At 63.3% G+C, this 56,060-nt stretch carries 56 protein-coding genes and 1 tRNA gene (2 of these 57 only partly in view); 24 read left to right on the forward strand and 33 right to left on the reverse strand.

Features of this window, described 5'->3' with window-relative positions; genetic code table 11:
* A protein-coding gene (locus tag AC04SH_RS04950; RefSeq protein WP_488574143.1) for a GGDEF domain-containing protein crosses the window boundary here: on the forward strand, positions 1-460 show its 3' end. 764 nt of this gene lie to the left of the window's left edge; 460 of the gene's 1,224 nt are visible here — the last part of the coding sequence; the start codon falls outside the window, past its left edge; it ends in the stop codon at positions 458-460.
* Here AC04SH_RS04950 and AC04SH_RS04955 read toward each other — a convergent pair.
* On the reverse strand, positions 444-815 hold the full coding sequence (locus AC04SH_RS04955) for a hypothetical protein (protein WP_488574144.1): 372 nt from the start codon (positions 813-815) through the stop codon (positions 444-446). The two genes, AC04SH_RS04950 and AC04SH_RS04955, sit on opposite strands and share 17 nt — an antisense overlap.
* Before the next feature lie 244 nt (positions 816-1,059).
* Here AC04SH_RS04955 and AC04SH_RS04960 point away from each other — a divergent pair, with 244 nt between their 5' ends.
* From AC04SH_RS04960 to rpsP, 5 genes are all read left to right on the forward strand, one after another.
* Positions 1,060-1,464 carry a hypothetical protein gene (locus AC04SH_RS04960; protein ID WP_488574145.1) on the forward strand — a complete coding sequence of 135 codons (405 nt, stop codon included), beginning with the start codon at positions 1,060-1,062 and terminating at the stop codon, positions 1,462-1,464.
* Between the two features lie 266 nt (positions 1,465-1,730).
* Entirely contained in the window at positions 1,731-2,690 is a 960-nt protein-coding gene (locus tag AC04SH_RS04965) for a CPBP family intramembrane glutamic endopeptidase (protein WP_488574146.1), read from the forward strand.
* Between the two features lie 307 nt (positions 2,691-2,997).
* Positions 2,998-4,593: a signal recognition particle protein gene (ffh, locus tag AC04SH_RS04970; RefSeq protein ID WP_488574147.1), complete on the forward strand. Its 1,596-nt coding sequence runs from the start codon at positions 2,998-3,000 to the stop codon at positions 4,591-4,593.
* Positions 4,594-4,600: 7 nt separating this feature from the next.
* Positions 4,601-4,927 (forward strand): chorismate mutase, encoded by a 327-nt coding sequence (locus AC04SH_RS04975; RefSeq protein WP_112560129.1) that lies wholly within the window; start codon positions 4,601-4,603, stop codon positions 4,925-4,927.
* A 49-nt stretch (positions 4,928-4,976) separates the two neighbouring features.
* The gene (gene rpsP, locus AC04SH_RS04980) at positions 4,977-5,378 is read left to right on the forward strand and encodes a 30S ribosomal protein S16 (RefSeq protein WP_112560130.1); all 402 of its coding nucleotides are present in this window, start codon (positions 4,977-4,979) and stop codon (positions 5,376-5,378) included.
* Between the two features lie 64 nt (positions 5,379-5,442).
* On the opposite strand, the gene AC04SH_RS04985 is transcribed toward rpsP, so the two are convergent.
* The 3 genes from AC04SH_RS04985 to AC04SH_RS04995 all read right to left on the reverse strand — a co-directional run bounded on the left by AC04SH_RS04985 (position 5,443) and on the right by AC04SH_RS04995 (position 6,784).
* Entirely contained in the window at positions 5,443-5,706 is a 264-nt protein-coding gene (locus AC04SH_RS04985) for a YMGG-like glycine zipper-containing protein (protein WP_352586425.1), read from the reverse strand.
* 120 nt (positions 5,707-5,826) lie between these two features.
* Positions 5,827-6,354, reverse strand: coding sequence for an SRPBCC family protein (locus AC04SH_RS04990; RefSeq protein WP_488574148.1), 528 nt, complete (start codon positions 6,352-6,354; stop codon positions 5,827-5,829).
* Between the two features lie 19 nt (positions 6,355-6,373).
* Positions 6,374-6,784: a DoxX family protein gene (locus AC04SH_RS04995; RefSeq protein WP_488574149.1), complete on the reverse strand. Its 411-nt coding sequence runs from the start codon at positions 6,782-6,784 to the stop codon at positions 6,374-6,376.
* A gap of 254 nt (positions 6,785-7,038) precedes the next feature.
* Here AC04SH_RS04995 and AC04SH_RS05000 point away from each other — a divergent pair, with 254 nt between their 5' ends.
* On the forward strand, positions 7,039-7,440 hold the full coding sequence (locus AC04SH_RS05000; RefSeq protein ID WP_488574150.1) for an ACT domain-containing protein: 402 nt from the start codon (positions 7,039-7,041) through the stop codon (positions 7,438-7,440).
* Between the two features lie 4 nt (positions 7,441-7,444).
* Here the strand turns inward: AC04SH_RS05000 and AC04SH_RS05005 are convergent, their stop codons facing one another.
* From AC04SH_RS05005 to AC04SH_RS05015, 3 genes are all read right to left on the reverse strand, one after another.
* Positions 7,445-7,903, reverse strand: coding sequence for a GNAT family N-acetyltransferase (locus AC04SH_RS05005; RefSeq protein WP_488574151.1), 459 nt, complete (start codon positions 7,901-7,903; stop codon positions 7,445-7,447).
* 243 nt (positions 7,904-8,146) lie between these two features.
* On the reverse strand, positions 8,147-9,181 hold the full coding sequence (locus tag AC04SH_RS05010; protein ID WP_192251342.1) for an aspartate-semialdehyde dehydrogenase: 1,035 nt from the start codon (positions 9,179-9,181) through the stop codon (positions 8,147-8,149).
* Positions 9,182-9,287: 106 nt separating this feature from the next.
* Positions 9,288-9,413 (reverse strand): hypothetical protein, encoded by a 126-nt coding sequence (locus tag AC04SH_RS05015; protein WP_280951246.1) that lies wholly within the window; start codon positions 9,411-9,413, stop codon positions 9,288-9,290.
* A 198-nt stretch (positions 9,414-9,611) separates the two neighbouring features.
* Here AC04SH_RS05015 and AC04SH_RS05020 point away from each other — a divergent pair, with 198 nt between their 5' ends.
* The 3 genes from AC04SH_RS05020 (at position 9,612) to AC04SH_RS05030 (ending at position 13,243) form a co-directional block, all read left to right on the forward strand.
* Positions 9,612-11,462, forward strand: coding sequence for a DEAD/DEAH box helicase (locus AC04SH_RS05020; protein WP_488574152.1), 1,851 nt, complete (start codon positions 9,612-9,614; stop codon positions 11,460-11,462).
* A gap of 353 nt (positions 11,463-11,815) precedes the next feature.
* On the forward strand, positions 11,816-12,523 hold the full coding sequence (locus AC04SH_RS05025) for a DUF805 domain-containing protein (RefSeq protein ID WP_488574153.1): 708 nt from the start codon (positions 11,816-11,818) through the stop codon (positions 12,521-12,523).
* Between the two features lie 72 nt (positions 12,524-12,595).
* Positions 12,596-13,243, forward strand: coding sequence for a DUF805 domain-containing protein (locus AC04SH_RS05030; RefSeq protein WP_488574154.1), 648 nt, complete (start codon positions 12,596-12,598; stop codon positions 13,241-13,243).
* On the opposite strand, the gene AC04SH_RS05035 is transcribed toward AC04SH_RS05030, so the two are convergent.
* The 6 genes from AC04SH_RS05035 to leuD all read right to left on the reverse strand — a co-directional run bounded on the left by AC04SH_RS05035 (position 13,233) and on the right by leuD (position 17,577).
* Positions 13,233-13,718, reverse strand: a complete 486-nt coding sequence (locus tag AC04SH_RS05035; protein ID WP_488574155.1) for a GNAT family N-acetyltransferase — start codon at positions 13,716-13,718, stop codon at positions 13,233-13,235. The two genes, AC04SH_RS05030 and AC04SH_RS05035, sit on opposite strands and share 11 nt — an antisense overlap.
* 4 nt (positions 13,719-13,722) lie before the next feature.
* A complete protein-coding gene (gene leuB / locus AC04SH_RS05040) occupies positions 13,723-14,826 on the reverse strand; it encodes a 3-isopropylmalate dehydrogenase (protein WP_488574156.1) in 1,104 nt (367 codons plus the stop codon).
* 80 nt (positions 14,827-14,906) lie between these two features.
* Entirely contained in the window at positions 14,907-15,257 is a 351-nt protein-coding gene (locus AC04SH_RS05045) for a VOC family protein (protein ID WP_488574157.1), read from the reverse strand.
* A gap of 13 nt (positions 15,258-15,270) precedes the next feature.
* Positions 15,271-15,654, reverse strand: coding sequence for a RidA family protein (locus tag AC04SH_RS05050; RefSeq protein WP_488574158.1), 384 nt, complete (start codon positions 15,652-15,654; stop codon positions 15,271-15,273).
* Positions 15,655-15,981: 327 nt separating this feature from the next.
* Entirely contained in the window at positions 15,982-16,908 is a 927-nt protein-coding gene (locus AC04SH_RS05055) for an Ivy family c-type lysozyme inhibitor (RefSeq protein ID WP_488574159.1), read from the reverse strand.
* 63 nt (positions 16,909-16,971) lie between these two features.
* The gene (gene leuD, locus AC04SH_RS05060; protein WP_488574160.1) at positions 16,972-17,577 is read right to left on the reverse strand and encodes a 3-isopropylmalate dehydratase small subunit; all 606 of its coding nucleotides are present in this window, start codon (positions 17,575-17,577) and stop codon (positions 16,972-16,974) included.
* Positions 17,578-17,730: 153 nt separating this feature from the next.
* On the opposite strand from leuD, the gene AC04SH_RS05065 reads away from it, so the two are divergent.
* The 4 genes from AC04SH_RS05065 to AC04SH_RS05080 all read left to right on the forward strand — a co-directional run bounded on the left by AC04SH_RS05065 (position 17,731) and on the right by AC04SH_RS05080 (position 19,639).
* Positions 17,731-18,156 carry a GNAT family N-acetyltransferase gene (locus AC04SH_RS05065; protein ID WP_488574161.1) on the forward strand — a complete coding sequence of 142 codons (426 nt, stop codon included), beginning with the start codon at positions 17,731-17,733 and terminating at the stop codon, positions 18,154-18,156.
* Positions 18,157-18,247: 91 nt separating this feature from the next.
* Entirely contained in the window at positions 18,248-18,562 is a 315-nt protein-coding gene (locus AC04SH_RS05070) for an ArsR/SmtB family transcription factor (protein ID WP_488574162.1), read from the forward strand.
* On the forward strand, positions 18,559-19,008 hold the full coding sequence (locus tag AC04SH_RS05075) for an SRPBCC family protein (protein ID WP_488574163.1): 450 nt from the start codon (positions 18,559-18,561) through the stop codon (positions 19,006-19,008). The genes AC04SH_RS05070 and AC04SH_RS05075 overlap by 4 nt, the downstream gene beginning before the upstream one ends.
* A gap of 139 nt (positions 19,009-19,147) precedes the next feature.
* A complete protein-coding gene (locus AC04SH_RS05080; RefSeq protein ID WP_488574164.1) occupies positions 19,148-19,639 on the forward strand; it encodes an SRPBCC family protein in 492 nt (163 codons plus the stop codon).
* Positions 19,640-19,680: 41 nt separating this feature from the next.
* Here the strand turns inward: AC04SH_RS05080 and AC04SH_RS05085 are convergent, their stop codons facing one another.
* From AC04SH_RS05085 to AC04SH_RS05100, 4 genes are read right to left on the reverse strand one after another with little or no spacing between them, the layout of a single operon-like run.
* Positions 19,681-20,847, reverse strand: a complete 1,167-nt coding sequence (locus AC04SH_RS05085; RefSeq protein WP_488574165.1) for an NAD(P)/FAD-dependent oxidoreductase — start codon at positions 20,845-20,847, stop codon at positions 19,681-19,683.
* Between the two features lie 29 nt (positions 20,848-20,876).
* Positions 20,877-22,472, reverse strand: coding sequence for an ATP-binding protein (locus AC04SH_RS05090; RefSeq protein ID WP_488574166.1), 1,596 nt, complete (start codon positions 22,470-22,472; stop codon positions 20,877-20,879).
* Positions 22,460-23,152: a response regulator gene (locus tag AC04SH_RS05095; protein ID WP_477232432.1), complete on the reverse strand. Its 693-nt coding sequence runs from the start codon at positions 23,150-23,152 to the stop codon at positions 22,460-22,462. Before AC04SH_RS05095 ends, AC04SH_RS05090 begins: the two co-directional genes overlap by 13 nt.
* A 4-nt stretch (positions 23,153-23,156) precedes the next feature.
* Positions 23,157-24,689, reverse strand: a complete 1,533-nt coding sequence (locus tag AC04SH_RS05100; protein ID WP_488574167.1) for a DUF4153 domain-containing protein — start codon at positions 24,687-24,689, stop codon at positions 23,157-23,159.
* Between the two features lie 624 nt (positions 24,690-25,313).
* On the opposite strand from AC04SH_RS05100, the gene AC04SH_RS05105 reads away from it, so the two are divergent.
* Together AC04SH_RS05105 and AC04SH_RS05110 are read left to right on the forward strand one after the other, a co-directional pair.
* Positions 25,314-26,210 carry an HpcH/HpaI aldolase/citrate lyase family protein gene (locus AC04SH_RS05105; protein ID WP_488574168.1) on the forward strand — a complete coding sequence of 299 codons (897 nt, stop codon included), beginning with the start codon at positions 25,314-25,316 and terminating at the stop codon, positions 26,208-26,210.
* 64 nt (positions 26,211-26,274) lie between these two features.
* Entirely contained in the window at positions 26,275-26,481 is a 207-nt protein-coding gene (locus tag AC04SH_RS05110; protein ID WP_023699283.1) for a DUF1737 domain-containing protein, read from the forward strand.
* Between the two features lie 164 nt (positions 26,482-26,645).
* Here AC04SH_RS05110 and AC04SH_RS05115 read toward each other — a convergent pair whose 3' ends face one another.
* On the reverse strand, positions 26,646-27,068 hold the full coding sequence (locus tag AC04SH_RS05115; RefSeq protein WP_112560156.1) for a metallopeptidase family protein: 423 nt from the start codon (positions 27,066-27,068) through the stop codon (positions 26,646-26,648).
* 178 nt (positions 27,069-27,246) lie between these two features.
* On the opposite strand from AC04SH_RS05115, the gene AC04SH_RS05120 reads away from it, so the two are divergent.
* From AC04SH_RS05120 to AC04SH_RS05130, 3 genes are read left to right on the forward strand one after another with little or no spacing between them, the layout of a single operon-like run.
* Positions 27,247-28,281 carry an ImuA family protein gene (locus tag AC04SH_RS05120; RefSeq protein WP_488574169.1) on the forward strand — a complete coding sequence of 345 codons (1,035 nt, stop codon included), beginning with the start codon at positions 27,247-27,249 and terminating at the stop codon, positions 28,279-28,281.
* Positions 28,223-29,695 (forward strand): DUF6504 family protein, encoded by a 1,473-nt coding sequence (locus AC04SH_RS05125; RefSeq protein WP_488574170.1) that lies wholly within the window; start codon positions 28,223-28,225, stop codon positions 29,693-29,695. Before AC04SH_RS05120 ends, AC04SH_RS05125 begins: the two co-directional genes overlap by 59 nt.
* Positions 29,692-32,970 (forward strand): error-prone DNA polymerase, encoded by a 3,279-nt coding sequence (locus AC04SH_RS05130; protein ID WP_488574171.1) that lies wholly within the window; start codon positions 29,692-29,694, stop codon positions 32,968-32,970. The genes AC04SH_RS05125 and AC04SH_RS05130 overlap by 4 nt, the downstream gene beginning before the upstream one ends.
* A 283-nt stretch (positions 32,971-33,253) precedes the next feature.
* Here AC04SH_RS05130 and AC04SH_RS05135 read toward each other — a convergent pair whose 3' ends face one another.
* From AC04SH_RS05135 to AC04SH_RS05150, 4 genes are all read right to left on the reverse strand, one after another.
* On the reverse strand, positions 33,254-33,508 hold the full coding sequence (locus AC04SH_RS05135; RefSeq protein ID WP_192258776.1) for a Trm112 family protein: 255 nt from the start codon (positions 33,506-33,508) through the stop codon (positions 33,254-33,256).
* Between the two features lie 46 nt (positions 33,509-33,554).
* Positions 33,555-34,226 (reverse strand): LON peptidase substrate-binding domain-containing protein, encoded by a 672-nt coding sequence (locus AC04SH_RS05140; RefSeq protein ID WP_436262131.1) that lies wholly within the window; start codon positions 34,224-34,226, stop codon positions 33,555-33,557.
* A 110-nt stretch (positions 34,227-34,336) separates the two neighbouring features.
* The gene (gene trxA, locus AC04SH_RS05145; RefSeq protein WP_488574172.1) at positions 34,337-35,332 is read right to left on the reverse strand and encodes a thioredoxin; all 996 of its coding nucleotides are present in this window, start codon (positions 35,330-35,332) and stop codon (positions 34,337-34,339) included.
* An 86-nt stretch (positions 35,333-35,418) separates the two neighbouring features.
* The gene (locus AC04SH_RS05150) at positions 35,419-35,916 is read right to left on the reverse strand and encodes a prolyl-tRNA synthetase associated domain-containing protein (protein ID WP_488574173.1); all 498 of its coding nucleotides are present in this window, start codon (positions 35,914-35,916) and stop codon (positions 35,419-35,421) included.
* Between the two features lie 226 nt (positions 35,917-36,142).
* Here AC04SH_RS05150 and AC04SH_RS05155 point away from each other — a divergent pair.
* A tRNA-Gly gene (locus AC04SH_RS05155) sits at positions 36,143-36,217 on the forward strand.
* 245 nt (positions 36,218-36,462) lie between these two features.
* Here the strand turns inward: AC04SH_RS05155 and AC04SH_RS05160 are convergent.
* Complete coding sequence (locus AC04SH_RS05160; protein ID WP_477344847.1) at positions 36,463-36,897, reverse strand: hypothetical protein; 435 nt, start codon at positions 36,895-36,897, stop codon at positions 36,463-36,465.
* Positions 36,898-37,017: 120 nt separating this feature from the next.
* On the opposite strand from AC04SH_RS05160, the gene AC04SH_RS05165 reads away from it, so the two are divergent.
* Positions 37,018-38,538, forward strand: a complete 1,521-nt coding sequence (locus tag AC04SH_RS05165) for a polysaccharide deacetylase family protein (RefSeq protein ID WP_488574174.1) — start codon at positions 37,018-37,020, stop codon at positions 38,536-38,538.
* Positions 38,539-38,749: 211 nt separating this feature from the next.
* A complete protein-coding gene (locus tag AC04SH_RS05170) occupies positions 38,750-40,159 on the forward strand; it encodes a DUF5939 domain-containing protein (protein ID WP_488574175.1) in 1,410 nt (469 codons plus the stop codon).
* A gap of 67 nt (positions 40,160-40,226) precedes the next feature.
* On the opposite strand, the gene AC04SH_RS05175 is transcribed toward AC04SH_RS05170, so the two are convergent.
* Both AC04SH_RS05175 and AC04SH_RS05180 read right to left on the reverse strand, forming a co-directional pair.
* Positions 40,227-40,907: a peroxiredoxin-like family protein gene (locus AC04SH_RS05175; RefSeq protein ID WP_488574176.1), complete on the reverse strand. Its 681-nt coding sequence runs from the start codon at positions 40,905-40,907 to the stop codon at positions 40,227-40,229.
* Between the two features lie 19 nt (positions 40,908-40,926).
* Positions 40,927-44,211: an adenylate/guanylate cyclase domain-containing protein gene (locus tag AC04SH_RS05180; protein WP_488574177.1), complete on the reverse strand. Its 3,285-nt coding sequence runs from the start codon at positions 44,209-44,211 to the stop codon at positions 40,927-40,929.
* 284 nt (positions 44,212-44,495) lie between these two features.
* On the opposite strand from AC04SH_RS05180, the gene AC04SH_RS05185 reads away from it, so the two are divergent.
* Entirely contained in the window at positions 44,496-46,259 is a 1,764-nt protein-coding gene (locus AC04SH_RS05185; RefSeq protein WP_488574178.1) for an adenylate/guanylate cyclase domain-containing protein, read from the forward strand.
* Positions 46,260-46,275: 16 nt separating this feature from the next.
* Here AC04SH_RS05185 and AC04SH_RS05190 read toward each other — a convergent pair whose 3' ends face one another.
* From AC04SH_RS05190 to AC04SH_RS05200, 3 genes are all read right to left on the reverse strand, one after another.
* Positions 46,276-47,655, reverse strand: coding sequence for a hypothetical protein (locus AC04SH_RS05190; protein ID WP_488574179.1), 1,380 nt, complete (start codon positions 47,653-47,655; stop codon positions 46,276-46,278).
* The gene (locus AC04SH_RS05195) at positions 47,655-48,173 is read right to left on the reverse strand and encodes a GNAT family N-acetyltransferase (RefSeq protein WP_488574180.1); all 519 of its coding nucleotides are present in this window, start codon (positions 48,171-48,173) and stop codon (positions 47,655-47,657) included. Before AC04SH_RS05195 ends, AC04SH_RS05190 begins: the two co-directional genes overlap by 1 nt.
* Before the next feature lie 74 nt (positions 48,174-48,247).
* On the reverse strand, positions 48,248-49,072 hold the full coding sequence (locus AC04SH_RS05200; RefSeq protein WP_488574181.1) for a hypothetical protein: 825 nt from the start codon (positions 49,070-49,072) through the stop codon (positions 48,248-48,250).
* Positions 49,073-49,274: 202 nt separating this feature from the next.
* Here AC04SH_RS05200 and AC04SH_RS05205 point away from each other — a divergent pair, with 202 nt between their 5' ends.
* Entirely contained in the window at positions 49,275-50,690 is a 1,416-nt protein-coding gene (locus tag AC04SH_RS05205; protein ID WP_488574182.1) for a DUF5939 domain-containing protein, read from the forward strand.
* 36 nt (positions 50,691-50,726) lie between these two features.
* Here the strand turns inward: AC04SH_RS05205 and AC04SH_RS05210 are convergent, their stop codons facing one another.
* The 5 genes from AC04SH_RS05210 to AC04SH_RS05230 form a co-directional block, all read right to left on the reverse strand.
* Entirely contained in the window at positions 50,727-51,206 is a 480-nt protein-coding gene (locus tag AC04SH_RS05210; protein WP_488574183.1) for a class I SAM-dependent methyltransferase, read from the reverse strand.
* A 144-nt stretch (positions 51,207-51,350) separates the two neighbouring features.
* A complete protein-coding gene (locus tag AC04SH_RS05215; RefSeq protein WP_488574184.1) occupies positions 51,351-52,532 on the reverse strand; it encodes an ABC transporter permease in 1,182 nt (393 codons plus the stop codon).
* On the reverse strand, positions 52,529-53,527 hold the full coding sequence (locus tag AC04SH_RS05220) for an ABC transporter permease (RefSeq protein ID WP_477232412.1): 999 nt from the start codon (positions 53,525-53,527) through the stop codon (positions 52,529-52,531). The genes AC04SH_RS05215 and AC04SH_RS05220 overlap by 4 nt, the downstream gene beginning before the upstream one ends.
* A gap of 2 nt (positions 53,528-53,529) precedes the next feature.
* Positions 53,530-55,428 (reverse strand): ABC transporter substrate-binding protein, encoded by a 1,899-nt coding sequence (locus AC04SH_RS05225; RefSeq protein ID WP_488574185.1) that lies wholly within the window; start codon positions 55,426-55,428, stop codon positions 53,530-53,532.
* A protein-coding gene (locus AC04SH_RS05230; protein WP_488574186.1) for an ABC transporter ATP-binding protein crosses the window boundary here: on the reverse strand, positions 55,425-56,060 show its 3' portion. It continues 1,260 nt past the right edge of the window; the window shows 636 of its 1,896 coding nt (coding positions 1,261-1,896); its start codon lies off the right edge, out of view; its stop codon occupies positions 55,425-55,427. The genes AC04SH_RS05225 and AC04SH_RS05230 overlap by 4 nt, the downstream gene beginning before the upstream one ends.

A 56,060-nucleotide genomic window follows, 5' to 3' on the forward strand; every position in this document is an offset into this window, starting at 1 on the left:
GGTGGCGCTGGTCATTGCCGATCTCGATCATTTCAAGGGCATCAACGACAGTTTCGGCCATGCATCCGGCGACCGCGTCATCGAGACCTTCGCCGGATTCCTGCGCGATGCCGCTGCCGACCATCATGTCGCCGGCCGCATCGGCGGTGAGGAGTTCGCCATCATCCTGCCGGGCACCAACCTTGCCGCCGCCAGGCTGTTTGCAGAGGGAACGCGCAGCGCCTTCGGCGCTTTGCCGATCGAGGGCCTGCCGGCCGACCACCGCTGCAGCGCCAGCTTCGGCGTCGCCGAACTTCATGCGGGGGAATATTTCTCCGACCTGCTGCGGCGCGCCGACGATGCGCTCTATCAGGCCAAGGGCTCAGGCCGCAACTGCGTCCGCGTCTCGACCGGGCTAACCATCGTACGGCAGCCGGCCACAAAGGCCGACCATAGCGATTGGTCTAGCGGCAAGGGCTGAGGTTGGGCATCTCGCCGTCGGAGAGGCCGTACATATAGGAGCGGCCCTTCACGAACACCGGCGGCTGATAGCAGCCACGTCTGGAGATGTGATCTGCCTCATCTTCATAAAGGACTTCCGGTTCTGCTTCCGGCTGGCCGGCGCTGGTGAAGTCGGACAATTTCTTGGCCAGTTTGCCTTCGCCGACGATGATGCGCTTGTAGCCGGCGGCGCTGTCGATGACGAGATTGCCGAAGGAATCGGCGTAGACGCGGTCATGATGGCGCGACCAGGCCATTGCCGGGGCGGCGAAGCCGAGACTGGCTGTCGCCAGCACAAGCGCCGCAAGGCGCGCTCTTCCTGAATTCGAAAGCATGGTGTCCTCTCTGCTCTGGACCCGTTCGAATCCGAAATTAACCTTTTATTAACCTTTGTTAAGAGGGCAGGTGCATCCAACGGCGATCTCTTGTCAAACATGGTTAATATCCGACGGGATGGAAAACCCGCCGGCCATCTTTCGGCCATGCTTGACCGCACCATCGACCGGAATTGGAACGACGCCCGGTGAGCTTGATCCTGGCGCAGCATCGCGGCTAGTTTGCCGCGCGGAGGACAACCATATGGCGTTACGCCGGGCCTATCGGATAACGCTTGCGCTTGTTGCCTTGCTGAGCACAGCTGCCTGCGTGCCGCAAAACAACGCGCCGAAGGCCGCAAGCGCTGCCGATCCCGCCGTCTCGATGGCCCCCGGCACACCTGTGACTGCCGCCCCCATCGCTGTCGAAGCGGCCGCGCCGCAACCGCGCACCGCGACCTACAATTGCGCCGGTGGCGGCAGGATCACCATCGACAATCTCGGCACATCGCTGCACGTGCTCAGCCCCGACGGCACTGCCGAGGATCTGCCGGCCTCCCCCGCCAACCAGAACAGCCGGTATGGCGCGGCCCATGACGCAATCGTGATCGACGGACGCGAGGCGCTGGTGATGAAGGGTGGGAAGACGCCCGTGACCTGCAAGCGCTGATAGGTGTGCTGATATTCAGATGAGACGGCTTACGAACGGTAGTCTCTCCGCGCAAGATTTCGCCGTGGTAATGGGACAATGAAATCTAACATGGGAAAACCCCAGCAACGACTGTCGTCGCGTCGGTAATAGCCGCTTGCACCGGTCTATAGATACTTCGTATGTCGTCCTGCCAGTAAGGACGCGGGAAGAACGCGGGAGCAATTGCGTGCAAGACGCCGATCCCCTAGATCATGCGACCCGATGCGTTCGGTAGGGGAATTCGCGTGATATCAGATCCAACCGCCTTCGAGCGCTATCGCAACACCGCCACCGAAAAGACCAACCTGCCGCGCCTGATAATCGGAACGGCCATCGTCGTCCTGTTCTGGGTGGCGATCACTTTGGTGGTGGTGCTTGGCGGCACCTATCTCGCCATCATCTGGCATGTATTGCCGGGCGATCCGCGCGGGCCGCTACAGGGCTTTCTGGCCTCGCCCATCGGGATACTCACCGCGCTCACCTCGTTTGCCGGTATCTGGCTCGGCCTTTGGCTCGCTATGCGTTTCGTCCATGGCGAGCCGCTGACCGCGCTTCTTGGCCCCAGCCGTCGCGTCTCCTGGCCCGGCTTCGTCAAGGGCCTGATCGCGGTGCTGATCACCTCGGCGCTCTCCGAAGTTCTGCTCTATTGCCTGCAGCCCGAAATCGCGCGCGGCACGATCAGCCTGCCGACATGGCTGCTGTTCCTGGTTCCGATCGTGGCGTTGACCCTGCTGCAGACTTCGTCGGAGGAGATGCTGTTTCGCGGCTATTTGCTGCGCGGCCTGGCGAAGCGCTTCGAGAGCCCGTACGTTTGGGCACTGCTGCCCGCCTTGCTGTTCACCTCCTTGCATTGGAGCCCGGATTCGAGCCTCGCCATCAACGCCTGCGTGCTGGCCTCGATCGCCGCCTTCGCTCTGCTGTTGACGCTGGTGGTCTATGTCACCGGCAATCTCGGCGCCGCCTTCGGCGCCCATCTCGGCAACAACCTCACCGGTTTCCTGCTAATCTCGCACCAGCAGAGCTACAATTCCTTCGCCCTGTTCAACGCCAAGCCGCTGGAAGGCCCCGACTGGACGACGACGGATGCGGTCATCATCGCCGCGATCGGCATCGTCTGCACCTTGCTGACGATCCTGCTGCTCCTGCACCCACGCTCGCCGCTGAAGGTCACGACAGACCTTCGGGATGCAGCCAGGGTGAACTGAGCCAGGATCGGCGCAGAGACCCGGCAAGCCGCCCAAGTCTTGACTCTTCGGCCGATTTCCTGTCTACAGCCCCGAATTCCGCGACGAGTATCCCTCCGAGCAAGCCGACCAGGACGCCAAAACCTCTTTGAGGTGGGTGCTGTAAACAGATCCTGGAGGCCAACACCCGGCAGCGCTGAGCGCCCCCGGGTGCTTTTTGGCTTTGCGCTTGCCCGGGCTTTGTTTGGACAAGCTCTTTTGTTTGGACACTTGGCGCGAACGCATTACCTCTCGGATCGAACCCCGAACCGAGATCGAAGGATGACAGATGTTTGAATCACTTCAGGAGCGCCTTGGCTCCATCCTGAACGGCCTGACCGGCCGCGGCGCGCTGTCGGAGGCGGATGTCTCGGCGGCGCTGCGCGAGGTGCGCCGTGCGCTGCTTGAGGCTGACGTGGCGCTGGAAGTGGTGCGTTCCTTCACCGACAAGGTGCGCGAGAAGGCTGTCGGCGCCGCGGTCGTCAAGTCGATCAAGCCCGGACAGATGGTCGTCAAGATCGTCCATGACGAGCTGGTCGACATGCTGGGCGCCGAAGGCGTCGCCGTCGACCTCAATGCGCCGGCCCCCGTCGTCATCATGATGGTCGGCCTGCAGGGCTCCGGCAAGACGACGACCTCGGCCAAGATCGCCAAGCGGCTGACCGAGCGCCAGAACAAGAAGGTCCTGATGGCCTCGCTCGACACGCGGCGTCCCGCTGCGCAAGAGCAGCTCCGTCAGCTCGGCGAGCAGGTCAAGGTGGCGACGCTGCCGGTCATATCAGGCCAGAATCCGGTCGATATCGCCCGGCGCGCCGTGCAGGCGGCCAAGCTCGGCGGCCATGACGTTGTCATCCTCGACACCGCCGGCCGTACCCACATTGACGAGCCGCTGATGGTCGAGATGGCCGACATCAAGAAGGTGTCGAGCCCGCACGAGATCCTGCTGGTCGCCGACTCGCTGACCGGCCAGGACGCCGTCAACCTGGCCAAGAGCTTCGACGAGCGCGTCGGCATCACCGGCCTGGTGCTGACCCGCATGGACGGCGACGGCCGCGGCGGTGCAGCACTTTCGATGCGCGCCGTAACCGGCAAGCCGATCAAGCTGATCGGCACCGGCGAAAAGATGGACGGGCTGGAGGAATTCCATCCCAAGCGCATCGCCGACCGCATCCTCGGCATGGGCGACATTGTCAGCCTGGTCGAAAAAGCAGCCGAAAACATCGACGCCGAGCAGGCGGCGGCGATGGCCAAGAAGATGCAGTCGGGCAAGTTCGATTTGAACGATCTTGCCGGCCAGCTTCAGCAAATGTCGAAAATGGGCGGCATGGGCGGCATCATGGGAATGATGCCCGGCATGGGCAAGATGAAGGACCAGCTGGCCGCCGCCGGCCTCGACGACAAGATGTTCGGCCGCCAACTCGCCATCATCTCGTCGATGACCAAGGCCGAGCGCGCCAATCCCGATATTTTGAAACACTCGCGCAAAAAGCGCATTGCCGCCGGCTCCGGCACCGACGCCGCCGAAATCAACAAGCTCTTGAAGATGCATCGCGGCATGGCCGACATGATGAAGGCGATGGGCGGCAAGGGCAAAGGCGGCGGCCTGATGCGCGGCATGATGGGCGGCCTGGCCTCCAAGATGGGCCTCGGCGGCATGATGCCTGGGGGCATGGGTGGCGGCATGCCGGACCTCTCCAAGATGGACCCCAAGCAGCTCGAAGCCTTGCAGAAGCAGGCGCAGGCCGCCGGCCTTGGCGGCATGAAGGGCCTACCCAGTGGTCTTCCCGGCGGCGGTGGCCTTCCCGGCCTGCCTGGTGGCATGAAACTTCCGGGGCTTCCCGGCCTCGGCGGCGGCGGACTGCCCGGCCTCGGCAAGAAGAAGTGAGGACGCTATGAACGAAGAAAAGGACATGGCCGACGCCCGCATCATCTTGGCCGGCTATCGCGCTTCGATCGACAACATCGATGCCGCCCTCATCCACATGCTGGCCGAGCGCTTCCGCTGCACCAAGGCGGTCGGCGTTCTGAAGGCCGAGCATGGCCTGCCGCCGGCCGACCCGGCGCGCGAGCAGCAGCAGATCACCCGCCTTCGCCAGTTGGCGAAGGATGCTCATCTCGACCCCGATTTCGCGGAAAAATTCCTCAACTTCGTCGTCCGCGAAGTGATCCGCCATCACGAGCAGATCGCCGCGTCCAACGGCGCAAGCAAAGCCGGCTAATCATTAGCCAAACCCTATCAATGAAATCAGAGCTTTTAGGAGAAATGAAATGGCACTGAAGATCAGACTGGCCCGCGCGGGCTCAAAGAAGCGTCCTTACTACCACGTCGTCATCGCCGACGCCCGTTCGCCGCGCGATGGCCGGTTCATCGAGTCGATCGGCTCGTGGAACCCGCTGCTGCCGAAGGACGGCGAGCGCGTCAAGGTCGACGCCGACCGCGTCAAGCACTGGCTGTCGCACGGCGCCCAGCCGACCGACCGCGTTCTGCGCTTCCTCGACGAGGCCGGCTTGCTCAAGCGCGAAGCCCGCTCCAACCCGAAGAAGGCCGAGCCGGGCAAGAAAGCGCAGGAACGCGCCGCTCTGCTGAAGAAGGCCCAGGAAGACGCAGCTGCAGCCGTTGCCGCGGCTGCAGCGGCCCCGGCCGAGGCGGAAGCCGCCACCGCCGAGTAAGCGTTCGCTTCATCGCTTTAAGAAAAAGGCGGGCCTAGGCCCGCCGTTTTTCGTTGACGTCCGCTCAATAGCCATCCGGGCAGCGGGCGATATAGACACGCCCATAGCGGTCCCGATAGCGGCAACGGTCCGGTTCGTTGGCCCGGCCGATCAGTGCTCCTGCGACGGCGCCAACCGCGCCACCAACGACGGCCCCTTCCACGGGATCATTTGCGACCGCAGCGCCTATGGCCGCTCCGCCCAGACCGCCGACCGCCGCGCCTTTTTCCGTTTGCGAACAGGCGCCGAGCGCCGTTGCCAAGACCAGAATAGTAAGAATTTTCTTCATTGTCGTTCCTCTCCAACGGGAAGCGCCTCCACGCGCCTTGGCTCGACAACGCATGACACGGTGAATTGATCCATTGGAGGGAACGATGCGTTCCGGCCCATCCGGCCGGTGCGGCTCGTCCTACTTCTCGGTCGCCCTTTTCAGATTGGCGAGGCCGACCTCGAAATCCTTGCCGATCAGTGTATCGAAATTCATGAACAGGCCCATCAGCTTGGCAATGAAGGGCCGGCTGCCGCGCATCGCCCAGGTGACGCTGGTGGCGTCACCGGTCGGCTTCAGCGTGAAGTCGACGCTGTTGTTGGCCCGGAACGGCTTCTCGAAGTCGAGCTTCAGCGATACCAGCGAGGATGGCACGGAATTGACGATCTCCATGCGCCCCTTGCCGGCCTTGGCATTGCCTTCCCAGGCATAGGCGGCGCCCTTGCCGGCATCAGTGCCCGACAGCGTGCGCTTCATCCCCGGGTCGAGCTTTTCATAGGGCGACCATTCGGGCCAGCGCTTGAAATCGTTGATCAGCGGAAAGATCGCCTCCGGCGCGGCCTTGATACTGGCCGTGCGGGCGGTGCCGAAATCATTCGGCCGCGTCGCGGCATAGACAAGGACGGCGGCGATGATGACGACCAGGATGATGAGGATGGTGCTGAGCATCTTTTTCTCTCCTTCGTGCTTAGCGGCTGAACGGGATCAGGGCACGCACCCGTGGGTCGCGCAGATACAGGCCGCCCCACAGGATGATGCCGAGATAGACGCCGAACAGCGTGTGCGAGAACAACGGGCTGCCGACGCGCATATTGGTGGCGATGGCGCCGCCGAGATAGCCGGTCAGCAGAATGGCGCCGAGCACCGAAGTGCGCGGCAGCGCATAGAGCGCCGTCGAGATCAGGCCGATGACGCCGAGCAGGCGCGCGACATTGACATCGGCCGGCCAGCCGAGCGGCACCATGGTCTGGGTGACGACATCGAGCGGCGGCAGCTTGATGACGCCATCGAAGATCATGAACAGGACGATAAGGCCGCTGAGCACGCGGCCGGTCCACAGGGTGCCCGACGAGACGGGCGTGGTTTGAGAAATGCTCACGGGTGTTCCCTCCTTGGCGATTTGAGCCGTTTGCTGGCTTCGGACCAAGGACGAGCGATAGGGTCGCGATCCTACAGGGTCCGGATTCTTTTTGGATCGAACACAGCTTGGGCGAGCCATAGCGCCTTCGTCATCAACGGGCTTGACCAGAGGATCAATCGCCAAGGGCGCAGTCATCTAGGTCGAGGCGTGAGCGGACTATCGGCGTTCACCAGTCACGGCTATTGATGCTGTCAGGCGAAAGACGAGACGAAATGACCGGCGAGACCGATCTAAAAAAGCTGCTGGCGGCGATGACGCCAGAACTGCTGCCCGGCGTTTATGTGTTCGTCACCCTGCCGTCCGATGCACCGGTTCCCGACACGCTCAATCCGCTGATGATCTTTCGCGAGAAGGAAGGCACGACGTTGATCCTGCGCGAAGACGAGGCCGCCGGCCTGCAAGCCGACTTCCGCTGCCGCATGATAACGCTGAACATCCATTCGTCGCTGGAAGCGGTCGGCTTCCTCGCCGCCATCACCGCCCGCCTTGCCGCCGCCGGCATGGGCGTCAATCCGGTCTCGGCCTTTTATCACGACCATCTGTTTGTGCCTGCTGACCGGGCCGACGAAGCGATGGAGTTGTTACGTCAATTGGCCAGGGACAGTGCCGGCTGAGCTATCAAGCTCGGCGCACGTAAAAAATATCCGGCAGGCCTTCTTCGTTGGTCGTGCCGTCGCCGAATGCCTCGGCGCGAAAGCCGTGACGCTCGTAGAAGCGCCGGGCGCCGGTGTTGGACTGGAAGCAGTGTAGCTTCACCACGGGCAGCGCGGCGGTCGCTTGCGTCAACAGCCGGCTGCCGATGCCTTGGCCCGTCCAGTCCGGGTCGAGATAAAGCTGCTCCACCCAATCGCCCCTGACGGCAATGAAGCCGACAATTGCCTTGTCGACCTCGCCGACCGTCACCTGCTGCCTGGGCAGCACGATGTCGCGGATGAAGGCAAGATCCTCGGCTGGCGTGTGGATGACCGGCATCCAGTCGAACGAACCGAGCGCTGCCCGCATGATAATGGCGATGGCGGTGGCGTCGGAAGCGGCGGCCGGGCGCAGGGTAATATCTATGGGCTGAGTGCTGGTCATGAAGACAACGCCAACGTCTCACTCCGCTTGAGCGCCCCTCATCCGTCTCGGCGCTACGCGCCGATCCACCGCTCGGGGGCGAGCCGCGGTCTCGCCCCGTCCTTCGGACCCCCCAAGGGGGAAGAAAGAAACGCCCGGCCGGAGGCCGAGCCCGCGACTGCAGGCCGCCAGCTTTCCGGCGCCCCCGCGGAGGGCCCGCCGCGGCAGCGGCGGAACAGCCCGCGAGCGCTAATTGAACAGCCGTCAGGCCGCCTTCTTCTTCGGCTGGATCAGGCCGCGCTCGACCAGCAGTTCGGCGATCTGCACCGCATTGAGCGCCGCGCCCTTGCGCAGATTGTCGGCGACGATCCACATCGACAGGCCGTTGTCGATGGTCGAATCCTCACGGATGCGCGAGATAAAGGTGGCGTCCTCGCCGGCCGATTCGAGCGGCGTGATGTAGCCGCCATCCTCGCGCTTGTCCAAGACCTGGCAGCCCGGCGCCTCGCGCAGGATATCACGCGCTTCGTCAGCGGTGATAGGCTTTTCGAACTCGATGTTGACCGCTTCCGAATGACCGATGAACACCGGCACGCGCACGCAGGTCGCCGTCAGCTTGATCTTGGGGTCGAGCATCTTCTTGGTCTCGGCGACCATCTTCCACTCTTCCTTGGTGAAACCGTCGTCGAGGAAGACGTCGATATGCGGAATGACGTTGAAAGCGATGCGCTTGGTGAACTTCTTGACGTCGACCTGGTCGGCGACGAACACCGCGCGCGTCTGCGTGAACAGCTCGTCCATGCCTTCCTTGCCGGCGCCTGACACCGACTGGTAGGTGGCGACAACGACGCGCTTGATGGTGGCGAAGTCGTGCAGCGGCTTCAGCGCCACGACCAGCTGTGCCGTCGAGCAGTTCGGGTTGGCGATGATGTTCTTGCGCGAAAACAGCGAGATCGCGTCCGGGTTCACTTCCGGCACGATCAGCGGCACGTCCTGGTCGTAGCGGAAGGCCGACGAATTATCGATGACGACGCAGCCCTGCTTGCCGATCTTGGGCGACCATTCCTTGGAGACATTGCCGCCGGCCGACATGATGCAGATGTCGGTGTCGGAAAAATCATACTGGTCGAGCGTCTTGACCTTCAGCGTACGGTCGCCGAACGACACTTCGGTGCCTTGGCTGCGCCGCGAGGCCAGTGCCACCACTTCGCTTACCGGAAAGCCGCGCTCTTCCAGTATGTTGAGCATTTCGCGGCCCACATTGCCCGTGGCGCCGACTACTGCAACCTTGAAACTCATAAAGATCTCCTGTCCCTCTCCGCCTGGTTTTTGGAGAAAACCCGCCGGCCAATGCGGGTTCCGTCCCCCGGGCCGGACCCGGGAGAGGGTGGTTAGGCCAAGGGAATCACACCGTTTTGGTGGTGGTTTTGGCCATGGTTTTGGTTGAACGGTAAGACGCGCGAACGCGCCCGGCCAGATGATTGTGGCCGGGGAAGTCGAATGCAAGAAGCGCCATCAGAAGGCCGCGCATCGAAAATGATCCCGTTCGATGCCGGCTTTTACGCGGTTTGCGTCAGGAGTCAATTGCAGCGAGGCACTCGCGTGCCCTGTACATTGGCGGCGGCAAGAAGTACGAACGGCCAAGATCGTTGGGCTTGTGGCGCTGATGGCGCTCGCCGACGGATGACCCATTGCCGGGCATACAGAATCCGAATTCCGAAAGAGTAACATGTCCAATTTCGAAGGTATCGTTCCTGCGCTGGCAGAGGCGCTGGAAAAACGTGGCTATGTCGAGCTGACGCCGGTGCAGAAGGCGGTGCTGGAGCTTGGCGAGGCCGACGCTCTGGTGTCGGCGCAGACCGGCTCCGGCAAGACCGTCGCTTTTGGCTTGGCATTGGCGCCGACGCTGCTTGGAGGCGCCGAGCGCTTTGGCGCGGCTGGCGTGCCTTTGGCATTGGCGGTGGCGCCGACCCGCGAACTGGCCTTGCAGGTCACGCGCGAGCTGCAATGGCTTTACGCGCCGACTGGCGCCACCGTCGCCTCCTGTGTCGGCGGCATGGATATGCGCAGCGAGCGGCGCGTGCTGGAGCGCGGCGCCCATATCGTCGTCGGCACGCCCGGCCGGCTGCGCGACCACATCACGCGCAATTCGCTCGACATGTCTGCGCTGAAGGCCGTGGTGCTTGACGAAGCCGACGAGATGCTCGATCTCGGCTTTCGCGAGGACCTCGAATTCATCCTCGACGCCGCGCCTGCCCAGCGCCGCACGCTGATGTTTTCGGCCACCGTGCCGCGCTCGATCGCCACGCTGGCGCAAGGCTACCAGCGCGATGCCGTGCGCATCTCGGCCGGCGGCGAGGAAAAGCAGCATCTCGACATCGAATACCGGGCGCTGAACGTCGCCTACCCCGACCGCGAGAACGCCATCATCAATGTGCTGCGCTTCTACGAGGCGAAGAACGCGCTGGTGTTCTGCAACACCCGCGCCGCCGTCAACCATCTGACCGCGCGCTTCAACAACCGCAATTTTTCCGTCGTGGCACTGTCGGGCGAGCTCAGCCAGAACGAGCGCAGCCATGCGCTGCAGGCGATGCGCGACGGCCGCGCCAAGGTCTGCATCGCAACGGACGTCGCCGCGCGCGGCATCGACCTGCCCAATCTCGAACTGGTGATCCACGCGGATTTGCCGACAAATCCGGAAACGCTGCTGCACCGCAGCGGCCGCACCGGCCGCGCCGGGCGCAAGGGCGTCAGCGCGCTGATTGTGCCCAACGGCGCCCGCAAGCGCACCGAACGACTTTTGCAGAATGCCGGGCTGAAGGCGACATGGGCGAGCCCGCCCTCCGCCGACGACGTGATCAAGCGTGACGACGAGCGCATCCTTGCCGATCCGGCCTTCGACGAACCGGTGGCCGATGACGAGCGTGGCTTCATCGACGCGCTCCTGGCCAAACATGGCGCCGAGCAGGTGGCGGCTGCCTTCGTGCGCCAGTGCCGCGCCAGCCGCTCGGCGCCGGAGGATCTCATGGACGTAGCGCCGTTTACGCCTTCGCGTGACAGACCGGCCGGCGAGAAGTTCGAACGCCGGGATGAGGCGCCCAGCCGGCGCGACGATTTCGGCGACAGCGTCTGGTTCTCGCTGTCGATCGGACGCCGGCAGGATGCCGAGCCGCGCTGGCTGATCCCGATGCTGTGCCGCACCGGCAACATCTCCAAGCGCGAAATCGGCGCCATCAAGATGCAGCAGGAGGAAACCTTCGTGCAGATTGCGGCCGACTGGGCCGACCGCTTCCTCGCCGCCATCGGGCCCGACAAGAAACTGCAGGGTAACATCGTTGTGAAGCGCCTGGACGGCACGCCCGATCTGTCGCGCGCCGGCTACCAGGCGCCCAAGCCCGACAAGAAGCCGCATCGCGGCAAGCGCCCGTTCGAGGCTCCGCAAACTGCGCACAAGCCGAAATTCGAGAAGCGGGAACGCCCGGCTGGCGATGCAAAGCCTTGGGCCGGCAAGGAAAGCAAGCCGAAATTCGACAAGTCCGGACCGCCCAAGAACAAGAAGCCGAAGAAGCGGCCGAGCTAGTTTTGGACCGACGGCTTTTTCCATATGGCAGCCACGACTTTGGAGGTTGGCCGAGGCAAACCTCCGTTCGTCATTCTATGGCGAAGCAAGGAGCGAAGCGACGCGGCGCAGACCATAGGATCCATGCCGCGACTTCAAGGCGTTGCCTCGGTCCAGAATTATGCGCCGCTGCGCCCTGCGCGCGAGGTCAAGGCATGGATCCTCGGGTCTGCGCGTTCGCTTCGCTTCCGCTCCGCCCGTGGATGACGAAGTATGGGAGTTGCCCGCCAATCGGAAATGACGGTCATGAATCGCTGAGCCCTTGCAGTCCTCCCCAACTTTGAACAGTCTGTGCCAACACGGGGGTGAGGCGGATGCAGGGCGAAGTTCTTCACTATGACGAGGCCCAGGGCTTCGGGTTCATCACCGGGGCGGACGGCAACCGCTATACGTTTGCGCGCGAAGATCTGCGCCGCGATACGGTGATCGCCAAGGGCGCCGTGGTCGAATTCCTGCCGGCGAGCGGCCAGGCGCGCGACGTTTTTTCGATCCGCGCCCAGGCCGCCGGTCAGGCCACCGCAGCTCCCGCGGCAAGCGCCGCGCCGCCCAAAGCCGCTGTCGCTTCAGCCGCGCCGCAGCATTTCGGCCGCCTGGCCGTAGACGGCGCGGTCCACGATAGCGGACTGCCGGGCTATTTCTGGCTGGGCGTGACGCGCAACTACATCAACTTCGCCGAGCGCGCCCGGCGCAAGGAGTTCTGGGCCTACTGCCTGTTCTGGACCGTAAGCTTCATCCTGGTCGGTCTTGTCGGTGCCCTCGCCGACCAGGCGATTGGAAATTTCAACGACGGCAACGGGCCGATCGTGATGATCGGCGTCTGGGGCATGTTTGTGCTGGCGACGTTCCTGCCCTGGCTTGGACTCATTGTGCGCCGCCTGCACGATATCGGCCTGACCGGCTGGCTGGTCCTGCTGATTTTCGTGCCGACCTTCGGCACGCTGGCCATCATCGTGTTCGGACTGATCCCGACCCAGGGCCACGAAAACCAGTGGGGGCCTGTGCCGCAGGGTGTCAGAGTTTAGAAGACGGTCCGGTGCATTGAAATCGACGGCAACCTTAGGTAGTATTGCCCGCGCGAAACAAGGGGGAGTCGCATGCGCGGTACGGTCTACCACTTCGACGAAGATCAGGATTACGGCTACGTCAACGGTTTCGATGGCAAGCGCTATCTATTCACACGCGATGACGTCAGCCAAGGGGTGGTTCTTGCCAGAGGCACCGTTGTCGAATTTCAGCCTGATGATGGCGCCGCACACGACATAGTCGCATCGACCACGTTGCGATTGGGTGTCGATCACCCGACGCAATCCGGTCGTATAGCCGCTGACCAGCCTGCGCTGGGACTATGGGCATATTTTCGGCGCGCTCTGTTAGCCGACTTCATCAATTTCAATGGACGAGCGCGCCGCAAGGAGTTCTGGGCGTTCTATCTCTGCTCGTTCGTAGTGCTCGTCGCACTGTCCGGTTTCGGTGTTCTTCTCAATCTTGCGATAAGCGGTTTTGGAAATGGTCCCAGGACCTCAATCGGATTTATTCCCGCCCTCCTGTTCGTGTTCGCAATATATGTGCCGCTCCTCGCCCTTTTCGTACGTCGCCTGCATGACATCGGCCTCAGCGGATGGTTCGCGCTGCTTTGCTTCGCCCCGGCTCTCAACGCCATCGCCTTCATCGTTCTCGGAGTGATCCCCTCTCAACTCGGCGAAAACCAATGGGGGCAGATGCCGCAGGGTGTCAGGGTCTAGCGAATTCTTTCAGCGCTTCGCCCGACAGCCGGAGAAAAACCTTCTGCCCGTGCCGTTCGGCGCCGAGCCGGTCGTAGAAACGCAACGCGCCTTCGTTCCAGTCTTCGGTGGTCAGGTCTATGCGGCCGATTCCTTCTCCGAGGCAATGGCCGGCGAGAAAGCCGAGCAGCGCCCGGCCGGCGCCGGCGCTGCGGGCATCCTCGCGCACGAACAGGTCTTTCAGGAACATCAGCCGCTCGAGATCGATGCCGGGATGAGCGATCGCCACCGAGGCGAGGCCCGCAACCTTGCCGTCGGCGAAGGCCAGCGCGAAATGCGGATAGGCCGGGCTTTCATCGCCAAGCCATTTTCGTGCCGTGGCCGCCGCCCGGCCATGATCGAGCGGCGCCTGCCGGTAGTGCGCCGCCATCTCGCAAAGTACGGTCGCAAGCGCTTCGGCATCGTCGGTCGTCGCCCAGCGGACGTCGACCGCCACCGGATCAGCCAAGGAACTTGGCGATAATCGCATCGCCCATCGCGACCGTACCGACCTCGGTCCTGCCTTCGGACAGTATGTCCTTGGTGCGCAGGCCGTCGTCGAGTACGGCGGCGATCGCGCCTTCGAGCTTGTCGGCCTCGGCAACCATGCCGAAGGAATAGCGCAGGCACATGGCGAAGGACGCGATCATCGCGATCGGATTGGCGATGCCCTGGCCGGCAATATCGGGCGCCGAGCCATGCACCGGCTCGTACAGCGCCTTGCGCTTCTTGGTCTTCACGTCAGGCGCGCCGAGCGAGGCCGACGGCAGCATGCCGATCGAGCCCGTCAGCATGGCGGCAATGTCGGACAGCATGTCGCCGAACAGATTGTCGGTGACGATGACGTCGAATTGTTTTGGCCAGCGCACCAGCTGCATGCCGCCGGCATCGGCCAGCATGTGGTCGAGCTTGACGTCGGCATACCTTGCCTTGTGGGTCTGGGTGACGACCTCGTTCCACAGCACGCCGGATTTCATCACGTTGCGCTTTTCCATGGATGTCACATGGTTGCGGCGGGTCCGCGCGAGCTCGAAAGCGACGCCGGAAATGCGCTCGATCTCGAACGTGTCGTAGACCTGGGTGTCGATGCCGCGTTTCTGGCCGTTGCCGAGATCGATGATCTGCTTCGGCTCGCCGAAATAGACGCCGCCGGTGAGCTCGCGCACGATCAATATGTCGAGGCCTTCGACCACCTCCTGCTTCAGCGAGGAGGATGCGGCGAGCGCCGGATAGCAGATCGCCGGGCGCAGATTGGCGAACAGCTCCATGTCCTTGCGCAACCGCAGCAGCCCGGCCTCGGGGCGCACCTCGTAAGGCACCTTGTCCCATTTCGGCCCGCCGACGGCGCCGAACAGCACGGCATCCGCCGCCATCGCCTTTGCCATGTCGGCATCGGAAATCGCCGCGCCATGCGCATCGTAGGCGCAGCCGCCGACCAGGCCTTCATCGGTGACAAAACCGCTGCCCAGCTTGGCGTTCATGGCCGCAATCAGCTTCTTCACCTCGGCCATCGCCTCGGGGCCTATACCGTCGCCGGCGAGCAGGAGAAGATTTTTCGAAGCCATCAGAACCGTCCCGATACTGTTTGGAGAAACCGCGGCCTTGCTAAACGCCAAGCGGGCTGCATGCAAGCCTGGAAGCGCGATCACCGATGCGAGAGAATATTCACCAATCTGCCGAACGGATCGCGCACATAAAAGCGGCGCACGCCCCAGGGTTCGTCGGCCGGGCCGTATTCTATGGCGAAGCCGGCGGCCTTCATGGCGTCGAGCGCCGCGTCGACATCATCGACCTCAATGGAGAGGTCCGGCACCGGCGTACCCGAGCCGCCTTGAGCCATGAAGCTGATCTGTACCTGCATCCGTTCGTCGGAACCGAAGGTGACGATCCAGCCCTGATCCATCAGCACATCAAGGCCAAGCACGTCCTGGTAGAAGCGCTTCGCCGCCGCCGCGTCCTGTGTCCCGATATTGGCGACGATGCGGCGGACCGTCATGGTTTTGGCCTCCTCATGGTGTCCGCCGCAGCGCGGTAACTTCGATCTCGATCTTCATCTCCGGCTTGTTGAGCTGGCACACGATCATTGTCGCCGCCGGGCGGATGTCGCCGAATGCCTCGCCAAGGACCGGGAAGACGACATCCACGAAGGCCTGGTCGGTGATGTAATAATGCGCCCGCACCACATCGGCCATGTCGAAGCCGCCGTCCTGAAGCGCCTTGGCGATGGTCGCCAGGCAATTGCGCGTCTGCGCCTCGACCGTCTCCGGCATGGTCATGGTCGCATAGTCGTAGCCGGTGGTTCCCGAGACAAAGCACCAGTCGCCCTGCACCACCGCGCGTGAATAGCCGGCGGTCTTTTCGAAGGGCGAGCCGGTGGAGATGAGTTTGCGCATGGGGATTCCTCGTGATCGTAGGCGCTCGTCTAGCAGAGGGAAGCTGGACTGGTCGTGGGCCAAGGCAAGCGAACTGTTGTCAATGAAGGCAAGCACAAACCTCGGAGATTGGCCGAATCCTTCGCGGCTTCGTCATCCTATGGCGAAGCAAGGAGCGAAGCGACGCGGCGCGGACCATAGGATCCATGCCGGGACGTCAGTGCGTTGCCACGGTGAAGAATTCCGCACCGTTGCACTCTATGGCAACGGTCACGGCATGGATCCTCGGGTCTGCGCTCCGCTACGCGTCGCTCCGCCCGTGGATGACGAAGCCGCGACGGTCGTGCCCTAGTTCGCTGACCCTTGCGCGTCGTCCATCGCTTTCTTGATATCCGCAGGCCAGGTCTTCACGTCCGGCCACGCCTGCGGCTCACCATCATCGCCGCGGCGGGCGAAGTAGAGCGTGTGCTTGACCGGATCGACGGCCATGAAACCGTCGCTGCCGCCACAATCATGCGGCACGCAGCCGGTGGCGTAGAAGGCGCCGGACGCCGTCTTTTCGGTGCCGCCGCCGACCAGCAGGCTGGTCGCCATGTCGGGCATGGTGTCTCCAAGCAGTGTCTTCGCCGCATTGTAGACGGCCTCGTTGTGGAAGGCGTCGATGATGTTCTGGTATTTGGAAGGATCGATGTCCTTCCAGTCGGTGCCGCGCTCCGGCGCATATGTCAGGTCGCCTGAGATCGTCAGCCCTTCGCTGGGCGACCATTGCAGCGCCTGCTGCGAAGCGCCCGGCAACAGATAGGGCACGAAATAGATGGCATTGTCGGCCACCGCCGCCGGCGGCGCGCCGCATTCGTCCTGCTCGACCGTAAGGCTCTGGATCTCGCCGCCTTCCGGCTTCCAGACGATGACCGTGGCCGGGCCGCACTGGTTGCCGCCATCGCCGACATTGACCAGCGCCACGTTGACGCCGCCGACCTTGACCACCTTGTCGAAGAACACGTCGTAATTGCTGGCAAGCTGCTTGCCGTCATAGGCCAGCACCTTCTCGCCATCCTGCTCCGGCTGGGTGATGGTCAGCTGCCCGCCCTCGAACGGGATCGGCCCCTGGCTGTCATCGTCGGCCAGGGCCTCATTGCTCGAAGCGCCCGGATCGGCCCCGCCGGACGGATCTTCAGCCGGCACCAGCACCTTGTCGGTCTGTGCATGCGCGCCAGCCACCGGCATCAGCATCCACGCCAGCGCGCAGGCGCCGGCAAGAAGCGAACGTGTCATGACTGTCCCCTCCGTTCAGCCGCCACGAACCCGGCCTTTGACGGTCGGGTTAAATCATACTGCTCAGGCCCAGGGGCGCTCGGCGGCGTTCTTCTTCTCGAACGAGGCGATGGCGCCGGCCTTTTCCATGGTCAGGCCGATATCGTCGAGGCCGTTGAGCAGGCAGTGGCGCTTGAAGTCGTCGAGATCGAATTTGACCACGCCGCCATCCGGACCGCGGATTTCCTTGGCCTCGAGGTCGACCGACACCGTCGCATTGGAGCCGCGCGAGGCATCGTCCATCAGCTTCTCCAGATCTTCCGGGCTGACGGTGATCGGCAAAATGCCGTTCTTGAAGCAGTTGTTGTAGAAAATGTCGGCGAACGAGGTCGAGATGACGCAGCGTATGCCGAAATCGAGCAGCGCCCACGGCGCGTGTTCACGGCTCGAACCGCAGCCGAAATTATCGCCGGCGACCAGGATCTGCGCCTTGCGGTAGGCCGGCTTGTTGAGCACGAAATCCGGGTTTTCCGAGCCGTCGTCCTTGTAGCGCATTTCGGCGAACAGCCCGCTGCCGAGCCCGGTGCGCTTGATCGTCTTGAGATAATCCTTGGGGATGATCATGTCGGTGTCGACATTGACGATCGGCATCGGTGCGGCGACGCCGGTGAGCTTGGTGAATTTTTCCATGGCTTTTGCCCGTATTTCGTTGCGGGAGATTGCTGACGCACCGTTTACACAAAGCTGCTGGCAAATAAAAGGCAACTGTTCGTGCGTGCTTGGATCGAAAGATCGGCGCGGCACGATCTTCAAAACCGGCCGCCGCTGGTGCACCTTGCGCTCATGACCACACCCTCGAAGATAATCTATTCCAGCGAGCCGGATCTCGACGTGGCCGAGTTCCGCCGCGTGCTGGTCGAATCCACGCTCGGCGAGACGCGTCCCGTCGACGACGAAGCCCGGCTGCAGGCGATGCTTTCCGGCGCGAACCTGGTGCTGACCGCGCGGCTCGATGTCGAAGGCCGACCACTGATTGGCGTGGCCCGCGCCATCACCGATTTTTCCTGGGTGTGCTACATTTCCGAGCTCGCCGTATCCCAATCGGCGCAAGGGCTTGGCATCGGCAAGGGTCTTATGGACGAGGCCCGCCGGCAGCTTGGGCCATCGGTCGCCATCAGCCTGATCTCGATGCCCGACGCCGTCGGCTTCTACAAGCGCATCGGCATGGAGCGCATGGACGATGCCTTCTGGTTCTCCCGCAAGCGCTGATTTTCCTCCTGTGGACACATCCAGTCGCCAATGGCGCGCGATCTTTGCAGCTTGACATGCAACCAAACGGTTGCATATTAAGGCCGTGAGCATGGATGCCGTCTTTCGCGCCCTCGCCGACCCGACACGCCGGCAATTGCTGGACAGTCTCCACGCCAGGAATGGGCAGACACTGAACGCGCTGTGCGAGCGGACGGATATGACACGCCAGGCTGTGACCAAACATCTGGCGATCCTGGAAGAGGCGAACCTCATCACCACCGTCCGCAACGGACGTGAAAAGGAGCACTACCTGAATCCCGTTCCCATCAACGAGATCGCCGAACGCTGGATTGGCAAATTCGAACGAGGACGGCTGACCGCCCTCAGCGACTTGAAGAAGCGCCTTGAAAGGGAAGAGCCATGAGCAATGCCTTCGTCTACGTGACCTATATCCGCACCACGCCCGAGAAGCTCTGGGAGGCGCTGACCGAACCGGAATTCCACCAGCAATATTTCCTCGGCGCCCAGATGCAGAGCGACTGGAAGAAAGGCTCGGCGTGGAAGATGGTCTATCCCGACGGCCGCGTCACCGACAGCGGCGAGATTGTCGATGTCGATCCGCCAAGGCGCCTGGTCATCAAATGGCGCAATGAGTTCATGCCGGACGTGAAGGCCGATGGCTACACGCATTGCACCTTCGTCATCGAACAGGAAGGCGACATGATGAAGCTCGCCGTCACCCATGCTGCCGACGGTCCGCACCGTCTTCTGGAACATGTCGGCAATGGCTGGCCGCTGGTGCTGTCGAGCCTGAAGAGTCTGCTCGAAACTGGCAAGGGCCTGTCGCGCCCGGCATCAAAGGCGGCTTAACTCGTTTCGATAACGAAACAATCGCGTAGGCAATTCCAGGAAAAGTGTGAGCGGTTTTCCGTCCGGAATTGCGAAAACACAAAGAGATAGAGCGGTTCGGCGTCTCCGTGAAACGGTGAAACGCTCTAGGGAGGTTGCCATGATGCACGGCCCAGTGGTGGCGCAAAGCATGACCAATGGCGAGACGATCATGGCAAGCGCCGAGATCGTCGCGCCACCGGAGCGCGTCTTCCACGCGCTGATTACAGACGAAGTCGAGCGCTGGTGGGGCTCTTCCGAAAGCTACCGGATGGTCGATTGGACGGCCGACTTGCGCGTCGGCGGCCGGTGGCAGGTCATCGCCAGGACCATTGCTGGCGAGGACCATCCCGCCGGCGGCGAGTTCCTCGAGATCCAGGCGCCGCGTCGGATCGTTCAGACGCGGACCTATGACTGGGACCATCCGACACTTGGCCGGCGGCAAACGACGGTTGCCTACCTGCTGGAACCGATAGCCGGAGGCACACGCCTCACCATCTGCCATGGCGGGTTTGCCGGGTTGACCGACGCGGCGGCCGAACATGCCGAGGATTGGGGCCGGGTGCTGGGTTGGCTGCAGGCCTATGTCGAGACTGGTGAACCGGCGGCATAGAAGCGCGTCTTTTCCCTCTCACGCTTATGAAAAGAGGCCGCTCAAATCACATTCAATTCCCGAAACGCCTTGCCCTCGGCCACCCGTTGATACCCAAACGCCGAGCAATCCACCGTCCGGTAGCCGCCATGGACGATCAGTTCGGCCAGCGCCTTGCCGACGGCCGGCGCCTGCTGCAGGCCGTGGCCGGAAAATCCGTTGGCGAAAATGAAATTGCCGACTTCCGGGTGCGGTCCGATCACCGCGTTCTGGTCGAGCGTGTTGTAGTCGTAATGGCCGGCCCAGGCGCGGGTTGCCTTGATCGCCTCGAAGGCGGGGATGCGCGTTGCCAGCACCGGCCAGATCACCTCTTCGAACAGCGGCCAGTCGACATCGAAATCCCTGGGGTCGGCCGGGCCGTCGCCCTCCTCCGGCTCGGCGCCGCCGGTGAGATAGACCGAGCCTTCCGGCCTGACATAGATTCCTGAAGGGTCCACCAGCAGCGGCATGTCGGCATATTTTTCGCGCGCCTCGAACACAAAGACGTTGCGCTTGCGCGGCTCGACGGGCAGCGTGAGCCCGGCAAGAGCGGCGACCTTGCCGGCGTTTGGACCGGCGGCGTTGACGACGATGCCGGCTTCGAGCTTTTCGCCATTGTCGAGGGTCACGCCGGTGACGCGACCACCCTGCCGCCCGATGCCGGTGACATCGGCGGCGATGAAATCGACCTTCTTGTCACGCAATGCCTTGCGGAACAGTGTCAGCATGGCATGCGCGTCGAACCAGCCCTCGCCGGTGCGACCGAAGGCGCCGGCGCTGATGCCTTCCGTCGACAGCCAGGAAAAGCGCTTTGCCAGCTGGTCGGCATCCTCGAGCAGAATATCTGCGCCCTCGGCGACCTGCGCCTCATGGTTGGCTTTCAGGATCGGCAGCCCGGCCTCGCCGGCCAGGATCAGATAGCCACCCTCGCGAAAGCCGATATCGGCGTCAGTGCCGAACGTTTCCTTCAGCCGCCGGAACAGGTTTAGCGTGAACTGCGACAGGCGGATGTTCTCCGGGATCGAGAATTGCTGGCGGATCGAGGCCATGGACAGCGTGGTGGCCGCATGGGCGAATTGCGGATCGCGTTCGATCAGCGCTATCGAACCGGAAAAGCCTTCCTCGCGCAGATAATAGGCGACCGAGGAGCCGACGATGGCTCCGCCGATGATGACGATGTCGTAGCGCACTTTTTTCTCCGATCCGCCGGCAGCATCCTTCACGCGGCTGGCAAGGAAATCTCGAAGCGCGTGCCGCGCCCGGAGTCAACCAGCGCGATCGTGCCATCATGCGCTTTCAGGAGGGCCAGCACGATGCCGAGCCCCATGCCGGTGCCGCCGGACTCGCGCCGCGTGGTGAAGAACGGCTCGAAAATGCGCGCCCTGTTGCTCGGTGAAATACCGGCGCCGTCGTCGCTGACGGTAACGCTCACCTTGCCCTCCGCGCCGGCTGCCGCCAGCAGAACCTGCGTCGCGCCATGCCTGGCCGAATTGTCGATCAGATTGGCAAGCACGATCGCCATATTCTCGGCCGATATCCGCAGACCAGTTGCGCCGCCCGTCTCGACGCGAACCGCCAGCCTGCCGTCCACCGGCAGCAGCACGAGTGCCGCATCGAGCGATGTGCTTTCGCCGCTCGGCGCCAGGTTTTCGGCCCGTGCCAGATCGAGCAGGCGCCGCACCAGCAGATTGAGCCTCCCGGCATCGGTGACGATGTTGCCGGAAAACCGCTTGCGCTCGGCCGCGTCCATCGCATCGCCGGAATCGCGCAGCAGCTCGGCCGCGCCCTGGATCGCCGTCAGCGGCGATTTGAGCTCGTGCGAAACATGAGTGGCAAAAGTCTGGATACTGTCGGAGCGCGCCTGCAGCTTTTCGGCCATGTCGAGAAAGGCGGCGGACAGTTCGGCCATTTCGCGCGTGCCGTGATGGTCGAGCGGGCGGATCGCGTCGCGGTCACCGGCGGCAATGCGCCTGGTCCGCTCCATCAGCGCATAGATCGGCCGGCTGACGGTGCGCAGGAACACCAGTGCGATCAGCAGCGTGCCGCAAAGCATGGCGATGGCCGCCAGCGTCACCTTGCCGCGCTCGCCATAGAGGTGTTTGACGATGTTGTTCGGCGTCCGCGACAGATAGATCACGCCGGCGACCCGGCCATCGACTGCAATCGGCATGGCAACAAAAACGCGGACCTTTGTGCCGCGGCTGACCGAATAGAGCGGTGGCGGTGGCTGGTCGGGAATGCGTTGCCTCAGCACGCTGGCGTAGTGGCCGGCAAGCGCCTCGCGCACCTCCTCGACATGGGTGAGCGACAGTCCGACCTCATCGCGCCCGGCAATGACGACGCCCTTCGGGTCGAGCAACCGGAAGCCGGCCAGCGTGGTCTTTTGCGTCGTGTCGAGAAGGCCCGACAACCGCGCGCCGATCGCCGCAAAGGCCGGATCGGTGGTGGCCACGATGCCGGCGGGCCGGGTCGGCAGCAAATAGTCGGAGGCGAGATCGAGGCTGGGCTCGATCGGCTGGTAAGGCGAATCGTCGCCGCGGCTGGCATCGTCGCCCTCAACGTCGACCGGCCCGCCAAGCTTGTCCGGGGAAATGCCGGCGTCGCGCACATCCTGCGCATAGATGGCGGCGATGACGGCGCCTTGCGCGATCAGCTCGCCCTCGGTCTGGCGGATCAACTGGTTTTCATAAAGCCGGAAGAAGAACAGGCCGACCAGCGGCAGCGCCAGCACCATGATGAGGATGGCGAGGACCACCGTGGCCAGCCTTGGCCGCCATTTGGTGCCGATCCATTTGCGGTCGCTCAGGCGCCGCATCGGCCAAGCCGGAAGCCGACGCCATGCACGGTTTCGATGGCGTCGAGGCAGCCCACTGCCGCCAGCTTGGCACGGATATTGCGGATATGGCTGTCGACGGTGCGGTCGGCGACATGGATGTTGGCGGCATAGGCGCTGGCCACCACCAGGTCGCGGCCCAGCACATGCGCCGGCCGCGCCAGGAACCCTTTCAGGATCGAGAATTCGATCGCCGTCAACGCCAGTGCCTTGCCGTCGAAACTGGCGCCATGGCTGGCCGGTGTCAGGCTGAGCTTGCCATGCGCAAAGGCCCTCGCGTCGGCCGGCTCCGGCACGGCGCGGGCGCGGCGCAGGATGACATTGACACGCGCCACCAGTTCGCGCGGGCTGAACGGCTTGGTCACATAGTCGTCGCCGCCCATTTCAAGCCCGAGGATGCGGTCGATTTCCTCGTCACGCGCCGACAGGAACAGCACCGGCACGTCCGAGCGTTGCCTGAGCCGCCGGCAGACCTCCAGCCCGTCCATCTCGGGCATGCCGATGTCGAGCACGACGAGGTCGGGCTCGCGGCGTTCGATCGCCTGCAGGGCGGCCGCACCGTCAGACACGGCCTGCGTCTTCATCCCTGCCTTTTCCAGCGCAAAGCAGATGATTTCGCGGATGTGCGGATCGTCGTCGGCGACCAGGATCTGATGCGGCATGGATCTAGCGGTCCGGCGTGGATGGCATGGCAGGCAGCGAGGGTTGCTGTGCGGGAGGAAGCACGAGCGGGCCTCTCTTGTCGAGAACCTGCACGAGCCTCCAGCCGCGAAAGCTCCAGGCGCGCCACTTCTTTTGTTCGGCGATATAATCGTCGATCATCACCTGGTCGGCCAGATAGGTGGTTTGGTTTCCGAATTTATGCATGTAGTAGCGGTCCAGCGCCGGCATGGCGACAGCGCCGAACGAGCGCAGATACTGCGTATCGAGCGGCGTGCCGGAACCGGTCATTTCAAGCGAGTGGTCGACATTGAAGTTGGCGATCGTTGCGGCGAAGTTGACAAAGCAGCAGGCATAAAGCGTCGCCGATAACGTCAGAAGATTGGCCGAGAACAGCCATTCGTTGGATTTTCCGAGCGCGATGCGGGCGATGATCAGCGCAAGCCCTGATGCCACCAGCCCCATCCAGACGAAAGCGGCGATGCGCCAGTAGGTCAGCGCATAGACGCCGATATAGAGGTCGAGCCGCAGGATCGACGAGATCACCAGCACGATGTTCTGCGCCACCCAGGCATAGACCAGCCGGCGGATCAGCGGATCGCCTGAGGTTTCGCCGCCCGGCCGCAGCGCCGCCAGCACGAAGCCGGCGGCAAGCAGCGCGGTGGCGATCAGCGGATAGGCGCCGCGATGTGCATAGGCGGCGTAGCTCATGCCATCGGGAAGGGCGACCCCGCCCCAGAGATAGGCAGCGTCGAGCACCGTCTGCAGCGCAAACAGGGCGTTGAAGACGATCAGCGCGCGCAAGATGGCGGCCTTGCCGAAGACGATATCCTCGACGACATGCCGCTCCGGTTTGGCCGCCGGCTGGGCGCCGGCAAGGTTCTGCCTCGGCCGCGGGATAAGACGCCGGAAGCGCGGCAGACGTGGCCGTAGCAAGGCCCAGACGCAGGCGAGCACGGCCAGCCAGAAGGCAATCCGTGCCAGTTCGATGAGATCGAGGAGCTTCATCAGGTCGATCAGCGACAGCCAGTAGTCAATGACCGGATTGGCGGCGCCGAACAGCGTGAGGAAGACGGCGCCCAGCGTCAGCGGCATCACCCAGACCGCAATGGACGCGAACCGGATCCGGCGCCGGCCGAACCGCCGCGCGGTCTTGCGCCAGCGGATGAAATCGCTGACGAACCGCAACGGCACCGCTGCCAGGAACAGCGCGATCTGGCCGGCAATGCGGGCGATACGGTGTTGCAACCGCCCGGCCAGCGACAATGCAAGCACCACCATGGCCACGAGCGCGACCGAGACCGACAGCGCGCTGACATTTTCGACCAGCGGCAGCAGCGCGACGAACAGGGCGGCCGGCTTGAGCCACGCCATTGGGGAATTAAGGGCAGCGGGATGCACGGCAACAACCGCGCCGGCAGTCACGATGGCGAACAAAAGGACGGTAATGCCGGCAGGCTGGGCGTAAAAGAAAAAATCCGCCAGCGCGACCAGCAGGACGGCGATGCCGAAGCGGCTGCAAAAGCTAACGAACGTCATGCGCGGACTTTCCTGATGGGCTGGATCCGGCCGCCCGGCGGATGCCTGGGGATAAAAGGGAGCAGGCTTGCCTCCGGGCGATGGCGGGCCTCCGGCCGCGGCGGATCGACCAGCCACCAGCTTTCGCTGCGCAGCCGGTAAGGCAGGGACCAACGGGGGGTGTTTCGGTGTTGCATGCCGCCCTTGTGGTGGCTGCGCATGGATACGGCAGGGCGCAGCGGAGGAGGTTTTCCGCAGAGATGTGCAGTTTTCGTGCAGAACCTGCGCTTCAAGGCTGGGGCGAGCGAACATGCCGTCCTCCTCAGCGGTGGTGGAAGGAGGCCCTTCCTCTCCTCCGTCGATCGGGGGAGAGGTGTCGAGCGTAGCTCGACGGAGTGGGGGTCGACCCTTGGGCGCAAGGCGAGGCGATGCTTGCGCCTGGTGCCCTTCCTATGTCGTTCGCGGCGGTTGCCAGGTGGTTCCCCCACTCCGTCTCGGCTTCGCCGAGCCACCTCTCCCCCCTCCGGAGGGAGAGGAAAGGAGCCTAGCTGGGGCAGCGCCAACGTCCGGAAAGGATGGCGGGCAGCATTATCAGGTTCCGGTCGGGCGCTTGCCTCCACCAACCACACGCGGCATAGATCGGTCATGACAAGCGAACCCTACCGCCCACGCCGCTCTGTACTCTACGTCCCCGCCTCCAACGACAAGGCGCTGGCCAAGGTCGCGACGCTTGCTTGCGATGCCGTGATCATCGACCTCGAAGACGCCGTCGCTCCCGCCGACAAGGTCGCGGCGCGCGAAAAGCTGGCCGGCATTTTCGCCAGCCGGCCAGTTGCCAACCATTTTGGGCGGCGCTGCGAGATGATCGTGCGCGTCAACGCGCTGTCCAGCGAATGGGGCAACGATGATTTGCTGGCCGCGGCGAAATTCGAGCCCGACGGCATCTTGCTGTCCAAGGTCGCCACGCCGCGCGACATCCTCGAAGTCGGCGACGTGCTCGACGATAATTTTGCCCCCGACAGCGTCAAACTATGGGCGATGATCGAGACGCCCAAGGCCATGCTCAACATCGGCGCCATAGCCGAACTCGGCCGCGACCCGGCCTCGCGCCTCAATTGTTTCGTTGCCGGAACGAACGATCTGGTCAAGGAGACCGGCATTCTGGCGACGCCCGACCGGCGCTACCTCGTACCATGGCTGATGCAAATGGTGCTGGCTGCCCGCGCCGGCGGAATCGACATGCTGGACGGCGTCTCCAACGATTTTCGCGACCTCGATGCTTTTGCGCGCGAGTGCACGGAAGCTGCGGCCATGGGGTTCGACGGCAAGACGCTGATCCACCCGGCCCAGATCGAAGCCGCCAACCGCGCCTTTGCACCGGCGCCAGATGCCCTGGCCGAGGCGCGCGCGGTGAAAGATGCCTTCGCCCTGCCGGAAAATGCCGGCAAGGGCGTGATTGCGCTGAACGGCAGGATGGTCGAGCGGCTGCATCTGGCGCAGGCCGAAAAACTGCTGGCGAAGGCCGCCGCCATCGGCGCATGATTGCCGAAGCCGGCTTCGAAAAAGATCCCGCCCGACAAGACAAACTCACGACAGGACTTGAACCATGAGACTCTACCGCTTTTTATCCGCGCCCGACGATTCAACCTTTTGCCACAAGGTCACCGCGGCGTTGAACAAGGGCTGGCACCTCTACGGCTCGCCGACCTACGCCTACGACAAGAAAACCAAATCGATGCGCTGTGGCCAGTCGGTCGTGAAGGATATCGACGGCCAGGAATACGGGCCGGATACGAAGCTGAGCGATTGGTAGGCTTTGCCAAAGCGCCGACGCAGGATGTGTCGAGATTCAGGTCAGGCCGAGTCGAAAATGGTGGCTTCCGAGAACCGGAGCGGAGCGTACTTTAAGTACGTGAGCACCGGAAGCGCAGGAAGCTACTATTTGCAGGCCGGCCTCACCTGAAGATCGGCACAGCCTTACTCCGCCGCCTCTTCAATCTTCTCCATATCATCGTCCGACAGGCCGAAATGGTGGCCGATCTCGTGGATCAGCACGTGGGTGACGATGTCGCCCAGCGTCTCTTCGTTCTCGGCCCAGTAGTCGAGGATGGCGCGGCGGTAGAGGGTGATGCGGTTCGGGCCTTCGCCGGTCTGCGGATTCCAACGCTCGGCAATGCCGCGGCCCTCGAACAGGCCAAGCAGGTCGAACGGCGTCTCCAGCGACAGATCGTCCATGATCTCGTCGGTCGGGAACTCGGCGATCACGATGACGATCTCGCCGGTCAGCTTGCGAAAATCGTCCGGCAGATGCGCGTACGCCTCCAGCGCCAGAAACTCCATTTCCTCGATCGAGGGCGAGAGTTCGTCGTGCCAGGTGCGGGTCTTGTAGATGCGGGCCATGCGTTGTCCTTTGATCCCGGCATATAGGCTTTCGCACCGGACTCGGCAATGAAGCGGCAATTTCATGACGTCAATGGCTATAGAGGAATAAATTCCTTCTGACTCCGCTTGACTCTTGGGGCACCCTCTGGAATCTATAGGAACATAACAGGAACAATTGTGAGAGAAACTGACCGTCATGGCGACATCAGCCGTGGCGCGGGAGACTGTTTTTGCCCTGCGCCGCCAGATCGCGAAGATCGAGGGAACGCTGCCCGAGCGCCTGGCCGCGCCGGCTGGCGAGCGGCCTCGCGCGCGTGCTTACGGCGATGCCGGCGGGCCAGAATCCGATATCGCACCGGACATCACCATCATCCGGCGCGGCCTTGCCGTAGCGTCACCGGATGCCTTCCTGCCCACCGGCCTTGAACGCCTCGATGCCACACTCAGCGGCGGCCTGCCGAAAGCCGCCCTCACCGAGATCCATGGCCTCGAGACCCGCAATGCCGGGGCGGTCGCCGGCTTTGTGCTGTCGCTGGTTAGCCTGATCCTCAGGGGGCAGAGATTGCCCGTGCTGTGGATTGGCACGTCGGAGATTTTTCGCGAGGCCGGCTTTCCCTATGCCAGGGGATTGCAGGGCATGTTCGGCATCGCGCCGGAGCAATTGCTGTTTTCCGAGGCGGCGAAACTCACCGATGCGCTGTGGGTGGCCGAGGAAGCCGCGAAGATGACCGCGCTGGCCGCAATCATCCTCGAAATCCGCGGCAGCCCGCAGCGGCTCGACCTCACCGCAACACGCCGGCTGCACGCCCGCGCGCAAAGCGCCGGCCGGCCGGTGTTTCTGCTGCGCCAGGCCGGCGAGGCCGAGCCAACGGCGGCACCCGTACGCCTTATCGTGTCGGCCGCAGCGGCTGCAAGTCGCCGGACCATTGCCGGGCCGCTCGCCGGCTCGATCGGCCGCCCCGCCTTCACCGTCAGCATCGGCAAGAGCCGTAGCGCTCTGCCGGGACAATTCACACTGGAGTGGAACCCCGATGAACACAGTTTCGAAGAAAGACGGGAAGAACGGCCAGAGAATTCTGTCGCTGTGGTTTCCGCATCTCGGGGCAGAGCGGATCCTGCGCCAGCGCCTGGGACGGTCGTGGCGTTCCCGGCCGTCGGATCATTTGCCTCTGGTGATCAGCCATCGCGACCGCAGCGCCCAGCGCATATCGGCCCTCGACGAGCGGGCTGAGGCGCTGCATCTGAAGCGCGGCATGGGCATTGCCGACGCGCGCGCCATGCATCCCTCGATCGACATTGTCGAGGCCGACCCGGAAGCCGACCGAAGGCTGCTCGAAGGTCTCGCCGACTGGTGCGACCGCTACACGCCGCTGGTGGCGCTCGACGGCGCCGACGGGCTTTATCTCGACGTCACCGGCTGCACGCATTTGTTCGGCGGCGAGCGCGCCATGCTGGATGACATTCTTGCACGCTTTTTCCAGCAGGGTTTCGATGTTCGCGCCGGGCTTGCCGCGACGCCGGGCGCAGCCTGGGCGGCAGCGCGCTTTTGCGGCGACCGCATCGTTCCCTCAGGCGAGGAGGAAGCGCTGCTTGCCCCTTTGCCGCTGGCCGCGCTACGCATCGAAGCCGATATCCGCGCCAGCCTGGAAAGTGTGGGCCTGCGCACCGCCGGCGCCGTCATGGCTGCACCGCGCGCACCTCTTGCCCGTCGCTTCGGCGCTACCTTGCTGTTGCGGCTAGACCAGGCGCTCGGCCGTCTCGACGAGGCGGTGTCGCCGCGCCTGCCGGTAGCGCCGCTTTCGGTCGAGCGCCACCTCGCCGAGCCGGTCGTGTTGACCGCCGAGATCGAGCGGCTGGTGGAAATGCTGGCGGTGACGCTGAAGATCGACCTCGAGCGCCGCGGCGAAGGCGCCAGGATGCTGGCGCTGCTTTTGTTTCGCGTCGACGGCGCCGTCAGCCGCATCGCCGTCGGCACGTCACGGCCTTTGCGCGAACCAAAGCTGATCCAGCGCCTGTTCCACGAGCGGCTGACAGCACTCGAGCAGGACATCGATGCTGGCTACGGCTTCGACCTGGTGCGGCTTTCCGTGTTGGCAGCCGCCACCTTCGACATGCAGCAGGCCGATTTGACCGGAGAGGCGCAAGATGACGGCGCCGACATCGCGCTGTTTGCCGACCGCATCCGCGCCCGACTCGGCGACAATGCTGTGCTCAAAGCGGTCGCCGTCGAGAGCCATCTGCCGGAGCGCGCCGTCGCCACCATCCCCTTCTCGGAGGCGCCGCAACGGACCACGCCGCCGAAAAGATCGGACCGGAAAGACGCGCCGCCAACAACCATCTTCCCGCCGGAGCGGCCGATCCGGCTGTTCCGTTCGCCCGAGCCGATCGAGGTGCCGGCCACCGAAATGCCGGAGGGTCCGCCGATGAATTTCCGCTGGCGCCGCGCGCTCTACCGGGTCGCCCGCGCCGAAGGGCCCGAACGCATCGCGCCGGAATGGTGGCAGAAAAGTGAGGAGGACGCGCCGACGCGCGACTATTTCCGCATCGAGGACAGCGACGGCCGCCGTTACTGGCTCTACCGCCAGGGGCTCTACGGCGCCGGCCAGCCTTCGCCGCGCTGGTTCATGCATGGGGTCTTCGCATGAACGCGCTGACCGTCATCCCCTATGCCGAATTCGGCATCCAGTCGAATTTCTCCTTCCTGCGCGGCGCCTCCAAGCCGGAGGAACTGGTGGTGGCGGCGAAATTCCTCGGCTTCTCCTCGATCGGGCTGGCAGATCGCAACACCGTCGCCGGCGTCGTGCGCGCCTGGCAGCAGGCCAAGGTTGAGAAGCTCGCCTACCACCCCGGCTGCCGGCTGGTGTTCGGCGACGGCACACCGGACATTCTCGCCTATCCGCAGAACCGCAAGGGCTGGGGCCATCTCTGCCGCATGCTGACGCAGGCCAATCTGCGCGACGAGAACGAGAAGGGCGCGACCCTTCTCCAGCGCGGCGACCTGCTCGAATGGGGCGATCTTCTGTCGCTGGCGGTGATGCCGGATCTCTCGACGAATGCCGACGATCCCCTGGCATTGATCCGCCAGCTGAAGGATCGTTTTGGCGCCAACCTGCGGCTAGGCGTGGCGCCGGATTATCGCGGCAATGACCGCTTCCGCATCGAGCAGGCGGCCGCCATGGCCGATATCGCCGGCGTGCCGCTGATGGCGACCAACGATGTGCTCTACCACACAGCCGAGCGGCGCTCGCTGCAGGATGTGCTTACCGCCATCCGCCTCAATGTGCCGGTCGCCGAGGTTGGGCTGGAACTGACGGCCAATGCCGAGCGCCATCTGAAGCCGCCGCTGGAAATGGCCCGCCTCTTTCGCCGCCATCCGCAGGCACTGGCCGAGACGCTGCGTTTTGCCGGCGAGCTGACCTTCTCGCTTGGCGATCTCCAGTACAATTATCCCGACGAGCCGACGCAATCGGGCCTCGGGCCGCAGGCCGAGCTCGAGCGTCTGGCCAGGGAGGGGGCCGCCACGCGCTATCCGGCGGGCGTCCCCGCTTCCGTCTCGCAGCGCATCGGCGAAGAGCTCGCTCTGATCGAGCGCCTGAACTATGCGCGCTATTTCCTCACCGTTTACGACATTGTCCAGTTCGCCCGCAACGAGGGCATTCTGTGCCAGGGCAGAGGCTCGGCCGCCAATTCGATCGTCTGCTTCTGCATCGGCATCACCGAGGTCGGCCCCGAGCGCATCGACACGCTGTTCGAGCGGTTCATTTCCGAGGAGCGCAACGAGCCGCCCGATATCGACGTCGACTTCGAACATGAGCGGCGGGAGGAGGTGATCCAGTACATCTACTCCAAATACAGCGCCAAGCGCACCGCGCTGGCGGCGGCCGTCATCAGCTATCGCGGCCGCTCGGCATTGCGCGAGGTGGCCAAGGCCATGGGCCTGTCGGACGATGTCCGCAGCGCGCTGTCCAGTTCGATCTGGGGCTGGTCGACCTCGGAGCTCGGCGAGAAGGAGGCCCATGCCGGTGGCCTCGACCGCAACGAGACCTCGACCCGTCACGTGATCGCCCACGCCAACGAAATCATGGGCTTTCCCCGGCATTTGTCGCAGCATGTCGGCGGCTTCGTCATCACCAGGGACCGGCTCGACGAGATCGTCCCCATCGTCAAGACGGCGATGGAGGCGCGCAAGATGGTCGAATGGGACAAGGACGATCTCGACGCGGTCAAGATTTTGAAGGTCGACGTGCTGGCGCTCGGCATGCTGACCTGCCTGAAACGCGCCTTCACCTTGCTCACCAATCATTACCCGGATGCGCGCGATGAGTATGGCAGGCCCTATGTGCTGGGCAGCCTCCCGCCTGAGGACAGGCATGTCTACGACATGATCGGCCGCGCCGACACGCTCGGCGTCTTCCAGATCGAATCGCGTGCCCAGATGTCAATGCTGCCAAGGCTCAAGCCAAAGGATTTCTACGACCTTGTCATCGAGGTGGCGATCGTGCGGCCAGGCCCGATCCAGGGCGACATGGTTCATCCCTATCTGCGCCGCCGGCAAGGTAAGGAGAAGGCCGAGTATCAAAAGCCGGAGCTGGAGGCGATCCTCAAGAAGACGCTGGGCGTGCCGCTGTTCCAGGAGCAGGCGATGAAGATCGCCATCGTCGCCGGCGGTTTCAAGCCGGGCGAAGCCGACGAATTGCGCCGCGCCATGGCCACCTTCAAGCGCACCGGCACCATCGGCAATTACCGCCAGCGCATGATCGACGGCATGGTCGGCAAGGGATACACCAAGGACTTCGCCGAGCGCTGCTTCAAGCAGATCGAAGGTTTCGGCGAATACGGCTTTCCCGAAAGCCACGCCGCCTCCTTCGCGCTGCTCGTCTATGCCTCGTGCTGGTTCAAGACTTTCTATCCCGACGTGTTCTGCGCCGCGATCCTCAATTCGCAGCCGATGGGGTTTTATCAACCGGCGCAGCTGGTGCGCGACGCGCGCGACCATGGCGTCGATATCCGCGACGTCGACGTCAATTTTTCCGGCTGGGACTGCACGCTGGAGGAAGACGAATTCGACCCGGCCCGCATCCTGCCGCGCCATGCCGAGATGCGCGGTGTCATCGAGACAAAGCACGCCGTGCGGCTCGGCCTCAGGCAGATCAAGGGACTGTCCAAGGAGCGCATGGAGCAGTTTGCCGAGCGGCGCGGCGCCGGCTATTCAAGCGTCAGGGATGTCTGGCTGCGCTCCGGCCTCGATGTCGACGACATCGAAAGACTGGCGCAGGCCGACGCCTTCCGCTCGCTCGGCCTCGACCGTCGTGAAGCATTGTGGGCGGTGCGCGCGCTGGACGGCAAGAGTGCCGCCGAAAGACTGCCGCTGTTCGACCAGCCGGCGATCCGCCTGCGCGAGCTCGAACCCGAAACAAAACTGCCGACAATGCCGCTCGGCGAACATGTCATCCACGACTACCGCTCACTCGGCCTGTCGCTAAAGGCGCATCCGGTCGCCTTCCTGCGCGAGCGGCTCGACCGCGCCGGCGTCATCCCCAATGCCAACCTTGGCGCGGTTCGCGACGGCAGGCGGGTTTCCGTCGCCGGGCTGGTGCTGGTGCGCCAGCGTCCCGGCAAGGGCAATGCGATCTTCCTGACCCTGGAGGACGACAAGGCCGTCGCCAACGTCATTTTCTGGGAAAGGACGTTTACCCGCTTCCGCCCCATCGTCATGGGCGCGCGCTTCGTCAAGGTCACCGGCAAGCTGCAGTCGGAATCCGATGTCATCCACATCGTCGCCGAAAAGATCGAGGATCTGACGCCGTGGCTGACGGTGCTGCTGGAGGAGATGACACCGGCCGTGCCAGCCCGGCCGGACATCGCAACGCTGTCGGACAAGGCCGAGAGGGTCATGCCCAAGGGGCGGAATTTTCAATAGGGCTTTATGGAGACGCCCATCGCGTCGTCACCCTGGGGCGAAGCAAGGAGCGAAGCGATGCGGCGCAGACTCCCGGGATCCATGCCGTGACATTAAGGCATTGAAACGGTGCAGAATTCTGCTCCGCTGCACCCTTCGATCACGTCGCGGCATGGATCCTAGAGTCTCCGCGACGCCGCTTCGCGGCTGGTCCGCCCTAGGATGACGAAGGGAGGAGCGTTTCGGTCAATCTCCAAGGTTTGCGATTTGCCCCCAAAAGGAACGATCAAGGGCTACCTGCCGATCAGCGTCCAGCCTGCGCCGGCCCACTCAGCCGCGGCGGCGACAGCACATCCTCCGCCGAAATCGTCCGCGCCTCCGAGGGCAGCATGATCGGGATGCCGTCGCGTACGGGGTAGGCGAGCTTGGCGATCCGCGAGATCAATTCGCCGCGCTCCGGGTCCCAAGCCAGCGGCCCCTTGGTCAGCGGGCAGGCCAGCAGCTCCAGCAGTTTTGGATCGACATTGGCCGTCTTGCCGTCACGTCCGTCCGCTGCCATCGTTCCTCTTTCAGCCAACCACCGGCCCAAGATGCGTTGACACACCTTACTGCAAACTCGAGCCAAAATCCTCATTCTCGCGCGCCAGTGCCATTTCGGTGATGGCGATCAGCGTCTCGGCACGGGCTCTCAAGTCGGGCGCTTCCAACAGCGCCTGTTTCTCGGCCGGGCCGTAAGGCGCCATCATAGACAGCGCGTTGACCAGCATGGCGTTTTCGGCGCGGCTGACGCTTTCCCAGTCGGCCTCGAGCTCATTGGCCTGCAGATAGGCGCGAAACGCTTTCAAGAGCGCCGGCCGGTCGACCTCGTTTGCCGCCTGGTCTTCGCTAAGATCGGTGAGGAACGGCGCCAGCTTGCATTGCCGGAACGGCGTCTTCACCGGCAGCTCATGCGTGATGCGGAACCGGCACACACCCTGCAGCGAAATCAGATAGCGGCCGTCGCCGCTCTCGGCCATCGAGATGATGCGCCCGGCGCAGCCGACATTGCACAGTTCGGGCTCACCATCGGCACGCAGCGCGCCGTCGAGGCTGGGCTGGATGATGCCGATCAGCCGCGGGCCGGCGATAGCCTCATCCACCATCTGCAGATAGCGCAGCTCGAAAATGTTGAGCGGCATACGGCCGCCCGGCAGGAGCAGCGCGCCCGCAAGCGGAAACACCGGGATGGTCGACGGCAGATCCTTGCCGACCCGGTAATGTGCGTTTCCGACCTGCACTTAAGTCCTCCGATCGCTTCGGGCGCGACAGTATCGGCCTAATCTGGCGCAGCCGACGCCGGCCGCAAGGTCCCAAAACCATTCCGCCGGCAATTTCGCCGGCGAACGGCTCAGGAAAACAGCAGCGACGACAATTTGCGCCGCGCCGCCAGCGTCGCCTCGTCGGTCATGCCCCAGGCCTCGAACAGCTTCAACAGCTGCGCCCTGGCGCCGTCCTCGTTCCAGGTGCGGTCGGCCTTGATGATGGCCAGCAGGTTGTCGGCCGCCGCATGGCGATCGCCTCGCGCATTCTGGACCATGGCTAGATCGAAACGCGCCTGGTGGTCGCCGGGATTGGCGGCCAGGCGCTGCTCGAACTCGGCGGGATTGCCAAGCGCTGCCGCTTCAGCCGCCAGCGTCATCTTGGCGCGCAGCGCGGCAAGTGCTGGCGCATCCTTCTTGGCCTCCGGCGCCGTTGCCAGCAGCGCCTCGGCGCCCTCGCTGTCGCCGGCCTCGAACAAAAGCTCGCCCAACCCGGCGATCGCCTCGATCGTCTCCGGCGCCTGCGCCAGTATGGCGTCATAGATGTCGGCTGCGGTCTGCGCATCGCCCGCCGCATGCGCTTCGGCTGCCGCGGCCAAAGCTTCTGCGACCGGCGGCGCGCCATTACCCTTACCGCCGACCTTGGTGATGAATTCGCCGATCTGGCTCTCGGGAATGGCGCCCATGAAGCCGTCAACCGGCTGGCCGTCCTTGAAGGCGATGACCGCCGGGATCGACTGGATGCCAAGCTGGCCGGCGATCGAGGGATGATCGTCGATGTTCATCTTGACCAGCTTGACCTTGCCGCCGGCGGCCTTGACCGCCTTTTCCAGCTGCGGCGTAAGCTGCTTGCAGGGCCCGCACCAAGGCGCCCAGAAATCGACCAGCACCGGCTGTTTCCGCGATTCCTGGATGACGTCGGTGGCGAAGGCGGCGGTCGTGGTGTCCTTGATCAGGTCTCCACCGGCCGGTGCCGCGCCGGGCACGGCCTTGGCCGGCTCGGCGCCGCCATATTGCACGGAGGTGGTGTACTGGCCGGAATTGCCGCCGAATTGGCCGCCAAACGGATTGTTGTTGTCGCTCATGTCGTCGCCCTTCCGGTCGCGCCCCTCGCCAGCGGAGCAGGCGCGACATCCATGCTAGAGGTCAGTTTTCGCCATCCATGTGGCGATCAAGCCGAGACTTTCAAGATAACAGCATCATGGCCGGTTGCCTCGACGAATCTGATGAGGTCGGCGGAAGCGATCGACGTCGTCGCCTCATTGATCAGCGGATGCGCATTGATGACGTCATGCGCCATCAAATCCTGGTCGAGCACCACCTTGACCCGTCTTTGGGTGTCATTGATCAGCCCGAACACGGTGACGGCGCCCGGAATGACGCCGAGCAGTTCCATCAGCATCTCCGGCTTGCCGAAGGAGACACGGCTGGCGGCGCCGATGATCGTGTGGATCTGCTTCAGGTCGACGACCGCATCCTCGCCGACGCTGACCAGGAAGAAATTGTCCTTCTTGTCCTTGAGGAACAGGTTCTTCGTGTGGCCGCCCGGTATCTCGCCGCGCAGCGACCGCGAATCGGCGACAGTGTAGAGCGGCGGATGACGCACGGTCGACACCGATATGCCGAGATCGGCAAGAAAGGAGAAAAGCTCGGCTTCAGTCTTCGGCATCGATGGTCTTTCCCTATCTGGTACAAGTCTGGCCACGCGCAAAGCCGTTTACGGCCAATGATGCCGCCGAGACAAGACCGTCATGCGGGAAGTCAATGAATGACGAGCGTTGCCAACGAGGTTCGGCCAGGCGATTTGGCGCGACCAAAAAGCCCGTCATTTCCCTGTTGCAATCGCCGCGCTCTTCAGCCATATAGGCCCGGCTTGCGGCCCTAGGGCCGTGTGAGCGGGTGTAGCTCAGGGGTAGAGCACAACCTTGCCAAGGTTGGGGTCGAGCGTTCGAATCGCTTCACCCGCTCCAATTTCCTCAAAGGGAATCAAGCGATGAAGAGGCGCCTTTCGGGGCGCCTTTTGCTTACATGGCTTTCTAAACCGGCAATGAAGGCTCATTGTAGGCGCGTTGCGGGACTCTCGTTCTACCTTAGAACCAAGCGCGGGTAAGACGGCGTGGCGCATAATTCCTTGGTTTCCAGTTCGGCGAAGGGCGGCACCGCTGCCGAAGCACTCGCGTGGCTCGCGTTGCGGAACGCCGCGTCGGATTGCGGCTCAGGTTTGCGCTCGATCGACACGCAGCCCCTGCGCGCGCTCCCGGCAGGACGCAAGTGGGCGGGTGAGATCGCCAGGGTGATCGTCGATGGCCTTATGGCGACAAGCCTGTCGGCGCCGGCGCAATTGGCTGCCGGATGGGACAGGTTCGGCGGCGCCATCACCGAGCTGATCGTCGGACTCGGCAAGATCTGGGACAATCCTGCGGCAGCTCGCCGCATCCAGTATCAGCTTGAGCAAATGCTTCTCGACGCCGACGATCTTGCCGCGCCGCGAAGGCTGACGCGGACGCTTGGAATTCGCGTCGACCCTCGAAACCCGACCGCAACCGAACTGCCTGAAGGCATCGATCAGATCTACGCCCACCTGATGATGGATGGCCAGATCGAGGCTATCGTACAGTTCGGCGTACTCGGGACAGTGACAAGGGATCATTGGATTGAATTGATCCAGAATGTCGTGCCCGCTGAGCGGCTTGGCCTTGCAGCTGAGGCATTGTCGACCTCAGCAGAACGCGGGCCAGATCCGGACAGCCATTTCGGCAAACTCGCCCAATTGGCCGCGCAAGCGCGGAAGCTGGTTCGGTCGAGCGCCGAACCTGCACAGCCTCCTGCAACGCCACGCCGAGCACGGACCGCGGACAGGACTGATCGCACGGCGTTCTGGAACAGCTATTTCGCGACCGAGGATCCGTGGAAATACGGCTCGCTCTATGAGCAGGAAAAATATCAGCGGCAGCTCGAAATCCTGCCTGCCGGTTCCATCGGACGGGCGCTTGAGCTGGCCTGCGCGGAGGGCCATTTCACGCGGCAGCTGGCGCCGCGTGTGGGCCATCTGGCCGCAACCGACATCTCCGCCATAGCCATCGAGCGGGCTCGTGCGCGATGCGGCGATCAGCCGAATGTTGAGTTCGGCGTACTGGATTTCGCTGCCGACACGTTGCCGGGTGAGATGGATCTGATCTTCTGTTCGGAAGTGCTCTATTATCTGGACGATCTCGCCGAGTTGCGGCGCATCGCCAAAAAATTCGCTGCGGCGTTGGCGCCTGGCGGCAGTTTCATCAGCGCACACGCATTCGTGCTGCGTGACAATGTCGAAAAGACGGGCTTCGACTGGAACACATTCGGTGCTCAAGCGATCTCCGAGACGCTGGCAGCGACCGAAGGCCTCGTGCTCGAGCAATCGATCCAGACCGAGCTCTACCGCATAGACCGCTTCCGCCGCCTGCCGCCGGACGATGTGGCGACGGAACCGGTGATCGATCATGTGCCAATCCGCGCGCCCATCGAAATCGGGGTCGCGCGAAACATCGTCTGGGGCGGTGCCCGGGCCTTGCGCCGCGACGTCGCGCGCAGCGAGCGGCGCCAACGCATCCCTGTTCTCATGTATCACGGCGTCGCCGATGAAGGTCCGGCGGCGCTCGCCCGTTTTCGGCTCGCGCCCGCCGCATTCGCCAGCCAGATGGCATGGCTGCGCGCCAATGGCTTTCACGCGATCGGGTCCGAGCAGCTGGAAGGCTTCATCGCCAACCGTCAGCCTTTCCCTGGCCGCCCTGTGGTCATCACCTTCGACGACGGCTTCCAGAATTTCGCCGACCACGCCTGGCCGATCTTGCGCGCCAACGACCTGACCGCGGAAGTGTTCCTGGTGACGGACCTCGTGGGTGAAACTGCAGGATGGGACGCCGACAGCGGTCCGCCGGCGCAGCTTATGGGCGCCGAGACGGTGCGACGCCTCGCCGCCGAAGGCGCGTTCTTCGGCAGCCATATGGCGACGCATCGTGCGATCGATGGTCTGTCGAGCGCTGACCTGGCCGCCGAACTCTTGCGCTCTCGCACGTTCATCGAACGGTGGACAGGCCGGCCAACCACCGCGTTCGCGGCACCCTTCTCTGTCACCGACCGACGGCTCGGCCGGCTGGCCAGGGAGTGCGGCTATCGAGTGGGCTTCGGCCGCAAACACGGGCCGGCGGACCTCGATAGCGATCCCATCGACCTTCCGCGCATCGAGATACGCGGGGACCGCACGCTCGATGACTTTGTTGCCACTGTCGAGGCCGTGCTCGATGAACGCTGAACGTGTCAGTGTCCCGCCCGCAATGCGCAAGATACAATCGACGAGACGCCCCGCAGCGTAAGCGCATAGTCCCGTGCCAGCGCCGCCCTAAGTCCTGAGACACGCGAAGGATTCCATCCATTCGCATCGGGCAGGATTTTTAGTAGGCTGCCGCAGGCAAATTGGGGATTTCGGCGTAATGGTGGTCAACGATCGTCTTCTCGAAGGCAAGATGACCGAGATCGAGCAAGCGCGAGCATGGAGTCCGCGCGTCATCTCAAAATTCGAAACGCTTATCAGGAGCGGCGACGACCAGGCGCTCTATCGCGTCAATCCGCTGGCCTTCGCCCGAGACCGCGCAATCGCCGAGCCTGAAGCAATCGACCTTTTCCTTTACGCGGCCCGCTGCGGCCTGTTCGATATGAGCTGGGACGTGCTTTGTCCCCAGTCCGGGATGGTACTCGACAGTTTCGGCGCCCTGCGCACGCTGCAGACGCATTACGTCTGTGGCCTGTGCGACGTATCGGGCGATACCGACCTCGACGACTTCATCGAGGTCTCCTTCTCCGTGTCGCCCCATCTGCGGCACCTTCCGTTTCACGAACCCCAAACGCTCTCTGTCGAGGATTTTCACTGGAAGCTGCGCTTCGGCAATGACGGGCGGCTGCCCGGGCAGGATGTACGCTTTCTGGATGTTCTGCGAGGCTTCGTGCGCGGCATGACGTTCCTGCCGCCGGGCACCACAACAATGCTGCGCGCTGATCTCGGTCCGGGCTCCCTGTCGGGCGTCAACGTGCAGACACAGGCGGCATTCGCTGTACCCATATCAGGGGATCCGGTGTTGGCGCCGACACTTCTCAAGATCAACTATGACGGCAAGCGTTTCTTGCCGTCGTTGCCGGCAGTGCCGCCCGGTCCGGTTGTCATTGAGGTTGCGAATACCGGACCCGATCGGGGCGCGTTGCTTCTCATCAACTGGCCGCCCGAGCTTGTCGCGTTGACGACCAAACCGACGCTCGATTTCGACCCATATGTTTCCGGCGGGGCGCTGCTCGCGCGGCAAACCTTCCGCCGCCTCTTCCGTTCCGAGCGTGTCGACGAGAAGGAGGGGCTCGGCATCCGGCAGATCACCTTCCTGTTCACGGACCTCAAGGGTTCCACCGCCATGTATGAGCGCCTCGGCGATCTCAACGCCTATGCCCTGGTCCGCGAGCATTTCGCTCTGGTCAACGCGGCGGTTCAGCAACATTCCGGAGCGGTGGTCAAGACTATTGGAGATGCGGTGATGGCAGTATTCTCGCGGCCATCGGATGCAATCTCGGCCGCACTCCACATCTTTGAAGAAATCGATCGCTTCAACGGCGACCACGACGGGCCGGGGATCATCCTCAAGATCGGTGCCCACTGTGGACCGTCGATTGCCGTGACGCTCAACGACAACCTCGACTATTTCGGCCAGACCGTGAACGTCGCCGCGCGCGTGCAGTCACTGGCGGAAGCCGGACAGCTCTGCATCTCCGAGGCGCTCTATTGCGCGCCCGGCGTGAGTGACCTGCTTGCGGGTCGAAGCGTCGTCGCGTTTGACGCGCCTCTTCGAGGCGTAGAGGGCGATGCAACTGTCTATCGCATCATGCGAGGATAGAACGCGGCTGCGTGCCGCAGCCATTGCCTCGGCCCCAGTAACCCGCCTGTTTACCTCGTTCACAAGCCTATTGGGCGACCTGCGACACGGCTGACATCAGTTCCTGCGGGTTTGGCGCGCCAAACATGTATCGCCCACCCTCCGGCACCTCGGTGAAGCTCCAGCGGACGATCCCCTGCCGGTCCAGCAGGAACTGACCGACCAATTGCCCGTGTCCCGTTGCCATCATCTGCTGGTCGGCGTCGGTCATTTCGTAATGGTCCTTCTTGTCAAGGATTTCGCCGGCCGCCATAGGATTCATAGAACCGGGCAACTCGCCTGGTATGTCGACCCGCATATCCATCACCGATGCCATCGAGACCTTGTACGGCCAGTTCGTCTCGTTCTCGGTGAATTCGAGATTGGGCAGCCCAAAAGCACGATGTGAAGCGCGTTCCGGGTCCGAGGCCGCAAGCAGGTTCGGCATCGGGTGATAGCGGAAATAGAGACGTGCCCGTTCGATCGGCGTGTTGACCACCGTCAGGCTCTGCACGCCCCTTTCGCGCAACTCCGGATCAAGCCGCGCCTGGGCGGCGATGTGGCGCCGGCAAAACGCACAATGCAGACCTCGAAACAGGCCGACCAGCACGGGCTTTTGTCCGCGAAAGTCGTCAAGCGCGATCTTGCCTTCCTGGGTAATGGCGTCGAGGACCACGTTCGGCGCACGGTCGCCCGGCTGAAGCGGCAACAAGTCACTATGCGCGGACATTTCCAACCTCCACCCCCGGCTAGTCGAGAAACGGCAGCACCACAAGCCCTTCCGGGTCGAGCCCGTGCTGGGCGCATATACCCTGCGCCAGGGAAAAGTAGCGTTCGGCCTCGGGCAGATTGTCGAGGTCGAGATTAAGCGTTGCAAGACCATCATAGCACGGAAACAGCAGTTGCGGTTCGCCCGTTTCGCGGGCTACGTCCAGTGCTTCGTGGAACAAGCCAACCGCCAGGTCCGGACGGCCGTTGCACTGGTGGATCTGTCCAAGCACGATCAACGGCACCGCCAGGTGTTCGCGCTGGTCTAGCGCCCGGTCGATCTCGATAGCCTTCTCGGCAGCAGGCACGCCCTCCGTCGGGCAGCGATCCGTGAAAGTACAACAAGCCACCGCCAGATTGACGAGGAGGCGCGCCTGGAAGCCCAGATCACCAATACGGCGCGCCACTTCAAGACCGCGCCGACAGACCTCCATCGCCTTGGCCGGATCGATGGTCGTGTAAAGCACGCCGAGATTGGTGTAGCCGCGGCAGGCCGCGCCCAGCAGACCGGCGGCTTCGGCCAATTCAATGCTGCGCTCGACCTCCCGCACGGCTTCATGGTTTCGCCCAAGGCGAGCCAGCGCAACACCCTTTGTATTGAGTGCCTCGCACGTCACGAGAGTGGCATCCTCGGGGACATGCTCAGTTGTCAGAGCGCGTAGGCAATCCAGCGCCGCGTCCGCCCATTTTGCCGCGAGCGCGTGATCTCCGCTACGGAACGCCTGTCGGCCACGCTCTTGCCACAGATGCGCCTGCTCGATCGGGGCATCCGCTCCATCGAGGAGCGCCGCCGCTTCGGCATAGCGGGTTTCTGCGTCGTCCCGCTTGCCGACGTCCCAGAGCAGTCGACCTATCTTGCGCAAAACGCGCGCCGCAGCGACGCGATCGGCTGACGCGCGGTATGCCTGCAGCACCGTCTCGTAGTGCTGGTGCGCGATCTCGCGGCGGCCTGCCGGGCTGCTCAAATCGGCAATGCGCTCTGCAATTGCCAGTTTGAGCGGTGTTTGTGCCTTCTCGCCCAACGCGTTCAGTGCGCGCTCGTAGAAACGAAGGGCGTCGTCATTGGCGTATATCATGCGAGCGCGATCGCCCGCCGCCTGCAGGTAATGCGCCCCTCTCTCGCGCTCGGCGCTCAGTGCGAAATGGTGACCGAGCACGGTCAAATCCTCGAGCCGTTCCGGCTTGTCGCCGCACAATCGCTCCAGGGCGGCGCCGACCCGCCCGTGAATGTCGGTCCGGCGTTGCAGGAGCAGATTCTGGTAGATCACGTCCTGCAGCAATGTTTGCGTAAAGCGGTAGCTTTGCGACGAAACCGAGCCTGATCCGGCAACTTCCTCGATGATTTCCGCATCGCAAAGCAGTTCGCAGCCGGCCTCCAGCCGGCCGGGGTCGGCCGTCACGGCCTTCAGAAGCGTGGCATCGAAGCGCGGGCCGATTACCGCGGCCTCTTGAGCCAACCGGCGTACCTCCTGGGGCAGCCGGTCGACGCGAGCAAGCAACATTGCCTGGATCGTGGCCGGGATGCCGGTTGCGACTTCGCCTGCCACGGTCCGCCATTGCTGACCCTCGCGCGTCAACACACCGCGATCGATAAGGCCACGAACGATCTCCTCGATAAAAAGCGGGTTGCCGCCCGCACGCTCGAGGATCTGGTCGAGAAGCCCTCCCGCGGAGTTTACCCAGCTCTCACCGAAAAGTGCCGCCACCAGGCTGCGTCCGTCATGGCTGCTGAGCGGCGACAGCCTGAGCGCTGTGTGACTGACCCGACTTGAGTCGAGCTGGTCGTTGTCCGGCGCCGGGCGATGCGTGACCAGCAGCATCAGCCGTGTGCGCTCCAGCCTGTCCATCACGAACCGGAGTGCCTCGAGCGAGACGGCGTCGGCCCAGTGCAGGTCTTCGACGACAATCAACAGCGGCGACAACGCAAGCCGCCGCTCGATGATTGTGCGGACTGCGTAGAGAATTTGCCGCCGCAGCTGCTCGGGCTCGACATGCTGCAAAGTGGCATCGGGGTCGCCAAGGCCAAGCACATGGTAGAGCAAAGGCATCAGCCGCTTCGCCTCCTCGCCCTGCAGGCCGAGATCGGTCAGCAAGGCTGCGAGCTTGTCCCGCATTTCGTCGCCATTGTCGTTTTGCATCATCCCGGCGGCGCTGCGCACCACTGCGCCCAGCGCGCCGAATGATTGTTCGCCCAGGGGTGAGCATGTGGCCTGCCGCACGGCGACATTGCGAAAACGATCCTCGTCGCCGACGCGGGCGACGAACTCCTTCACCAGCCGCGATTTCCCGATACCGGCTTCTCCGACGAGGCGGACAAGTTGGGCCGAGCCGCCGCACGCCTGGTCAAGGCTCGCCAGCATTCTGTTGAGCTCCGCATCACGGCCTATTATCGGCGCACTGAGGCCGAGCGCCTCGAGCCCACGCGCTGCACGCGGCGCGGCCAGCGGTGCATCCAGTCGATGGACGAGCACACTGCCGGCCTTGCCGCGCAAGGCGACATCGCCCAGCGACTCGTAAGAGAAGGCATGCCGGGTCAACCTGTGCGTGAGCTCGCCCACCAGCACCTCACCCGGCGCTGCCAGCGATTGCAGGCGTTGCGCCGTGTTCACCGTGTCGCCGGTCACCGAATAGGATTTGGCGGTGCCGATGCCCAATCCGCCGGTAACGACCGGACCCGTGTTTATGCCGATATGGAGCAACAGAGGCGAACCGGAATGACGGGCGCTTTCACCGAGCCGCGCCGTCCGGGCGATCATGTCGAGAGCGGCGCGAAGCGCGCGTTCCGGATCGTCCTCATGCGCGACCGGCGCACCGAACAGGGCGAGCAGTGCATCGCCGATGAATTTGTCGACGAAGCCACCAAAGTTTCGCACGGCCGCCGTCAATTCCTTGAACAGTTCGTTCTGCAGCGCTTGCATGACTTCGGGGTCGAGCTGCTCGCTGAGTGTCGTGAAGCCGCAGAGGTCGGCGAACAGGACCGTTACCGTCCGTCGATCGGCGTCGGAGACGGGAGACTGCCCTTCCTCGCTTTCGATGTTCGGTGACGGAGTTCGAGAGGGTGGCGCAATGGTTCGGCCTGGTGTTGGAGCAGGCTGTTCGGCGGCTTTTGCGGACGCGCCGACGCTTGCCCCACATTTCGGACAGAACTCGAAATCGGGTGCGCAGGCGTAGCCGCAACTGGCGCAAAGCACGGGCTGGCGCCGGCCACACTTCGGACAGAAGGCGAAGCCGCCCTCAATCTCGAAACCGCAGCCCGAGCAGTCCATGGACACCTCACCAGAGCATGATACCGAAAAGTGTAAAGCGGTTTTCGGACGACATCATGCTCTATCTCTTTGACCGAGGGCATGACGCGTGATCTCGCCACGCTCGTCACGGCCAGCACAAGGATGAACCGATAGTTGTCAACCGGCAAGCGGTAGCGCAAATGGGCATCCGGATGGGTTCGGCGGCAGAGCGCTGCCGATACGGTCGGCCGCGTGGCCGTCGTTTGCGAAAATTCTCTCTCACCCCCATCTTCCTGCTATCGTGGAGATGAGGAGGCGGGCCCATGAGCGAGAACCGTAAGCTGGCCGCAATCCTGGCCGCAGACGTGGTCGGATACAGCCGACTCGCGAGCGAGGACGAAGATCGTACCTTGGCGAGGTTGCGGACGCTGCGCAGCGACCTGATCGATCCGACCATCGCAGTGCACAACGGACGGGTGATCAAGCGCACCGGGGATGGGGCACTGGTCGAGTTCCGCAGTGTGGTGGATGCCGTGCGCTGCGCCGTTGAGGTTCAGAACGGCATGGCTGAACGCAATGCCGGCGTGCCGCAGGACCGCCGCATCGAGTTCAGGATAGGCATCCATCTGGGGGATGTGGTCGAGGAAAGCGACGGCGACCTGATGGGCGACGGCGTCAACATCGCCTCGCGCCTGGAGGGCGTCGCGGCGCCCGGCGCCATCTGCCTGTCCGAGGATGCCTATCGCCAGGTCAAGGCGAGGCTCGACCTTTCGGTCAGCGATCTCGGCAGCACGCAGCTCAAGAACATCGCCGAGCCGATCCGGGTCTATTCGCTGCAAGTCGGGGCCAAGGCGGCCGCGACCCCGGAACCCGCGACGAGCCGGCCGGCCACGGCAGCGCCGCCGAAACTGTCCATCGCCGTGCTGCCGTTCGCCAACATGAGCGGTGACGCCGAACAGGACTACTTCGCCGACGGCATCTCCGAAGACATCATCACGGCGCTGTCCAAACTGTCGCAACTGTTCGTCATCGCACGCAATTCGTCGTTCACCTTCAAGGGCCAGAACGTCCATGTGCAGGACGTCGGCGCGAAGCTGGGCGTACGGCATGTGCTTGAGGGCAGCGTACGCAAGTCGGGCAACAGGGTGCGCATCACCGCGCAGCTCATCGATGCAATTTCGGGCGGCCATCTGTGGGCGGAGCGGTTCGATCGCGACCTGACCGACATATTCGCCGTGCAGGATGACGTTACGCAGCAGATCGTCGGTGCGCTGGCGCTCAACCTGACGGATGGCGCCCGTCCGCGGCTGGCGCCGGAGCCCCCGCGCAACACGGAGGCATATGACTGTTTCCTGCGCGGCCGGGAGCTGTGGCACCGGCTGACGAAGGAGACGAACACCGCGGCCCGCGACCTCTTGCAACGTGCCACCGAGCTGGACCCGAACTTTGCCTCTGCTTACGCCTTCCTTGCCCTCACGCACGGCATCGATTACCTGAACAGGTGGGGTGCGTCACCGCCGGAATCGATGGCGCAAGCCGAAGAGGCCGCAACGCGAGCGGTAACGCTGGATGACAACGATCCCTGGGCGCACTGGGCGCTGGCGATAGCCAAGCTGTACACACGACGGCACGATGAGGCCGTCGACGAGGTCGAGCGCGCACTGGCCCTCAATCCGAACTTCGCCGAAGCGCATGTCTGCCGCGGCGAAACGCTGTACTATTCAGGCAGACCCGAGGAGGCCCTCGAGAGTTTCGCCCGGGGCAAGACCCTGAATCCATACTTTCCGGATGTGGTTCTGCACTTCCAGGCTTTGGCGTTGTTTCAACTGGCAAGGTACGACGAGGCCGTTGAGCTCCTGCTGCAACGGCTGGCTCGCAACGCTACCACCGATGTCTCGCGCGTGCTTCTGGCCGCCAGCTACGGCCATCTGGGCCGTTTGGAGGAGGCTCGCGCGGCATGGCAGGAGGTGCTTCGCGTCAATCCCGACTTTTCGCTGGAATACCGTCGCAAAGTCTTGCCTTACAAGAACCCTGCCGATTTCGAACTCATGGTCGACGGCCTCCGCAAGGCCGGTGTGGTGCAATGATCGGGTAGCGGCCTGCTCAGACGCCAAAGGCCCGGCCGATCTTGCGCCATCGGGCGTTTTCGCGAACCAGTTTCAAGTCGTCGGTCGTCTCCGCAAATGTCCGCAAACGGTATTGCCGGAGCAGGTCTGGGAAGAGCGCCCCTTCCGGCAGGCCGGCAAGCTGCTCGCGGACCGAGATCTGTTCATCGATGACCCGCATGCCCCAGGCATTTTCCCGAACCTGCAGTTCCGCAGCCAGATCGCGCTCCTCGGGAGCGTTTTCATCCAGCGCAACCAGCAGGATCGAGTGGAAAAGCGCGACATAGCCAATCTGTCTCAGGCCACCCACAACCCGCACCCGCGGCAAAATGGCGAGCACAAGGAACATCAGGAACAAGTTCGGCAAAAGCACGCCGTTCAGCAGCGCCTGCCTGAGATGCAGCCGCTCGAATGGGATGGAAACACCATGCGGCCTGTCGGGCTCGATCAGGCGCCCGTTCTCAAGCACAAGCTTGCGCACGCGCTCTTCGCGAATGCCCCAGAAATAGTCAGTGGCATTGGGCAGGAATCTGCCGAATGGGCCCGATACGGCCTCTTGCAAGGCATGGTCGAGACGCTGGCGCCTTGCGGGCTCAAGGAGCAGCCTGGAAAGCAGGCTGCCATCATCGTCCAGATGCCGCGCCATGGCGGAAGCGGCGAGCCGATCGTCGATGAAAACCGGCCGGGCCATGCCGGAACGATCCCAATCGGCGACCAGATCCCCGTTGAGTTCTGTCAGCGCATCGGCAGCGGTTGCAAACACCTTGTCCTGGCTGGCGAGCAGTGTACCCAGCCAGCGGCTGGCATCCGTCTCATCGCCCACCGCTTCGAGCGCGCGCTTGTTGAGGGAGACGGGACCGGCCGCGCAGACGCTTTTGCGGCACAGTTTGTGGCGCCCCATACCAAACAAATTGACCTTGTCGTCGCCGACATCGAGCCATCCCGGTCCCTCCTGGCCGACGGTCTCCATGGTCATCGTCGTTCCCATGAAGCCGAAGAAGGCCGAGAGCCCGTTTTCGACCGCGCCGAGCCAGGCAAGCAGCAGGGCATCGAAGGTGATCCGGTCCATCAGAAGCAGGCAGTGCAGGCCGGACTGGATCACCGGTCTGTGCTCGAATTCGTCGAGCGCCTTGCCGATCTCTTCGGGCTGCATGATCGCAGCAAGGCGCTGATGCAGAACGTCGCGCAGGATCGAGCGGGCAGCGATCGACGCGCCCGATGCAGGCCTTGCCACCGGTCGCCACAGGTGGCGGGCGTAGTCGGAAACCGGCGCATTCCAGTTCTGCTCGATGTCACGCACGACTTCCGGGCAGAGCAGCGACAGCACGGCCAGAATTTCCGCCGGAGGCGCAGGGGCTGGGGCAAATACGGCGGTCATCAGAACCGCAGCCGCGCCATGCTCAGGAGGTCGTGGTACCGCCCGTCGGTAAAGCCGGCCTTCACATGCCGGCCTTCGACCTCGAAGCCATGGCTGGTGTAGAGGCGGATGGCCGGTTCGTTGTCGGCATAAACGGTCAATTCGACCCGCTTCAGGGCGCGCCAGTTGTCGGCCACATCAAGCAGCGCGGCGAGTATCGCAGAGCCTATGCCCTTGCCGACAAAGCCATCGTCAAGGCCGATGTTGATCTCGCCTATATGCGAACGGCGTGGCGAACCCTGCACGACCAGGCTACCATGGCCGACCACCTTGCCGTCCATCTCGGCAACGATCCAGGTGGTTTCCGGGCCGGACTTGGCGATGCGCCGCTCCACCTGCTCCACCATCTCGAACGGCATCCTGAGCGTGCCCCAGCGGAAGCCCGGCATGTTGAAGATAGCGCAAAGCGCCTCCGCATCGCTTGGCCGTACGGCCCGGAGCTGCGGCTGGATTTTTTCGGAGGAGGTCGTGCTGGTCATGGCGTCTCAGGCGGATGCAATCGGCCCCGCACGATGCACCGGACATCACCTGAAAATCCAGCCGTCTCTATGCCCTATGCTACCGATTGCGCGCTGAAATACCGGGAAGCGGCGGTGAGTTTGACGCCGCCACTGACGCCGATCCAGCCGAAAAGGGCGAGCCAGCACAATGTCCTGGTCGCCGTCCAGTCGATCCGGTGCACCGCAGCGTCGGTGATGATAAGGCCAAGAATGGCAAGCAGGCCAACCAGAAACTGCGCCAGGCCGAGCACCAGCAGCTCCTCGCGCGGTGCGTTTTTCCAGACGAGATATGCGCCGCCAGCGCCGGCGAGGAAGATGGCGCTGTAGACCTGGGCGTGGAAGGGATCGACCGGCCATGGCCAGGTGCTGCTGACCATCAGGGGAAACAGCAACATGCCGACACCATAGAGCCCAAGGAACGCCGTTTCTGCCAACATGTAGCCGCGCCACGCGGGGTTCAGGGTCACGCCTTTCGCTGAAGGTCGGCCCCTGGCCCGCCACAGGAACAGCCCGGATACCGCGGCCGAGGCAAGATAGACCAGGAACCATAGCCAGGTCGCTTTTCGCCCGAAGTTGAAATAGCCGAGATTGATCAACGAAACCGCCGACACGATGACGGTGAAGATGAAGGCCATGATGAGCACCAGCCTGCCGGGCGACCAGCGATTCCAGAACAAGAGCGCCGCCATCACCGCCATTTCGGCGGTGTAGAAGCCGCCGAGGAAGCGGGCACTGAATGGCGTGACAGGCCAGGGCCAACGCGGCTTGACCAGTGCCGGCGCGAAAAACAGGCCGGCGCCCACGATCAGGACGATGATGACCCCTAAGGAGAAAATGCGCAGGGCCGCCGGAAATGGCGGGTTGTCGGATGTCGGCATGGAGAAAGCCCCCAAAATGCATGCCCAATGTACCATCATAGTGCCGCTTGCGGCCGGTGAAAATCGGCGGGCGGAAATTGAACTGTCACCAGGCTTGTCTATTCGAATGGCCGTACGGCCCGTTTCGGCGTAAAATGGGGGACTCGGACCAAGGAGCGGTCCGGCCAACACGCCTCGAGGCGCATTTTCCGGAGCCTGCACGATGAACGAAGCTCAGGATCTGTTCTCGCTTCTGCGGCAATCGACCGATGTCGATCCGCAGGCAATCGACGCGATCCGGCAAACCATCGCGGAAGGCAAGGATCGCGAGCTTTGCCGCATCAACGCGCTGGCCTTCGCCAGCAAGCATGGCCTCGACGAGGAACGCGCCATCAGCGCCTTTCTCCATGCGGCGCGGGTGGGCATCTTCGACATTTCCTGGAATGTTCTGTGCCCCGGCTGTGGTGGCGTGCTCGACACCAACGCCACGCTGAAAACGATGCAGAGGGACGAATACACCTGCGCGCTGTGCTCCCAGGACTATTCGCCGACCCTCGACGAGATGGTCGAGGTGACATTCACCGTCAGTCCCCGCGTGCGCAGGATTGCCGCCCACAATCCGCACGAACTGCCGTTGGTGGAATATTACCGCCAGATCTACTGGGGGTCCGGCGCCGATCTTCCGGAAGAGGGTCTGGCGAAACAGATGGAATCGTTCTCGCTGGAGGATCTCGAGCTTGCGCCCGGTGAAAAGGCGGTTCTGCACATTCAGCTTCCGTCCGAATTCGTCATTGTCTTCGAGCCGGTCACGCATTCGGCGCAGTTCATCGACGCGAAGGGCGAACCAACAAAGGATCGCCGAAGCCTCTCTCTGGTCTTCGACCGCGACCATGTCCAGAACCAGACGCTGGAGATGCAACCCGGCCCGTTGCGTATTTCGCTGGAAAACAGGACCGACACCCGCGTGCTTCCGGCGGTCTTCATCGCCGGCCATGCATTGCATGATTTCCTGGGCAAACGCCGGCCCTTCGTGACCGCCAAGCGCCTGCTCACCAACCAGACGTTCCGCGATCTCTATCGCACCGACACGCTTGACATTAACCAGCGCCTGAAGATCACCAGCCTGACCTTCCTGTTCACCGACCTGCGCGGATCGACCGAGCTCTACGAGCGGGTGGGCGATCTTTCAGCCTTCGATCTCGTGCGCGAGCACTTCCAGGTTCTGCACGAGATCGTCGCGGCCGAAGCAGGCGCCGTGGTGAAGACAATCGGGGATGCGGTGATGGCGACCTTCGCGACACCAGATCGTGCGATTGCCGCGGCCCTCAGGATGCGCGATGCCATGCGTGCGCTCAATGACAAGACCGGGCGCGAGGACCTTCTGCTCAAGATCGGAGTCCATGCCGGGCCCTGCATCGCCGTGTCCATGAACGAGCGGCAGGACTATTTCGGCCAGACGGTCAACATTGCTTCACGGGTCCAGAACCTTGCCAAGGCACAGGCGATCTTCGCCACGCGTGCGGTGGTCGAAGACAATCTCACCGCCGATCTGTTGCACAGGAATGCGCTGACGCCTGTGCCTCATGAGGTCTCGCTGCGCGGCATCGAGCGGGAGATAGCGGTGTACACAATCCCCTGAAGAGAAGACTTGGGGCCCTGAAGACCGTCTCGGCCCTCACATGCGCCTGCAGAGGAAATAACGATCGGCGGGCTCCGAAGTCGGCGCTTGCAGGCGTTGCAGCAGCGGGTGATCGAGCGGCGTGCCGCTCACCGCGTAGCCGCCGACGCGAAGCATGCCCGCAATCAGATCGGGAAGCCAGGTGGCCGTTACCGCATCGCGATCGTCATAGCCGGTGCCGATGTCGGCATGGACAAGAGCGGCGTCGATGCCAATGAACCTCCTCGCCGTCTCGCGTATATCGCCGAGCACGAGATTTTCAGCGTCAGGAATTGAGCTGGTGTGTGCGCCAACTTCGCGGTCGAACACCACGATCCGGCGTCCGGGCAGGCGCTCGCGCAGATGATGGAACGTCCGGCCATTGCCGAGCCCGAGCTCGAGCACAAGCCCCTCCATCGTCGCCACTTCGGGGCAGATTTGATTGAGAATGTCGCGCTGTGCGGTCATCCTGCTGATGAAATTGTCGAGGCGACTCATATGCGATTGTATGTCCTGAACCAGCAGCCCGATCGAGGCTTGCCGCATATAGAGGCGAATGACGAACCCTGCAACAACCGCACAGGCTGCCGACAAGGATCATACCGGGCGGAATAGGCGGCCCGCCGCCGCGCAACTGCGGTGTCACTTGTAGGGGTCTGCGGCGTCCCGCAAGCCGTCGCCGAGGAAGTTGAACGCCATGATGACGAGAACGACGGGGAGCATCGGCAAAAGCAGCCATGGATAGAACGCGATCACGCTGACGCTGCGCGCCTCGGTGAGCAGGATGCCCCAGCTGGTTATCGGCGCCCGCAGGCCGAGCCCGAGGAAGCTCAGCGCCGTCTCGCCCAGGATCATGCCGGGTATCGAGAGCGTCGCCGTCGCGATCAGATGCGACATGAAACCGGGAATGAGATGCCGCCGGATGATGCGGCTGCTCCCGGCGCCCATCAATTGCGCGGCCAGAACGTAATCCTCCTCGCGCAAGGCCAGAAGCTTTGAACGCACGGCCCGCGCCAGTCCGGTCCAGTCGAGCAACCCGAGGATGACGGTGATGCCGAAATAGATCAGGATCGGACTCCAGGTTATCGGCATGATCGCCGCCAGAGCCAGCCATAGGGGAATGCTGGGGATCGATTGCAGAACTTCGATTATCCGTTGAACGATCAGATCGAAGATACCCCCGTGGTAGCCGGCCAGCCCTCCGATGACGATTCCGAGCAGGAAGCTGAAACTGATGCCGACGAGGCCGATTGTCAGAGAAATGCGTGCGCCATAGATCATGCGCGAGAGCACATCGCGCCCGAGCCTGTCAGTGCCGGCCAGAAAGAGCTGGCCGTTTTCGGCCGGGCAGACAAAATGCCTGTCACCTTCGATCAGGCCCCAGAACTGGTAACTGTCGCCCTTGCAGAAGAAACGGAGCCGCTGAACATCATCCTGTTTGTCAATGTAGTTCCGCTTGAGCGTGTCCATGTCCAGCATCATCTGGCGGCCATAGACGAACGGCCCGATGAACTCGCCGTTGTGGAACAGGTGCACCTGCTGCGGTGGCGAATAGATATAGTCCATGTTGCGCGTGTGCAGATTGTAGGGCGCCAGGAACTCGCAGATCAGTATCCCGGAATACAGCACCGCCAGGAAGATGCCGGATACAAGGGCAAGCCGGTGCTTGCGGAATTTCCACCACATCAGCCGCAGCTGCGACGCCTGGAAGACCTTCGACTGCTCCGGCGTCATCGCCTCGACCGACTGCAGGTCAAAGGGCTCGATGGAAACGTAGTGTTGCAGTGGAGCGCCCGGAGCGGGCAGCGGCGATTGCGTGTTCATTTGGTGCTGCCGCCCTGCAAACGAATTCGTGGATCAAGCATCGCCAGCGCCAGGTCGGAAATCAGCACGCCGATGACCGTCAGGAAGGCGAGAAACATCAGGAACGACCCTGCCAGATACATATCCTGGCTTTGCAGCGCCTTGATCAGCATCGGCCCGGTCGTTTCCAATGACAGCACGATCGCCGTGATTTCGGCGCCGGAGATGATGGCCGGCAGGATGGAGCCGATGTCGGAAATGAAGAAATTGAGCGCCATGCGCAGCGGATATTTGACCAGCGTCTTGAACGGATGAAGGCCTTTGGCGCGCGCGGTCACGACATATTGCTTGTGCAGTTCATCGAGCAGATTGGCGCGCAGCCGCCGGATCATGCTTGCCGTGCCCCCGGTGCCGATGATCAGGACCGGGATCCAGAGATGGGCGAGGATCGACTTCGCCTTGGCCCAGCTCATCGGCTCGCCGAGATATTGCTGGTCCATGAGATGGCCGATGGACGTGCCGAACCAGATGTTGGCGAAATACATCAGGATCAGCGCCAGCATGAAATTCGGAATGGCAAGGCCGAGAAGGCCGAGGAAAGTCAGGCCGTAGTCGCCCCAGCTGTATTGATGCGTGGCGGAGTACATGCCGATCGGAAAGGCAATGAGCCAGGTGAAGATGATCGTGACGAAGGAAACCAGCACGGTCAGCCACATTCGGTCCCCGACGACGTCGCGAACCGGCAGTTCATATTCGAAGGAATAGCCGAAATCGCCGTGTAGCATCCCGCCGACCCAGTAGAAGTAGCGAATGACCGGCGGCTGGTCGAAACCATATTCCTTGCGCATCATCTCGATGCGATCGGAATCCACCGCTTCGCCCTGGGCCCGAAGCTCGGCGACATAGCTGTCGAAATAGTCGCCCGGCGGAAGTTCGATGATCGTGAACACCAGTGCCGATATGACCAGCAGCGTTGGAACCATCACGGCGATGCGCCAGACAAGATATCGAAGCACGCTCAGGAGCCTCCAAGCCAGAATGTATCCGGCATGTAGACACCGAAATAGGCAGTCGGGTCGTAGCCGTAGAGCGCCTTGTCAGGCATATTGCGCAGCCGCGAGGACACCAGAATCGGCTGATGCGTTCCGTTCACGGTGCCTATCGAAAACACCTGATCGGTGTAGATCGACAGCATCGAATTCCAGATTTCGGCGCGCTCCGTGGTTGCGGTCGATGCGTTCCAGCGTTCGAGCAAAGCCATCAGCTCGACCACTTCAGGAAGGTCGGGTGCCTCGCCCATCTTGCCATGAGATAGGTAGTGCGCCCCCCAGAGCGGCCATTGCAGCTGGTCGTCGATGGTGGGAGCCAGCTGATACGGGTTCATGTCGGCGGTCGCCACGCCATTGTCGATGCCCGACCACATCGACATCATGATCTGGCCGCCAAGCGCGCGGCTGCGGAAGATGTCGCGCTGCGAAGTCCGGATGAACAAGGCGATGCCGATCTTGCGCCAGTGATCGGTGATGAGTTCGAGCGCGTCGGTTTCCAGCGTGCTTTCGCCGGCCGTTTCCACGATGATCTTCGCAGAACGTCCATCGGAAAGCATCCGCAGGCCATCACCGTCACGTGCCTGAAGCCCGGCCTCGTCGAGCAGGGCATTGGCCTGGTCGGGATCATGGGCGACCCATGCTTTCGCGAATTCCGGCCGGTAGAGCGGGCTCTCCGGAAGGACCGTATCTGCACTCTCCTGCGCCAATCCGTAGAACACGGCCAAATTGATCTCGCGCCTGTCCACAGCGAGCGAAAGGGCGCGGCGCACGCGCACGTCACGCAAAAGGCCACGCCACACCTGGTCGGCACAGTTCAGATTGGGCAGCAGCGCCAGCCGCGAACCCTGAGTGCGTTTCCACAGATGCATCTTAACCGGGTAGCGCTTCTCCGCGTCCTTCAGGAAAGCGTAATCCGTGAAGTCAATTCCCAAGCCTTGCAGGTCGCTCTCGCCCGCGCCGGTCTTGGCGGAGATGATCGCCGATGAGCTGACATTCATGATGATCCGGTCGACATAGGGCAGTTGCCGGCCATTCTCGTCTATTCGATGGAAGAACGGGTTGCGTTCGAAGATGAACTGCTCGGCCGGCGGCTTGGTCCGGTTCTGCCAGGGATCGAGCGTCGGCAGATCAGGGTTCTCCGGGCGATACTGCCGCGACATTCGGATATGCAGGAGCGTCCATTTCTTGGCCCGGTTCTCCTTCATCAGGCCGGCGAGCCGGAATGGATCCTGGTATTTCTTGTGGAACTGCTTGAGATAGGCGGCCGGCAGAACAAGCGATAGCGGCGCAGCCGCAGCGAGCTTGGGCAGGAAGTCGGGATTGGGCGCATCCCAACTGTAGCGCACCGTCAACGGATCGACGATCTCGAAGCGTGGCGGTTTGCCATCCGCCATCAGGGCCGGAGCGAGCCCGCCTTGCGAAAGCTCATCGTTCAGCCAGACATCTTCCCAGCAATAGCGAAAATCCTCCGGCGTCAGCAGGCTGCCGTCGGACCATTTATGTCCTTCGCGTATCTTGAAGGTGAAGATGCGATCATCCGCTACGTCGAAACTTTCGAGGATGTCAGCTTGCAAGTTAAGCTTTTCGTCATAGCCGACTAGCCGAGAATACCCGTAGATCGTCATCATCCGGATATCTTTCTGGCTGCCGATGATCGTCCGCAGCGTGCCGCCATACTCGCCGGGTTGCCGCCCCATGGCGGCGAGATTCAACGCGCGCGGGCTCTTGGGCAAGCGCTCGGCGAGTACCGGCAGCGCCTTGGCCGTCAGCTGCGGCTGAAGAAAATCCGGCTCCAGATCGCCAGCGCGCGACGTGCCCGGCAGGAATGCCGAAGCCATGAGGCCAAGGAGGGTGCGACGGCTGATCAATGGCGCAACTCGCTGACATCGGCGGAACGTCTGGCCAGCACGAGATGGCCGCCGCCAAGATCGAGCGGCGAGAGCATATCCTCTCCGCCCTCATCGCGGAATTGCGGTCCCCATGCGCTGGTGTCGGAAGCGCCGCCGAGCTTCAGCGTCTTGAAATCCATCGGCCGGTCGAGATCGGGGAAAGGGACCGCGGCGAGCAGTGAGCGCGTATAGGGGTGGATCGGTTTCCTGAGCAGAATTTCGCGCGGCGCAAGCTCGACGATACGCCCGCCGCACATCACCGCGATGCGGTCCGCCATGTAGTCCACCACCGCCAGATTGTGGGATATGAACAGGTAGGTCAGACCCAGTTCTTTCTGCAGGTCCTTCAGAAGGTTCAGGATCTGCGCCTGGACAGAGACATCGAGCGCCGAGACCGGCTCGTCGCAGATCAGGAGCTCAGGCCCCAGCGCCAACGCGCGCGCGATGCCGATACGCTGACGCTGCCCGCCGGAGAAACTGTGGGGATAGCGCTGGATGAAGCGCGGATCGAGCCCGATTGCCTGCATCAGGCTCTTGACCGTGGCCAGTCGGGACGCGGCATTGCCACGTTGATGGATTTCCAACGGCTCGCTCAAGATGTTCTCCACCGT

This window comes from Mesorhizobium sp. CNPSo 4688 (genome assembly GCF_057784295.1).

Coding starts and splice junctions, on each gene's coding strand:
- AC04SH_RS04960 (WP_488574145.1), top strand. CDS start 1,060: ATGGCGTTACGCCGGGCCTATCGGATAACGCTTGCGCTTGTTGCCTTG.
- AC04SH_RS05030 (WP_488574154.1), top strand. CDS start 12,596: ATGCGCGGTACGGTCTACCACTTCGACGAAGATCAGGATTACGGCTAC.
- AC04SH_RS05005 (WP_488574151.1), bottom strand. CDS start 7,903: ATGACCAGCACTCAGCCCATAGATATTACCCTGCGCCCGGCCGCCGCT.
- AC04SH_RS05025 (WP_488574153.1), top strand. CDS start 11,816: ATGCAGGGCGAAGTTCTTCACTATGACGAGGCCCAGGGCTTCGGGTTC.
- leuB (WP_488574156.1), bottom strand. CDS start 14,826: ATGGCTTCGAAAAATCTTCTCCTGCTCGCCGGCGACGGTATAGGCCCC.
- AC04SH_RS05170 (WP_488574175.1), top strand. CDS start 38,750: ATGACCGAGATCGAGCAAGCGCGAGCATGGAGTCCGCGCGTCATCTCA.
- AC04SH_RS05000 (WP_488574150.1), top strand. CDS start 7,039: ATGACCGGCGAGACCGATCTAAAAAAGCTGCTGGCGGCGATGACGCCA.
- AC04SH_RS05015 (WP_280951246.1), bottom strand. CDS start 9,413: ATGCGCGGCCTTCTGATGGCGCTTCTTGCATTCGACTTCCCCGGCCAC.
- AC04SH_RS05190 (WP_488574179.1), bottom strand. CDS start 47,655: ATGACCGCCGTATTTGCCCCAGCCCCTGCGCCTCCGGCGGAAATTCTG.
- AC04SH_RS05110 (WP_023699283.1), top strand. CDS start 26,275: ATGAGACTCTACCGCTTTTTATCCGCGCCCGACGATTCAACCTTTTGC.
- AC04SH_RS05050 (WP_488574158.1), bottom strand. CDS start 15,654: ATGCGCAAACTCATCTCCACCGGCTCGCCCTTCGAAAAGACCGCCGGC.
- AC04SH_RS04975 (WP_112560129.1), top strand. CDS start 4,601: ATGAACGAAGAAAAGGACATGGCCGACGCCCGCATCATCTTGGCCGGC.
- AC04SH_RS05215 (WP_488574184.1), bottom strand. CDS start 52,532: ATGAACACGCAATCGCCGCTGCCCGCTCCGGGCGCTCCACTGCAACAC.
- AC04SH_RS05010 (WP_192251342.1), bottom strand. CDS start 9,181: ATGAGTTTCAAGGTTGCAGTAGTCGGCGCCACGGGCAATGTGGGCCGC.
- AC04SH_RS05160 (WP_477344847.1), bottom strand. CDS start 36,897: ATGATCCCTTGTCACTGTCCCGAGTACGCCGAACTGTACGATAGCCTC.
- AC04SH_RS05130 (WP_488574171.1), top strand. CDS start 29,692: ATGAACGCGCTGACCGTCATCCCCTATGCCGAATTCGGCATCCAGTCG.
- AC04SH_RS05070 (WP_488574162.1), top strand. CDS start 18,248: ATGGATGCCGTCTTTCGCGCCCTCGCCGACCCGACACGCCGGCAATTG.
- AC04SH_RS04990 (WP_488574148.1), bottom strand. CDS start 6,354: ATGCTCAGCACCATCCTCATCATCCTGGTCGTCATCATCGCCGCCGTC.
- AC04SH_RS04985 (WP_352586425.1), bottom strand. CDS start 5,706: ATGAAGAAAATTCTTACTATTCTGGTCTTGGCAACGGCGCTCGGCGCC.
- AC04SH_RS05090 (WP_488574166.1), bottom strand. CDS start 22,472: ATGCGGCGCCTGAGCGACCGCAAATGGATCGGCACCAAATGGCGGCCA.
- AC04SH_RS05210 (WP_488574183.1), bottom strand. CDS start 51,206: ATGAGTCGCCTCGACAATTTCATCAGCAGGATGACCGCACAGCGCGAC.
- AC04SH_RS04955 (WP_488574144.1), bottom strand. CDS start 815: ATGCTTTCGAATTCAGGAAGAGCGCGCCTTGCGGCGCTTGTGCTGGCG.
- AC04SH_RS05020 (WP_488574152.1), top strand. CDS start 9,612: ATGTCCAATTTCGAAGGTATCGTTCCTGCGCTGGCAGAGGCGCTGGAA.
- AC04SH_RS05150 (WP_488574173.1), bottom strand. CDS start 35,916: ATGCCGAAGACTGAAGCCGAGCTTTTCTCCTTTCTTGCCGATCTCGGC.
- rpsP (WP_112560130.1), top strand. CDS start 4,977: ATGGCACTGAAGATCAGACTGGCCCGCGCGGGCTCAAAGAAGCGTCCT.
- AC04SH_RS05195 (WP_488574180.1), bottom strand. CDS start 48,173: ATGACCAGCACGACCTCCTCCGAAAAAATCCAGCCGCAGCTCCGGGCC.
- AC04SH_RS05105 (WP_488574168.1), top strand. CDS start 25,314: ATGACAAGCGAACCCTACCGCCCACGCCGCTCTGTACTCTACGTCCCC.
- AC04SH_RS05055 (WP_488574159.1), bottom strand. CDS start 16,908: ATGACACGTTCGCTTCTTGCCGGCGCCTGCGCGCTGGCGTGGATGCTG.
- AC04SH_RS05115 (WP_112560156.1), bottom strand. CDS start 27,068: ATGGCCCGCATCTACAAGACCCGCACCTGGCACGACGAACTCTCGCCC.
- AC04SH_RS05065 (WP_488574161.1), top strand. CDS start 17,731: ATGACCACACCCTCGAAGATAATCTATTCCAGCGAGCCGGATCTCGAC.
- AC04SH_RS05045 (WP_488574157.1), bottom strand. CDS start 15,257: ATGACGGTCCGCCGCATCGTCGCCAATATCGGGACACAGGACGCGGCG.
- AC04SH_RS05075 (WP_488574163.1), top strand. CDS start 18,559: ATGAGCAATGCCTTCGTCTACGTGACCTATATCCGCACCACGCCCGAG.
- trxA (WP_488574172.1), bottom strand. CDS start 35,332: ATGAGCGACAACAACAATCCGTTTGGCGGCCAATTCGGCGGCAATTCC.
- AC04SH_RS05180 (WP_488574177.1), bottom strand. CDS start 44,211: ATGGACTGCTCGGGCTGCGGTTTCGAGATTGAGGGCGGCTTCGCCTTC.
- AC04SH_RS05185 (WP_488574178.1), top strand. CDS start 44,496: ATGAGCGAGAACCGTAAGCTGGCCGCAATCCTGGCCGCAGACGTGGTC.
- AC04SH_RS05080 (WP_488574164.1), top strand. CDS start 19,148: ATGATGCACGGCCCAGTGGTGGCGCAAAGCATGACCAATGGCGAGACG.
- AC04SH_RS05205 (WP_488574182.1), top strand. CDS start 49,275: ATGAACGAAGCTCAGGATCTGTTCTCGCTTCTGCGGCAATCGACCGAT.
- leuD (WP_488574160.1), bottom strand. CDS start 17,577: ATGGAAAAATTCACCAAGCTCACCGGCGTCGCCGCACCGATGCCGATC.
- AC04SH_RS05095 (WP_477232432.1), bottom strand. CDS start 23,152: ATGCCGCATCAGATCCTGGTCGCCGACGACGATCCGCACATCCGCGAA.
- AC04SH_RS05135 (WP_192258776.1), bottom strand. CDS start 33,508: ATGGCAGCGGACGGACGTGACGGCAAGACGGCCAATGTCGATCCAAAA.
- AC04SH_RS05175 (WP_488574176.1), bottom strand. CDS start 40,907: ATGTCCGCGCATAGTGACTTGTTGCCGCTTCAGCCGGGCGACCGTGCG.
- AC04SH_RS05100 (WP_488574167.1), bottom strand. CDS start 24,689: ATGACGTTCGTTAGCTTTTGCAGCCGCTTCGGCATCGCCGTCCTGCTG.
- AC04SH_RS05120 (WP_488574169.1), top strand. CDS start 27,247: ATGGCGACATCAGCCGTGGCGCGGGAGACTGTTTTTGCCCTGCGCCGC.
- ffh (WP_488574147.1), top strand. CDS start 2,998: ATGTTTGAATCACTTCAGGAGCGCCTTGGCTCCATCCTGAACGGCCTG.
- AC04SH_RS05200 (WP_488574181.1), bottom strand. CDS start 49,072: ATGCCGACATCCGACAACCCGCCATTTCCGGCGGCCCTGCGCATTTTC.